Annotated in this window: 52 protein-coding genes and 2 riboswitches (2 of these 54 only partly in view); of the genes, 6 read left to right on the top strand and 46 right to left on the bottom strand. The window is 60.6% G+C overall.

What is annotated here, in order from left to right; translation table 11 throughout:
- The 24 genes from rlmN to rpsJ all read right to left on the bottom strand — a co-directional run.
- A protein-coding gene (gene rlmN / locus L7A20_RS04915) for a 23S rRNA (adenine(2503)-C(2))-methyltransferase RlmN (RefSeq protein WP_237185997.1) crosses the window boundary here: on the bottom strand, window positions 1-875 show its 5' portion. 307 nt of this gene lie to the left of the window's left edge; 875 of the gene's 1182 nt are visible here — the first part of the coding sequence; the start codon lies at window positions 873-875; the stop codon falls past the left edge of the window.
- Between the two features lie 54 nt (window positions 876-929).
- Window positions 930-1763: a type I methionyl aminopeptidase gene (gene map / locus L7A20_RS04910; protein WP_237222590.1), complete on the bottom strand. Its 834-nt coding sequence runs from the start codon at window positions 1761-1763 to the stop codon at window positions 930-932.
- Between the two features lie 112 nt (window positions 1764-1875).
- A complete protein-coding gene (locus tag L7A20_RS04905; RefSeq protein WP_237185995.1) occupies window positions 1876-2439 on the bottom strand; it encodes an adenylate kinase in 564 nt (187 codons plus the stop codon).
- The gene (gene secY / locus L7A20_RS04900) at window positions 2436-3746 is read right to left on the bottom strand and encodes a preprotein translocase subunit SecY (RefSeq protein ID WP_185174286.1); all 1311 of its coding nucleotides are present in this window, start codon (window positions 3744-3746) and stop codon (window positions 2436-2438) included. The genes L7A20_RS04905 and secY overlap by 4 nt, the downstream gene beginning before the upstream one ends.
- Before the next feature lie 212 nt (window positions 3747-3958).
- A complete protein-coding gene (gene rplO, locus L7A20_RS04895; protein ID WP_135013750.1) occupies window positions 3959-4411 on the bottom strand; it encodes a 50S ribosomal protein L15 in 453 nt (150 codons plus the stop codon).
- Window positions 4412-4413: 2 nt separating this feature from the next.
- The gene (gene rpmD, locus L7A20_RS04890; protein WP_135013749.1) at window positions 4414-4623 is read right to left on the bottom strand and encodes a 50S ribosomal protein L30; all 210 of its coding nucleotides are present in this window, start codon (window positions 4621-4623) and stop codon (window positions 4414-4416) included.
- The gene (gene rpsE / locus L7A20_RS04885; protein WP_135013748.1) at window positions 4623-5306 is read right to left on the bottom strand and encodes a 30S ribosomal protein S5; all 684 of its coding nucleotides are present in this window, start codon (window positions 5304-5306) and stop codon (window positions 4623-4625) included. The genes rpmD and rpsE overlap by 1 nt, the downstream gene beginning before the upstream one ends.
- Window positions 5306-5665 carry a 50S ribosomal protein L18 gene (gene rplR, locus L7A20_RS04880; protein WP_135013747.1) on the bottom strand — a complete coding sequence of 120 codons (360 nt, stop codon included), beginning with the start codon at window positions 5663-5665 and terminating at the stop codon, window positions 5306-5308. The genes rpsE and rplR overlap by 1 nt, the downstream gene beginning before the upstream one ends.
- Before the next feature lie 2 nt (window positions 5666-5667).
- The gene (gene rplF / locus L7A20_RS04875; RefSeq protein WP_237222589.1) at window positions 5668-6204 is read right to left on the bottom strand and encodes a 50S ribosomal protein L6; all 537 of its coding nucleotides are present in this window, start codon (window positions 6202-6204) and stop codon (window positions 5668-5670) included.
- Window positions 6205-6228: 24 nt separating this feature from the next.
- Complete coding sequence (gene rpsH, locus L7A20_RS04870) at window positions 6229-6627, bottom strand: 30S ribosomal protein S8 (protein ID WP_135013745.1); 399 nt, start codon at window positions 6625-6627, stop codon at window positions 6229-6231.
- 69 nt (window positions 6628-6696) lie between these two features.
- Window positions 6697-7257, bottom strand: a complete 561-nt coding sequence (rplE, locus tag L7A20_RS04865) for a 50S ribosomal protein L5 (protein WP_135013744.1) — start codon at window positions 7255-7257, stop codon at window positions 6697-6699.
- On the bottom strand, window positions 7257-7592 hold the full coding sequence (gene rplX, locus L7A20_RS04860; RefSeq protein WP_185174282.1) for a 50S ribosomal protein L24: 336 nt from the start codon (window positions 7590-7592) through the stop codon (window positions 7257-7259). Before rplX ends, rplE begins: the two co-directional genes overlap by 1 nt.
- A gap of 3 nt (window positions 7593-7595) precedes the next feature.
- On the bottom strand, window positions 7596-7967 hold the full coding sequence (rplN, locus tag L7A20_RS04855; protein ID WP_135013742.1) for a 50S ribosomal protein L14: 372 nt from the start codon (window positions 7965-7967) through the stop codon (window positions 7596-7598).
- A 408-nt stretch (window positions 7968-8375) separates the two neighbouring features.
- The gene (gene rpsQ / locus L7A20_RS04850) at window positions 8376-8648 is read right to left on the bottom strand and encodes a 30S ribosomal protein S17 (protein WP_083090724.1); all 273 of its coding nucleotides are present in this window, start codon (window positions 8646-8648) and stop codon (window positions 8376-8378) included.
- A gap of 5 nt (window positions 8649-8653) precedes the next feature.
- Window positions 8654-8887 carry a 50S ribosomal protein L29 gene (rpmC, locus tag L7A20_RS04845; protein WP_083090723.1) on the bottom strand — a complete coding sequence of 78 codons (234 nt, stop codon included), beginning with the start codon at window positions 8885-8887 and terminating at the stop codon, window positions 8654-8656.
- 2 nt (window positions 8888-8889) lie between these two features.
- Complete coding sequence (rplP, locus tag L7A20_RS04840) at window positions 8890-9306, bottom strand: 50S ribosomal protein L16 (protein WP_135012890.1); 417 nt, start codon at window positions 9304-9306, stop codon at window positions 8890-8892.
- Window positions 9307-10104, bottom strand: a complete 798-nt coding sequence (gene rpsC / locus L7A20_RS04835) for a 30S ribosomal protein S3 (RefSeq protein ID WP_185174281.1) — start codon at window positions 10102-10104, stop codon at window positions 9307-9309. It lies immediately after the preceding gene.
- The gene (gene rplV, locus L7A20_RS04830; protein WP_083090720.1) at window positions 10105-10470 is read right to left on the bottom strand and encodes a 50S ribosomal protein L22; all 366 of its coding nucleotides are present in this window, start codon (window positions 10468-10470) and stop codon (window positions 10105-10107) included.
- A 65-nt stretch (window positions 10471-10535) separates the two neighbouring features.
- Window positions 10536-10817 carry a 30S ribosomal protein S19 gene (rpsS, locus tag L7A20_RS04825; protein WP_083090719.1) on the bottom strand — a complete coding sequence of 94 codons (282 nt, stop codon included), beginning with the start codon at window positions 10815-10817 and terminating at the stop codon, window positions 10536-10538.
- Between the two features lie 12 nt (window positions 10818-10829).
- Entirely contained in the window at window positions 10830-11666 is an 837-nt protein-coding gene (gene rplB, locus L7A20_RS04820; RefSeq protein WP_135012888.1) for a 50S ribosomal protein L2, read from the bottom strand.
- A gap of 39 nt (window positions 11667-11705) precedes the next feature.
- On the bottom strand, window positions 11706-12017 hold the full coding sequence (gene rplW / locus L7A20_RS04815) for a 50S ribosomal protein L23 (RefSeq protein ID WP_135012887.1): 312 nt from the start codon (window positions 12015-12017) through the stop codon (window positions 11706-11708).
- The gene (gene rplD, locus L7A20_RS04810; RefSeq protein WP_135012886.1) at window positions 12017-12640 is read right to left on the bottom strand and encodes a 50S ribosomal protein L4; all 624 of its coding nucleotides are present in this window, start codon (window positions 12638-12640) and stop codon (window positions 12017-12019) included. Before rplD ends, rplW begins: the two co-directional genes overlap by 1 nt.
- Window positions 12641-12646: 6 nt before the next feature.
- On the bottom strand, window positions 12647-13303 hold the full coding sequence (gene rplC / locus L7A20_RS04805) for a 50S ribosomal protein L3 (RefSeq protein WP_135012885.1): 657 nt from the start codon (window positions 13301-13303) through the stop codon (window positions 12647-12649).
- Between the two features lie 14 nt (window positions 13304-13317).
- Window positions 13318-13626 carry a 30S ribosomal protein S10 gene (gene rpsJ, locus L7A20_RS04800; RefSeq protein WP_068169589.1) on the bottom strand — a complete coding sequence of 103 codons (309 nt, stop codon included), beginning with the start codon at window positions 13624-13626 and terminating at the stop codon, window positions 13318-13320.
- Window positions 13627-14117: 491 nt separating this feature from the next.
- Between rpsJ and L7A20_RS04795 the strand changes: the two genes are divergently transcribed.
- A complete protein-coding gene (locus L7A20_RS04795) occupies window positions 14118-17312 on the top strand; it encodes a hypothetical protein (protein WP_237222588.1) in 3195 nt (1064 codons plus the stop codon).
- 131 nt (window positions 17313-17443) lie between these two features.
- On the opposite strand, the gene tuf is transcribed toward L7A20_RS04795, so the two are convergent.
- From tuf to L7A20_RS04770, 5 genes are all read right to left on the bottom strand, one after another.
- The gene (gene tuf / locus L7A20_RS04790; protein ID WP_237204773.1) at window positions 17444-18634 is read right to left on the bottom strand and encodes an elongation factor Tu; all 1191 of its coding nucleotides are present in this window, start codon (window positions 18632-18634) and stop codon (window positions 17444-17446) included.
- 194 nt (window positions 18635-18828) lie between these two features.
- Complete coding sequence (gene fusA, locus L7A20_RS04785; RefSeq protein WP_237194719.1) at window positions 18829-20943, bottom strand: elongation factor G; 2115 nt, start codon at window positions 20941-20943, stop codon at window positions 18829-18831.
- A 74-nt stretch (window positions 20944-21017) separates the two neighbouring features.
- Window positions 21018-21488, bottom strand: a complete 471-nt coding sequence (gene rpsG, locus L7A20_RS04780) for a 30S ribosomal protein S7 (RefSeq protein ID WP_135012878.1) — start codon at window positions 21486-21488, stop codon at window positions 21018-21020.
- Complete coding sequence (gene rpsL / locus L7A20_RS04775) at window positions 21488-21862, bottom strand: 30S ribosomal protein S12 (protein ID WP_083090707.1); 375 nt, start codon at window positions 21860-21862, stop codon at window positions 21488-21490. Before rpsL ends, rpsG begins: the two co-directional genes overlap by 1 nt.
- A 438-nt stretch (window positions 21863-22300) precedes the next feature.
- A complete protein-coding gene (locus L7A20_RS04770) occupies window positions 22301-24391 on the bottom strand; it encodes a neutral/alkaline non-lysosomal ceramidase N-terminal domain-containing protein (protein WP_237222587.1) in 2091 nt (696 codons plus the stop codon).
- Window positions 24392-24546: 155 nt separating this feature from the next.
- Between L7A20_RS04770 and L7A20_RS04765 the strand changes: the two genes are divergently transcribed.
- Window positions 24547-25452, top strand: coding sequence for a shikimate dehydrogenase (locus tag L7A20_RS04765; protein ID WP_237222586.1), 906 nt, complete (start codon window positions 24547-24549; stop codon window positions 25450-25452).
- Window positions 25453-25550: 98 nt separating this feature from the next.
- Here L7A20_RS04765 and L7A20_RS04760 read toward each other — a convergent pair whose 3' ends face one another.
- The 17 genes from L7A20_RS04760 to modA form a co-directional block, all read right to left on the bottom strand.
- Window positions 25551-29441 (bottom strand): DNA-directed RNA polymerase subunit beta', encoded by a 3891-nt coding sequence (locus L7A20_RS04760; protein ID WP_237222585.1) that lies wholly within the window; start codon window positions 29439-29441, stop codon window positions 25551-25553.
- Between the two features lie 56 nt (window positions 29442-29497).
- Window positions 29498-32998, bottom strand: coding sequence for a DNA-directed RNA polymerase subunit beta (locus tag L7A20_RS04755; protein WP_237185973.1), 3501 nt, complete (start codon window positions 32996-32998; stop codon window positions 29498-29500).
- A 282-nt stretch (window positions 32999-33280) separates the two neighbouring features.
- Window positions 33281-34798, bottom strand: a complete 1518-nt coding sequence (locus L7A20_RS04750) for an L-serine ammonia-lyase (protein WP_272879211.1) — start codon at window positions 34796-34798, stop codon at window positions 33281-33283.
- Window positions 34799-34924: 126 nt separating this feature from the next.
- Complete coding sequence (gcvT, locus tag L7A20_RS04745) at window positions 34925-36043, bottom strand: glycine cleavage system aminomethyltransferase GcvT (RefSeq protein ID WP_237222584.1); 1119 nt, start codon at window positions 36041-36043, stop codon at window positions 34925-34927.
- Window positions 36044-36063: 20 nt separating this feature from the next.
- Window positions 36064-38907, bottom strand: a complete 2844-nt coding sequence (gcvP, locus tag L7A20_RS04740; protein WP_237222583.1) for an aminomethyl-transferring glycine dehydrogenase — start codon at window positions 38905-38907, stop codon at window positions 36064-36066.
- Window positions 38908-38963: 56 nt separating this feature from the next.
- Window positions 38964-39076: riboswitch (glycine riboswitch) on the bottom strand.
- Window positions 39077-39190, bottom strand: a riboswitch (glycine riboswitch).
- A 202-nt stretch (window positions 39191-39392) separates the two neighbouring features.
- Window positions 39393-40613 carry an MFS transporter gene (locus L7A20_RS04735; protein WP_237222582.1) on the bottom strand — a complete coding sequence of 407 codons (1221 nt, stop codon included), beginning with the start codon at window positions 40611-40613 and terminating at the stop codon, window positions 39393-39395.
- Between the two features lie 156 nt (window positions 40614-40769).
- Window positions 40770-41558 (bottom strand): respiratory nitrate reductase subunit gamma, encoded by a 789-nt coding sequence (gene narI / locus L7A20_RS04730; RefSeq protein ID WP_237185969.1) that lies wholly within the window; start codon window positions 41556-41558, stop codon window positions 40770-40772.
- Window positions 41555-42343, bottom strand: coding sequence for a nitrate reductase molybdenum cofactor assembly chaperone (gene narJ, locus L7A20_RS04725; RefSeq protein WP_237194734.1), 789 nt, complete (start codon window positions 42341-42343; stop codon window positions 41555-41557). Before narJ ends, narI begins: the two co-directional genes overlap by 4 nt.
- 2 nt (window positions 42344-42345) lie before the next feature.
- Window positions 42346-43980, bottom strand: a complete 1635-nt coding sequence (gene narH / locus L7A20_RS04720; RefSeq protein ID WP_237194736.1) for a nitrate reductase subunit beta — start codon at window positions 43978-43980, stop codon at window positions 42346-42348.
- Window positions 43980-47702 carry a nitrate reductase subunit alpha gene (locus tag L7A20_RS04715; protein ID WP_237222581.1) on the bottom strand — a complete coding sequence of 1241 codons (3723 nt, stop codon included), beginning with the start codon at window positions 47700-47702 and terminating at the stop codon, window positions 43980-43982. The genes narH and L7A20_RS04715 overlap by 1 nt, the downstream gene beginning before the upstream one ends.
- Window positions 47703-47821: 119 nt before the next feature.
- Entirely contained in the window at window positions 47822-49042 is a 1221-nt protein-coding gene (locus L7A20_RS04710) for a ThiF family adenylyltransferase (RefSeq protein WP_237222580.1), read from the bottom strand.
- Window positions 49043-49107: 65 nt separating this feature from the next.
- The gene (locus tag L7A20_RS04705; protein WP_237194739.1) at window positions 49108-49614 is read right to left on the bottom strand and encodes a molybdenum cofactor biosynthesis protein MoaE; all 507 of its coding nucleotides are present in this window, start codon (window positions 49612-49614) and stop codon (window positions 49108-49110) included.
- Window positions 49604-50107, bottom strand: coding sequence for a MogA/MoaB family molybdenum cofactor biosynthesis protein (locus L7A20_RS04700; protein WP_237222579.1), 504 nt, complete (start codon window positions 50105-50107; stop codon window positions 49604-49606). The genes L7A20_RS04705 and L7A20_RS04700 overlap by 11 nt, the downstream gene beginning before the upstream one ends.
- Entirely contained in the window at window positions 50104-50595 is a 492-nt protein-coding gene (gene moaC, locus L7A20_RS04695) for a cyclic pyranopterin monophosphate synthase MoaC (RefSeq protein ID WP_237222578.1), read from the bottom strand. The genes L7A20_RS04700 and moaC overlap by 4 nt, the downstream gene beginning before the upstream one ends.
- An 81-nt stretch (window positions 50596-50676) precedes the next feature.
- Window positions 50677-52038 (bottom strand): molybdopterin molybdotransferase MoeA, encoded by a 1362-nt coding sequence (locus tag L7A20_RS04690; protein ID WP_237222577.1) that lies wholly within the window; start codon window positions 52036-52038, stop codon window positions 50677-50679.
- Window positions 52035-52904 (bottom strand): ABC transporter permease, encoded by an 870-nt coding sequence (locus L7A20_RS04685; protein WP_237222576.1) that lies wholly within the window; start codon window positions 52902-52904, stop codon window positions 52035-52037. The genes L7A20_RS04690 and L7A20_RS04685 overlap by 4 nt, the downstream gene beginning before the upstream one ends.
- 9 nt (window positions 52905-52913) lie before the next feature.
- On the bottom strand, window positions 52914-53681 hold the full coding sequence (gene modA, locus L7A20_RS04680) for a molybdate ABC transporter substrate-binding protein (protein WP_237222575.1): 768 nt from the start codon (window positions 53679-53681) through the stop codon (window positions 52914-52916).
- Window positions 53682-53825: 144 nt separating this feature from the next.
- Between modA and moaA the strand changes: the two genes are divergently transcribed.
- The 4 genes in view from moaA to L7A20_RS04660 are tightly spaced (at most 17 nt apart) and all read left to right on the top strand, a layout consistent with a single transcriptional unit that may run on beyond the window.
- Window positions 53826-54959, top strand: coding sequence for a GTP 3',8-cyclase MoaA (gene moaA / locus L7A20_RS04675; protein ID WP_237222574.1), 1134 nt, complete (start codon window positions 53826-53828; stop codon window positions 54957-54959).
- Window positions 54960-54976: 17 nt separating this feature from the next.
- Window positions 54977-55258: a MoaD/ThiS family protein gene (locus L7A20_RS04670; RefSeq protein WP_237222573.1), complete on the top strand. Its 282-nt coding sequence runs from the start codon at window positions 54977-54979 to the stop codon at window positions 55256-55258.
- A gap of 9 nt (window positions 55259-55267) precedes the next feature.
- Window positions 55268-55882 carry a molybdenum cofactor guanylyltransferase gene (mobA, locus tag L7A20_RS04665; RefSeq protein WP_237222572.1) on the top strand — a complete coding sequence of 205 codons (615 nt, stop codon included), beginning with the start codon at window positions 55268-55270 and terminating at the stop codon, window positions 55880-55882.
- Between the two features lie 10 nt (window positions 55883-55892).
- Window positions 55893-56757, top strand: partial view of a molybdopterin molybdotransferase MoeA gene (locus L7A20_RS04660; protein WP_237222571.1) — the 5' portion only. The gene runs 365 nt beyond the window's last position; the window shows 865 of its 1230 coding nt (coding positions 1-865); it begins with the start codon at window positions 55893-55895; its stop codon lies off the right edge, out of view.

The following is a 56757-nucleotide window of genomic DNA, read 5'->3' as shown; positions in this document are numbered from 1 at the left end:
TAGGCGGCGTCGAGGGTTTCGTCGACTTTCCAGCGCTGGTTGATGGGGATGAGTTCGTCGCGGAGTTCATCGTCGGGGGCGTGCAGGGATAGCGCTAGGGTGATGGGGAGTTTTTCTAGTTCGAATTTGCGGATGCCGGGAACGAGGCCGACGGTGGACATGGTGATGCCGCGGGCTGAGATGCCGAGTCCTTCGGGGGCAGGGTCGATGAGGCGGTGTACGGCGCCCATGGTGGCTTTGTAGTTGGCGAGGGCTTCACCCATGCCCATGAATACGATGTTGGAGACGCGCAGGGGGCGGGTGTCTTCGGAGCCGCCTTCGGCCTGTTCGAGGCCTTTCATGTCTTTGAGGTAGCGGGCGCCTGCGATGACCTGTTCGACGATTTCGGCGGTGGAGAGGTTGCGGGTGAGGCCCTGCTGGCCGGTGGCGCAGAAGGGGCAGTTCATGCCGCAGCCTGCCTGGGAAGAGATGCACATGGTGACGCGGTTATCGTAGCGCATGATGACGGATTCGACGAGGGCTCCGTCGAAGAGGCGGTGGACGACTTTGAGGGTGTCGCCGCCGTCGGCTTCGAGGGTGCGGACGGTGGTGAGCAGCTGGGGCATGGCGTCGGCGACCATTTTTTCGCGTTCTGCTGCGGGCAGGTCGGTCATCTGGGCCGGGTCGTTGACGAGGCGTTCGAAGTAGTGCTTGGAGAGCTGGGCGGCTCGGAAGGGCTTGTAGCCGAGTTCTTCGAGGAAAGCGCGACGGCCGGCCATGTCGAAGTCTGCGATGTGGCGCGGGGGTTTGCCGCGACGGGGGGCTTTGAGGATGATTTGGCCAGGTTCGGGGCGGGCGCTGGAGATTTCCAGGGGGACGCTGGTGGTTTCGGTCATGGCTGCTGCTTTCGGTGCGATGCGGGGCGGACGCTGGAGGTTGGGTTGTGCGGTTTAGGCGGGGATGGGTTTGACGGTGACGCCGAGTTTGGAGAGTTCGGAGGCGCCGCCGTCCTCTGCGGTGAGAACCCAGATACCTTCGGAGTGCACGCAGACGGAGTGTTCCCACTGGCAGGCGTCTCCCCCATCGACGGTTTTTATGGTCCAGTCGTCGTCGAGGGTGACGGTTTCGATTCCACCGGTCACGAGCATGGGTTCGATGGCGAAGGCCATGCCCTTTTTGACACGGGGGCCGAGGTCGCGGGCGGCGTAGTTGAGGACGTCGGGGGCCATATGCATGGAGGTACCGATGCCGTGGCCTACGAAGTCTTCGATGATCCCGTATTTGTCGCCGGTTTCTTCCCTAACGAAGTTTTCGATGGCGAAGCCGACTTCACCAATTTTTTTGGCGGTGGCGAGGGCTGCGATACCGTGCCAGAGGGCTGCGCGGGTGATTTCTGAGAGCTCACGGCGGGCCTCTGAGACCTCGCCGATGAGGGCGGTACGGGCTGAGTCGCCGTGCCAGGTGGTGCCGCGGGCGTCCTGGACGGTAGCACCGCCGTCAATGGAGATTATGTCTCCGTCGTGCAGGACGCGGGGTCCGGGGATTCCGTGAACGACCTCGTCGTTGACTGAGGTGCAGATGGTTGCTGGGTAGTCGTAGTAGCCCAGGAAGTTGGAGCCTGCGCCGTGTTCAGCGAGGACGCCGCGGAAGACCGTATCGAGTTCGGCGGTGGTGACGCCGGGGGCGGCAGCTGCTACCGCTGCGTCCAGGGCGCGGGAGGTGATCACACCTGCTCTGGCCATTTCAGCAAGCTGGCGGTCTGTCTTGTATTCGATACGGCGCATAGTGCTCTTTCCTGGCTAGGTTTGTGTGCTGGGCTTTTGAGCCAAACTACACCAGTGTGCGTTAAAGACCTGTGCCCCCGCAATGACCGGGGACACAGGTAGGGTTGCTGCCTTACTTGAGGGCGTCCATGATACGGGCGGTGACTTCGTCGATCTCGCCAAGACCGTCGATCTCGGTCACGAGGCCGCGCTCGGTGTAGATAGCTACGAGGGGTGCGGTTTCTTCTTCGTAGACCTTGAGGCGGTGGCGGATGACCTCTTCGTTGTCGTCTGAGCGGCCTTCCTTAGCGGCACGGCCCAGCAGGCGTTCGACCAGTTCGTCGTTGTCGGCGACGAGCAGCAGAACCTGGCCAATTTCCTGACCCATATCTGCGAGGATGGTGTCGAGTTCACCGACCTGGGCGGTGTTGCGGGGGTAGCCATCGAGCAGGAAGCCGTTGGCGGTGTCGTCTTCAGCCAGGCGGGCGCGGACCATACGGTTGGTCACAGAGTCGGGAACCAGGTTGCCCGAGTCGATGTAGCTCTTGGCTTCCTTGCCCAGCTCGGTTTCTTCCTTGATGTTCTTGCGGAAGATGTCGCCGGTGGAAATAGCGGGGATGTTCAGCTTTTCAGCGATTTTGACGGCCTGGGTGCCTTTGCCGGCGCCGGGAGGGCCAATGATGAGCAAACGGTTCATCGTAGTAGTCCTTCGTAGTTGCGTTGTTGGAGCTGGGCGTCGATTTGCTTGACGGTATCAAGACCGACACCGATAACGATCAGCAGTGAGGCACCGCCGAGCGGGAAATTCTGGTTGGCGCCGAAGAGGACGAAGGCTACCAGCGGCAGGAGCGCTAGTACTGCTACGTAGATGGCGCCAGGCAGGGTAATACGGTTGAGCACGTAGCTCAGGTACTCCTGGGTGGGGCGTCCTGCGCGGATACCGGGGATGAAACCGCCGTACTTCTTCATGTTGCCCGCAACTTCTTCGGTATTGAAGGTGATGGAAACGTAGAAGTAGGCGAAGCCCAGAATGAGCAGGAAGTAGAGGGTCATGTAGAGCGGGTGATCGCCCATGACCAGGTAGGTGTTGATCCAGTTGACCCATTCAGGCGGGGCTGAGCCGTCTGAGGGGGTGTTGAACTGGGCAATCAGGCCGGGCACCATGAGCATGGATGAGGCGAAGATAATGGGGATAACGCCAGCCATGTTGACCTTGAGCGGAATGTAGGTGGTGGTACCGCCGATGGTACGGCGCCCAATCATCCGCTTGGCGTACTGGACTGGGATGCGACGCTGAGACTGCTCAACGAAGACAACGGCCACGATAACCAGCAGCCCGACCGCGACAACTGCGGAGAAGATGCCCCAGCCCTGGGTCTGCAGAATGGAACCAAAAGCGGAGGGAAAGGACGCTGCGATCGAGGTGAAAATCAGCAGGGACATACCGTTGCCGACGCCCTTTTCGGTGATTTGCTCGCCCAACCACATAACCACGCCGGTGCCGGCGGTGAGGGCAGTGATAATCAGCAGAATGTTCCAGATGCCATCGTCAGGAATAATCGGCAGGGTGCACCCTTGAAGGAGCATACCGGAGCGGGCCAGCGACACAATGGTGGTCGCGTTCAATAGCGCCAGCAGAATGGTGAGGTAACGGGTGTACTGGGTCAGTTTGGTCTGCCCCTGGGCACCTTCCTCGTGAAGCTGCTGGAAGCGGGGAATGACAACGCGAAGCAGCTGAACAATAATGCTCGCGGTAATGTAAGGCATAACGCCCAGGGCAAAAATCGACAGCTGGAGCAGGGCACCACCGCTAAAGAGGTTAATCATGTCGTAGACGCCACCGGTTGCGGTGACGGTCGACAGGCACTGCTGCACGTTTCCGTAAGAGACACCGGGAGCGGGGATAAACACGCCCACACGGTAAATCACGATAATACCCAGGGTGAACAGCAGCTTGTTACGCAGGTCGGGCGTCTTGAAAGCCCGTCCAAAAGCGGTCAGCACATGTCCTCCTGTGAGACAAAATCTTAGATGCCCCTCTCCCCTGAACGGTGCAGGAGGTGGGGGGCGAGTACACAATCTGTTCCAGTCTATCGCTTAAAACTCAATCGTGTGTAGCTCAAACCTCTGAGCGTAAAGAAAGGTGCCCCGCTCACCGAAGTGAGCGGGGCACCCGCAAGAAGATGCCGCAACCGGTTGCCCGGTGCGTCATGGGACTACTTGACGGTTACAGAACCGCCGGCAGCCTCAATCTTGGCCTTAGCTGACTCAGAAACCTTGTCAACGGTTACGTTGTAGGCTGCTGAGATTTCGCCGGTACCCAGAACCTTGACCAGTTCGTTCTTGCGAACTGCGCCAGCTGCTACCAGAGCGTCAACGGTGATGTCGCCGCCCTCGGGGAACAGTTCCGCGATGCGGTCCAGGTTAACAACCTGGTACTCGGTGCGGAAGGGGTTCTTGAAGCCGCGCAGCTTGGGAAGGCGCATGTGCAGCGGAAGCTGACCACCTTCGAAGCCGGCGCGAACCTGGTAACGTGCCTTGGTACCCTTGGTACCGCGACCTGCGGTCTTACCCTTTGAGCCTTCACCGCGGCCTACGCGGGTCTTAGCCTTGTGGGCACCCGGAGCCGGGCGCAGATCGTGAATCTTGATAGCGTCGTTGTTTGCCATCTTTACTTGACCTCCTCAACCTGAACCAGGTGAGCTACGGTGTTGATCATGCCGCAGGTGACGGGGTCAGCAGTGCGAACAACCTTGTTGCCGGGGCGCTTGAGGCCCAGGGAACGGAGGGTGTCGCGCATGTTCTGCTTCTCCCCGACGTAGGACTTGATCTGGGTGATTTCCAGCTTTGCGTCGCTGGGCTGAATACGCTTACCGGTCATTACGCACCTGCCTTTTCAGACTGAGCGACACGCAGGAAGCCGGGGATAACCTCGTCCTGGGGAAGACCACGGCGTGCAGCAACTGCTACGGGCTCTTCGAGCTGACGCAGTGCTTCAATGGTCGCGTGGACAATGTTGATCTGGTTCGATGAACCGAGTGACTTGGACAGAACATCGTGGATGCCTGCTGCCTCAAGTACGGCACGAACGGGACCACCAGCGATAACACCGGTACCAGCGGTAGCGGGGCGGAGCATAACTACGCCTGCTGCTGCTTCACCCTGAACGCGGTGAGGAATGGTGCGGCCTTCAACGCGGGGTACGCGGAAGAAGTTCTTCTTTGCTTCTTCTACACCCTTTGAGATAGCTGCAGGAACTTCCTTCGCCTTGCCGTAGCCAACGCCAACCATACCGTTACCGTCACCAACAACGACGAGTGCGGTGAAGCTGAAGCGACGACCACCCTTGACGACCTTGGAGACGCGGTTGATGGTGACAACGCGCTCGATGAACTTGTCCTTCTCTTCTTCGCGGCCGCGGTTGTTGCGGCGCTCACCGCGGTTGCCGCGGCGTTCGCCGCGCTCGTTACGGCGGGCTTCGCGCTTCTCGGAGGTTTCAGCGGTAGCTTCTGCGGTTGCTTCAGTCACCTGAGTTTCCTTTTCGTTTACAGTCTGCTCGCTCATTAGAGTGCCAGACCTCCTTCGCGTGCGCCTTCTGCAACTGCTGCGACACGGCCGTGGTACTTGTTACCACCGCGGTCGAAGACAACTGCTTCGATGCCTGCTGCCTTGGCACGCTCGGCGACGAGTTCGCCGACGCGCTTTGCCTTAGCGGTCTTGTCCAGCTCTGCTGCGCGCAGGTCTGCTTCCATGGTGGAAGCTGATGCCAGGGTCAGACCCTTGGTGTCATCGATGACCTGAACGAACATGTGACGAGCTGAGCGGGTGACGGACAGGCGGGGGCGTGCTGCGGTGCCTGAAACGTACTTGCGGACGCGTGCGTGACGGCGTGCGCGCTGTGCTGACTTAGTCTTTACAGCCATTGTTACTTACCAGCCTTTCCGACCTTGCGACGGATCTGCTCGCCTTCGTAGCGAACACCCTTACCCTTGTAGGGATCGGGCTTGCGCAGACCGCGGATGTTAGCGGCTACCTGGCCTACCTGCTGCTTGCTGATACCGGAAACGGTCAGCTTGTTAGCGCCCTCAACAGCGAAGCTGATACCCTCGGGTGCTTCAATGGTGATGGGGTGTGAGTAGCCAAGTGCGAACTCGAGGTCGGAACCCTTAGCGGTTACACGGTAACCGGTACCAACGATTTCGAGCTTCTTGGAGTAGCCCTCGGTAACACCGATGATCATGTTCTGAATCAGGGTGCGGGTCAGGCCGTGCAGTGAACGTGATGCACGCTCATCGTTCGGGCGGGAAACGGTGACAACACCGTCTTCGAGTGCAACAGTGATGGGAGCAGCAACCTCGTGGGTCAGCTCGCCCTTTGCACCCTTAACAGCAACTACGTTGCCGTCGATCTTTACCTCAACGCCGGCAGGAACCGAGATGGGGAGACGTCCAATACGTGACATTCTTCTTCCTTTCTCTTCTACCGACTACCAGATGTAAGCGACGACTTCGCCGCCAACACCCTTCTTCGCAGCCTGCTTGTCAGTGAGCAGACCTGAAGAGGTTGACAGGATTGCGATGCCGAGGCCACCGTGTACCTGGGGCAGGTTGGTGGACTTTGCGTATACACGCAGACCCGGCTTGGAAATGCGGCGAACGCCTACAATGGAGCGCTCACGTGAGGGGCCGAACTTCAGTTCGAGGGTGAGGGTCTTACCGACCTTTGCTTCCTCTTCCTTGAAGTCAGCGATGTAGCCTTCAGCCTTGAGGATCTCGGCGATGCGAGCCTTGAGCTTGGAGTAAGGCATTGACACGGTGTCGTGATGTGCTGAGTTTGCGTTGCGCAAACGGGTCAGCATATCTGCGACAGGATCTGTCATAGTCATGGTGGGCTGAGCCCTTCCTCGTTATGGTTTCCTCACCGTAGATTTCGGTGCGGACCTATAACGTAGTCGTTACTGGGTCTTGAACGGGAAGCCGAGTGCCTTCAGAAGCGCACGGCCTTCATCGTCGGTCTTTGCGGTGGTTACTACGGTGATGTCCATACCACGTACACGATCGATGGAGTCCTGATCGATTTCGTGGAACATTGACTGTTCGGTCAGACCGAAGGTGTAGTTACCGTTACCGTCGAACTGGCGGTCCGAGAGGCCGCGGAAGTCGCGGATACGGGGAAGTGCCAGGGTGACGAGGCGGTCGAGGAATTCCCACATGCGATCGCCACGGAGGGTGACGTGTGCGCCGATGGGCTGACCTTCACGCAGCTTGAACTGTGCGATGGACTTCTTCGCGCGGGTAACGAGCGGCTTCTGACCGGTGATAGCGGTAAGGTCGCGGATAGCACCGTCCATGAGCTTCGCGTCCTTAGCAGCTTCACCAACACCCATGTTAACGACGACCTTGACGATCTTCGGTGCCTGCATGACGTTCTCGTACTTGAACTCTTCCTGCAGGGCGGGGGTGACTACTTCGTTGAACTTAGTCTTGAAACGAGGGGTAATCTTTGCTTCGGTCATTAGATGTCCTTACCCGAGCTCTTGGCAACGCGAACGCGAACAGTGCGTTCCTTGCCATTGCGCTCTACGGTCTCGAGGCGGTAACCAACGCGGGTCGGCTTCTTGGTCTCGGGATCAACGATTGCAACGTTTGAAACGTGAATCGGTGCCTCAACCTTTTCGATGCCGCCGGCTTCGCCGGTCATGGGGTTAGCCTTGTTGTGCTTGGTGACGATCTTGACGCCTTCTACCAGCACGCGCTCGGTCTTGGGGAATACCTTCAGAACCTTGCCCTGCTTACCCTTATCTGCACCTGAAATAACCTGTACCAGGTCGCCAGACTTGATCTTAGCCATGAGTTAGAGCACCTCCGGAGCAAGTGAAATGATCTTCATGAACTTCTTGTCGCGCAGTTCGCGGCCAACAGGTCCGAAGATACGGGTGCCACGGGGGTCACCATCGGTGTTCTTGAGAATTACTGCTGAGTTCTCGTCGAACTTGATGTAGGAGCCGTCGGGACGACGAACTTCCTTCTTGGTGCGGACGACTACTGCCTTAACAACGTCGCCCTTCTTTACGGTACCGCCGGGGATTGCGTCCTTGACGGTTGCGACGATGATGTCGCCAATGCCTGCGTAACGACGCTTTGAGCCACCGAGAACACGGATGGTCAGGATTTCCTTCGCACCGGTGTTGTCAGCAACCTTGAGTCGTGACTCCTGCTGAATCATATTTCTCCTGTCGTCTCGCCGGTTCCGACACACGGTATCTTGTGAGCCAGCCTTGCGGAACATTTCTACGGGATGTTGACGCGCCGGTCTCTTACAGCCCATGAGTGAGTTGAAGAGTTGGCGGACACGCCTGGGCTCCTATCATGCCGACGAACATCTAGACCCGCGTTAGCGGGCGAACCCCGCGTTTTGAGCGGCATTATGCTGTGGCACGAAAAGAACCGTGGTTGTGTGGGCATAGAGAACCACACAGAATGAAAACTTTACCACAGCAGGGGCTGCCAGCCTAGAGAGATGCACCACTCTTAGGCAGTGAGCTAGCACCCTTAAAAATAGAGAGCTCCCCTCCCCCTCGGTATGAGGGGAAGGGGAGCTCTAGCTAGCTCGTAGCTTTAGTAAACGGAGTGTTTACTTAGCCTTTTCGAGGATCTCGACGATGCGCCAGCGCTTGGAAGCGGAGAGCGGACGAGTCTCGGCCAGGAGAACGAGGTCACCGATACCAGCAGTGTTCTGCTCGTCGTGTGCCTTGATCTTGGAGCTACGGCGCATAACCTTGCCGTACAGGGCGTGCTTTACGCGGTCCTCGACCTCGACGACTACGGTCTTGTCCATCTTGTCGGACACTACGTAGCCGCGGCGAGTCTTGCGGTAGCCGCGCTCTTCAGTCTTTACTTCACTCATGTGATTTAACCTTCGGTTGCGGGACGAATACCGAGCTCGCGTTCACGCAGCACGGTGTAAATACGTGCAATGTCGCGCTTGACCGAGCGGATACGACCGGGATTTTCAAGCTGACCGGTGGCTGCCTGGAAACGGAGGTTGAACAGCTCCTCCTTCGACTCACGCAGCTTCTCTACCAGATTCTCATTGGAGAGCTCTGCCAGCTTGTCGATGCTCAGATCCTTTGATCCAACTGCCATTTCTACTCACCACCTTCGCGACGCACAACGCGTGCCTTCATCGGGAGCTTGTGGATTGCGAGGCGCATAGCTTCACGAGCCACTTCTTCGGATACGCCGGAGAGTTCAAACATGACTCGACCGGGCTTGACGTTTGCGACCCACCATTCGGGTGAACCCTTACCGGAACCCATACGGGTTTCAGCAGGCTTCTTGGTCAGCGGACGGTCGGGATAAATGTTGATCCAAACCTTACCGCCACGCTTGATGTGACGGGTCATTGCAATACGTGCAGCTTCAATCTGGCGGTTGGTGACGTATGCGGGAGTCAGGGCCTGGATGCCCCACTCGCCGAACGCTACCTCGGTGCCACCCTTAGCCATACCTGAACGCTTGGGGTGATGCTGCTTGCGGTACTTTACTCGACGGGGAATTAGCATTTATGCCTCACCGTTTTCTGCAGTCTTAGCCTCAGCGGGTGCTGAAGCGTTGTCGGAACGACGTTCACGGCGGGGACCACGGCCACCTGCGCGACGACGGTCGCCACCGCGGCCGTTGCCACGACGGTTACCAGCGGCCTGCTGTGCAGCAAGCTCGTTGTCGGTGAGGTCACCCTTGTAGATCCAAACCTTGACGCCGATGCGGCCGAAGGTGGTCTTTGCTTCGAAGAAGCCGTAGTCGATGTTCGCACGCAGGGTGTGCAGGGGCACACGGCCTTCGCGGTAGAACTCGGAACGTGACATTTCAGCGCCACCCAGACGGCCGGAGCACTGGATACGGATACCCTTGGCGCCTGCACGCTGTGCGGACTGGATTGCCTTCTTCATGGCGCGGCGGAAAGCAACGCGTGAAGCGAGCTGTTCTGCGATGCCCTGGGCAACCAGCTGAGCTGACAGATCGGGGTTTGCAACCTCGAGGATGTTCAGCTGAATCTGCTTGCCGGTCAGCTTCTCGAGCTCACCGCGGATGCGGTCAGCTTCGGTGCCGCGGCGGCCGATAACGATACCGGGACGTGCGGTGTGGATGTCCACACGGACGCGGTCACGGGTACGCTCGATTTCGACCTTGGCGATGCCTGCGCGCTCCATGCCCTTGGACAGGAGTTCGCGGATCTTTACATCTTCACGAACGAAGTCTGCGTAGCGTTCGCCTTCCTTGTTGGAGTCAGCGAACCACTTTGAGACGTGGTTGGTGGTGATGCCAAGTCGGAAACCGTTGGGGTTAATTTTCTGACCCATTTAGCGGCCCTCCTCCTTCTCCGGGGTAGCGACTACCACGGTGATGTGGCTGGTGCGCTTGTTGATGCGGAACGCACGGCCCTGGGCACGAGGCTGGAATCGCTTCATGGTGGGACCTTCGTTCGCGTATGCTTCGCTGATGAACAGCTCTTCTTCCTTGAAGGGGACGCCCTGCTGGGCGGCCTTCTGGCGAGCGTTTGCAACAGCTGATGCAACGATCTTGTATACCGGTTCTGATGCGCCCTGAGGAGCGAACTTCAGAATCGCCAGAGCCTCTTCCGCCTGCTTACCACGGATAAGGTTGATGACGCGGCGTGCCTTCATAGGCGTAACGCGTACGTAAGACGCAGTTGCCTTGGCTTCCATTGCCTATCTCTCTTTCGTCTATTGCCGAAAGGAAAACGTTTCTAAGGTACGGGGTGAACCGTAGCTTAGCGACGCTTACCCTTGCGGTCGTCCTTAACGTGGCCACGGAAAGTACGGGTGGGCGCAAACTCGCCGAGCTTGTGACCAACCATGGACTCAGTGATGAACACGGGTACGTGCTTGCGTCCGTCGTGCACTGCGATGGTGTGACCGAGCATGTCGGGGATAATCATCGAGCGGCGGGACCAAGTCTTGATAACGTTCTTGGTGCCCTTCTCGTTCTGAGCTGCAACCTTTACAAAAAGGTGCTGATCAACGAAAGGGCCCTTCTTCAAACTACGAGGCATGTTTCAGGCTCCTTAGCGCTTCTTGCCAGTACGACGGCGACGAACAATGAGCTTGTCGCTTTCCTTGTTGGGGCGACGGGTGCGACCCTCGGGCTTACCGTTGGGGTTAACCGGGTGACGGCCACCTGAGGTCTTACCTTCACCACCACCGTGGGGGTGGTCAACGGGGTTCATGACGACACCGCGGACGGTCGGGCGGATGCCCTTCCAGCGGTTACGGCCGGCCTTACCCCAGTTGATGTTGGACTGCTCAGCGTTACCGACGGAACCGACGGTTGCGCGGCAGCGGACGTCCACGTTGCGGATTTCACCGGAGGGCAGACGCAGCTGGGCGTACTTGCCTTCCTTAGCGACCAGCTGGATGGATGCGCCAGCTGAGCGGCCCATCTTGGCGCCGCCACCGGGGCGGAGCTCAACAGCGTGAATCACGGTACCAACGGGGATGTTGCGCAGGGGCAGGTTGTTGCCGGGCTTGATGTCGGCAGAGGGACCTGACTCTACGATGTCGCCCTGAGCGAGCTTGTTGGGGGCGATGATGTAACGCTTGGTGCCATCAACGTAGTGGAGCAGAGCGATGCGGGCGGTACGGTTGGGATCGTACTCGATGTGTGCAACGCGTGCGTCGACGCCGTCCTTGTCGTGACGACGGAAGTCGATCAGACGGTACTGGCGCTTGTGGCCACCACCCTTGTGACGGGTAGTGATGCGACCGGTGTTGTTACGGCCGCCCTTCTTGGGGAGCGGACGAACCAGGGACTTTTCCGGGGTTGAGCGAGTGATTTCTGCGAAATCTGAGACGCTCGAGCCGCGGCGACCCGGGGTCGTCGGCTTGTGCTTACGAATACCCATTTAGATATTTCTTTCCTTCGCTAAAGTGGTCTCCGGTGCTTATGCAGCCGGACCGCCGAAGAGGTCGATTGAACCTTCCTTGAGGGTTACAATCGCACGCTTGGTGTTCTTACGAGCACCCCAACCGAAGCGGGTGCGCTTGCGCTTGCCCTGACGGTTAGCGGTGTTGATGGAAGCAACCTTGACATCGAAGATGGTCTCGATGGCCTGCTTGATTTCCAGCTTGTTGGAGCGGGGGTCTACGAGGAAGGTGTACTTACCTTCGTCGAGCTGACCGTAGCTCTTTTCCGACACGACGGGAGCGATGATCACGTCGCGGGGATCCTTGAAAGTTGAGGTGGTAACAGACATTACTTAGCAGCCTCTTTCTTAGCCTTGGAAGCAACTGCGACGAATACGTCGTAGGCATCCTTGGTGAAGATGACGTCGTCTGAGATCAGAACATCGTAGGTGTTCAGCTGATCTGCGTAGATGACGTGAACGTTCTCAAGGTTGCGTGCTGACAGTGCTACCAGGTCGTCCTTGCGGTCGATGACAACCAGTGCGTTCTTGCGGCTGGTGATCTCTGCGATTGCTGCCTTTGCTGCCTTGGTGGAGGGCTTGGTGCCTTCTACCAGAGCTTCAACAACGTGAACGCGGTCGTGACGAGCGCGATCTGAGAGAGCGCCGCGCAGTGCAGCTGCAATCATCTTCTTGGGGGTACGCTGTGCGTAGCTACGCGGGGTCGGGCCGTGTACGATGCCACCACCGGTCATGTGGGGTGCACGGATTGAGCCCTGACGTGCGCGGCCGGTGCCCTTCTGCTTGAAAGGCTTACGACCTGCGCCGGAAACTTCGCCGCGGTTCTTGGTCTTGTGGGTACCCTGGCGTGCTGCTGCGAGCTGGGCTACTACTACCTGGTGAAGCAGGGGAATAGAGGCCTGAGCGTCGAAGATGTCAGCGGGCAGGTCTACCTTTACGGTCTTGACAGCCATGGTTTATTAGGCTCCCTTCACAGCGGTGCGAACCAGAACAACGCCGCCCTTAGGACCGGGGATAGCACCCTTGATCAGAAGAACGTTGTTTTCGGCGTCTACACCCTGAATAGTGAGGTTCATGGTGGTGTGGCGTGCAGCGCCCATACGGCCTGCCATGCGCATACCCTTGAAAACGCGTGCGGGGTATGATGCGCCACCGATTGAGCCGGGCTTACGGTGGTTCTTGTGGGCACCGTGTGATGCACCTACACCTGCGAAGCCGTGACGCTTCATAACACCGGCGAAGCCCTTACCCTTGGTCTTGCCAACTACGTCGACCTTCTGGCCAGCTTCGAAGAGCTCAACGGTCAGTTCCTGACCGAGTGAGTATTCAGCGGCGTCTGAGGTACGCAGTTCAACGAGGTGACGGCGAGGAGTTACGCCTGCCTTCTCGAAGTGACCGGCGAGGGGCTTGGTTACCTTGCGAGCTTCGATTGCACCGAAACCGATCTGGATAGCTTCGTAGCCATCGGTCTCAGCGTTGCGCAGCTGGGTAATAACGTTGGAATCGGCCTTGACGACAGTAACGGGCACGAACTTGCCGTTTTCGTCCCAGACCTGGGTCATGCCAAGCTTGGTGCCCAGCAGGCCCTTAACCTGGCGCTCGAACTTGTTAGTCATTTAGATGCGATCCTCTACAGCTTGATTTCGATGTTTACGTCTGCCGGAAGGTCAAGACGCATGAGGGCATCAACAGCCTTGGGGGTCGGATCAACGACGTCGATCAGACGCTTGTGCGTGCGCATTTCGAAGTGCTCGCGGCTGTCCTTGTACTTGTGAGGCGAACGGATAACACAGTAAACGTTCTTTTCGGTGGGCAGCGGCACGGGGCCTACTACCGTCGCGCCTGCACGCGTAACTGTCTCAACGATTTTCCGAGCTGAAGAATCAATGACCTCGTGGTCGTATGACTTCAGACGGATGCGGATTTTCTGTCCCGCCATCTGTCGGACTCTCTTTCTTGTCTACTTCCCTGTAACGGAGCGGTTGCTCCTTTATCTGGCGCTTGAGGTAAAGAGATGATTCTTCGTCTCTTTCGCGCCACCTCTGCGTAGGCTGAATCCGACATTTGCCGGGTTCCTCACCCTACCGAGGCACCGACCCCCGAACTCGGGCGTGTCGCTTTTTTGCCAGGGCAAAAAGGAGCGCACTTCTCCCTCGAACTGATCGATTGGGTCATATTTGGGCTTACCTTCACCCGATTCGAGAAGGAATCAGGGCTACTTTCACGGGGTAAGCGCTTGAACAACGTTATCCATCTTGCCAGAGTCCAGGCTTCCCCGCAAGGTTTTTCTGTGTGAAGTGCCCAGCCCCACATTCAGCCCGCTTTTCCTTTCATCTTCTACTCAACCACGGGCGTCCGCGCACTGCATAGAAGAGAGAAGAAGCCTGTCATATACCGAGCAATAGTGCGCGCCCTCACTAGGATAAAACTATGAGCACACACCCAGATTTCCGGCCCCAATCTCACCGACGTTCTACTGAGAATATCCTGCTCAATATCGGTCTATACCTGGGCAGTCTTCTGATTATCAGCGCCGCCGGGCTGCTGGCCACCTCTCTAGCCACAGCGCCGCAACAGGCCTTTTTGCTGTCTGCTCTTGCAGCCCTCTTCTATACAGCGGGGCTGGGCACCTTTCGTTGGGTTCCCAAGCTGCGGCTGGCGTCCTACGCTTTTACTGGTACGGCCCTAGCTCTTATCCCCCTGTGCGGGTTCGCTTTCTACACCCTCATCTGGCCAGAGTCAGGGCCCCTACTCTGGTTACTAGTTTCCTGCATCGGCACCCTTGCTGCCTGCGGCGCTCTAGCCCTAATGCAGGCCCGGGTGATGAGCTACCTGGCCCTAGCCTTTTTGGTCTCTGACATCCTGGCCATGTCAAAGAACCTGCAAGTCGCGCTGATCTGGTATTTCGTTGCTCTCCTCGTCCTTGCAACCGCCCTTACTCTCTGGCTGCGGGCTTTCCAGGACCGCATGCCTACTCAACTTGCCGCGGGTTTTCTCGATGCTTCTCGTGTTTTCGTTCCGGCAACTGTAGGCGCTGCCCTTTTCTACACCAGCCTGGCGCCCTGGGAAATCAGCATCATTGCAGCATTGGCGGCCCTTTATGCGGGAGCCCAGCTCAGGCAGCCACCCACCTGGCTCTACTACCTCCAGGCCCGCATCTATTCCTTGCTAGCGGTAGCTGCCCTAGCCCTGTGGCTTCACGAGCGCAGCGTCATCTCGTTCCCTTTCTCTATCCCTGTTGCCCTTTTCCTGGTGGCAAGTGCGCTCGTACTAGCTTGGGCCCGTCCTCCCCTACCCTGGCGGACGGACGTCGATGCTTGGGTCACCTGGGCACTAGCCCAGCCCTTCCTTGCTTCTGCTCTCGCATGGCTCATAGACCAGATGCAGGCAATTCCCACCTTTATTGATACCGCTCCCGCAACACCGCTGACTTCTTTCACGCGGGAGAATCTTTCAAGCACGGTGCTCCTGGGCCTCATCAGCCTCGCTAACTGCGCTTCTCTCGGCATTTTGGCCTACCGCACCCAGCTCAGTCAGCATCTTCCCCTAGGTGTCTTAGCTCTGGCGTGGGTAGGATTTTTCGTTCTACCGCCGGCTCCCCTAGCGGTTATCCTGATCCTGCTTGGGGCTTTCTGCCTGCCAGCAGCGAGCAGCATCGCTCAAGAAATCGACGGCAGCAAAGCTACCCGCTTGCGCCCCGTCCGCTGGGCTCAGTTCGCCACGCACACGCTCACTGCTGTCGCGGTTCTTTCTCTAGGGTTCGTAGCGGGCAGTCCCCGTTACCTTGGGCTAGTCCTTCTGGCGGCAGGAACATCCGCCAGCTATCTCTTGGCCGAGCTGCTCCTGCGTTCCCGAAAAACAGCACCTCCTGCATCCCGCGGGTCCTTTCCTGCCTCTCATGCCATCTTCTTTTTCGCTCTCCTCGCGGGCCTCCTCGGAACGACGGCAGCTATTACGACCCGCCCCTCAGTCTCGTGGACTTTCATGGCTCATACCGAACCGATGGGGTATTGGATTCATAGTCTTGGACTCGGTATTTATACCGGGCTGGCCCTCTGCGCTGCCCTTCTCACCCTGAGCAGGGCTCTGGGTACCCGCACAATGCAGGGCAGGACTGCTACTCCCCTCACTTCTCCCTACAGTAAGGACGCCCCAGCCCAGCTACGCTCCCCTAGCGGCCTTGAACCGGTAGGGCTTTTGACCACGTTCTATGTGGTTGTGCCCCTTGCGCTCATCATGCTGTGCACAGGTCCGCTACCGGCTGAGTACAATCTTCTCACCCTGGCAATTGCAGCGGCAGGCATCCTTGCTGCCCTCCCCCTGCTTAATCATTCAGCACGTTCTCATGCTCTGGTTACCTTGAGGATCTACTTGGTGGGCGCAGCTGTCGTGCTGATGAGTTTTTCTTCCTTCACCGGTCGTAGCCTGTTGTTGCTCCTCCTTAGCTTTACCGCAGCCCTTGCCCTGAGCTCCATACTCTTGCTCTTTCAGAGAACTCCTGCTCAGAGCCCGGTGGAGTATATCCTGGGTCTTTGTTTGAGCTGGGGTTCTGCCGCAGTGGCCCTATTCCTTATTGATACCGCTTGGAACCCCAGCACGGCTCTTGGCTCCCTCATACTCTTGGCGCTTGCTCTCACCTGGCTACGAGCACCACGCACCCAGGGCGTCCTTGCTGCCCAGTCAGCCCTTATCTCGGTTGCTCTCACCACGGGCTTAGCTACCCTGCTATGGGGGCTCACCAGCCTCAGCAACGTCGCTGTTTTGACGTGGATTACGGCAAGTATTCTAGTAATTACTACCCTGGGGGCGGCTCTGCTGCCAGCAGCACAAGCTGCCCGTCCTCCTGTTCCGGGTCGTGTGCCTCTGCGCGTACGTCCTGCTGACCCGCTAGGACGGTGGGGCTACCAGCACAACCGGGCCATGTCACTCACCGGTCTGATTATCGCTCACTTCACCGGGGTCTACCCCTACTTCTCCGATGAAAGCTTCCCGCTCTCGCTGGTTCTTATTCTGCTTTTCACCCTAGCCTGGTTCCTGCTGGTCTCCCCTGCCGCCCGGCCCGCAATCCTGCTTCTAGGGCTCAATAGCCTGCTCCTGAAGACCCTGCTCTATCACGATATGGATAACGGGGTGTTCTACTTCTTCCAGGCCCTCACCCTCAGCTGTGCGATTTTGACCCTGGTAAGCCGCCCTGAAGTGCTGCCGATATGGATGCGTGCCCAGCCTGCTGGCGTCCCGCGTCAGAGCAATCGCCCTACCCGTCTTTTCTGGTTAGCCTTTAGCGCCCAGGTCTTCTATAGCCTGTTCATTCTCCCTTTCAACTATCCCTCTCTAGCCCCCTACGATACGATTTTGCTGCTTGCTGCCACCGGCACGCTTCTCGGGGCCTCCGCCATGGTAGGGAAAAAGTTGGCTCCTCCCCTCACGGCTCTACTGCTGACCTACCAGGTGCTCTACGTCTTAGACGGTTTAAATGCCTGGTCACTCCTCTTCCTGGGCTTTGTTCTCATGGGGCTCGTTATCTGGCGGCTCCTTGCCCGGGCAGACGAACCGGCAATGCAGCCTCAAGCCCAGAAGCAGGGCAATCGTGAGACCCCGGTTATCCCCTGGGCTAAGAATCAATAGACACACTGCTCATCAGAGCCTCATCAAGTAACACAAAAGAGGCTGGCCCCGCAGATTGCTCTGCGGGGCCAGCCTCTATCGCCCTCCGCTAGCTAGTAGCTAGCAGGAGTTCAGATCGGGAAGTAAGAAACTTACTTGATGATCTTGGTAACGCGACCTGAACCAACGGTGCGGCCACCTTCGCGGATTGCGAAGCCGAGGCCCTCTTCCATTGCGATTTCCTGGATGAGCTCAACGGTCATCTCAGTGTTGTCGCCGGGCATAACCATTTCGGTGCCCTCGGGAAGGGTGATAACACCGGTAACGTCGGTGGTGCGGAAGTAGAACTGGGGGCGGTAGTTCGAGTAGAAGGGGTTGTGGCGGCCGCCTTCATCCTTGGAGAGGATGTAGACGTTAGCCTCGAACTGGGTGTGGGGGGTGATTGAGCCGGGCTCAACAACAACCTGGCCACGCTCTACGTCGTCGCGCTTCAGACCGCGAAGCAGCAGACCACAGTTCTCGCCTGCCCATGCTTCGTCGAGCTGCTTGTGGAACATCTCGATACCGGTAACGGTGGTCTTCTGGATGGGGCGGATACCAACGATCTCAACTTCGGAGTTGATCTTCAGGGTACCGCGCTCGGCGCGACCGGTAACAACGGTACCGCGACCGGTGATGGTGAAGACGTCTTCGATGGGCATGAGGAAGGGCTTGTCCTTCTCACGAACGGGGTCGGGAATGAAGTTGTCAACCTCGTCCATGAGCTCTTCAACCTTAGCAACCCACTCGGGGTCACCTTCGAGAGCCTTCAGAGCGGAAACGCGAACAACGGGAGCGTTGTCACCGTCGAACTCCTGTGAGGAGAGCAGTTCGCGAACTTCCATTTCAACGAGGTCGAGCAGTTCCTCGTCCTCAACCATGTCTGACTTGTTCAGAGCAACGAGCAGGGTGGGAACGCCAACCTGGCGAGCCAGCAGAACGTGCTCGCGGGTCTGAGCCATGGGGCCGTCGGTAGCAGCAACAACGAGGATTGCGCCGTCCATCTGAGCAGCACCGGTGATCATGTTCTTGACGTAGTCAGCGTGACCGGGGGCGTCAACGTGTGCGTAGTGACGCTTCTCGGTCTGGTACTCGATGTGAGCAATGTTGATGGTAATACCGCGCTGGCGCTCTTCAGGAGCGGAGTCGATCATACCGAAGTCGCGCTGCTCGTTCAGGTCAGGGTACTTGTCAGCCAGAACCTTGGAGATTGCAGCGGTCAGGGTGGTCTTACCGTGGTCAACGTGACCGATGGTACCGACGTTTACGTGAGGCTTGGAGCGCTCGAACTTAGCCTTAGCCAAGAGTATTCCTCCTATAGAGAAGATTTGAGAACCTGCACTCGGGTTTCACACCGGCGCACTCCGCCGTAAAAGGCGGTCTAGCTACCACAATAGCGGATAAGGCCGGTGGGGCGAAACCCGAAGACGGGTTCAATTACAAGGTTTTTTTGAAAAGCGGTGCGGCTCACACGGGGTGAGCCGCACCCGGGTGAGAATTACTCGCCGCGGCTCTTCTGGATGATTTCATCAGCGACGTTCTTGGGAACCTCAGCGTAGCTGTCGAACTCCATGGAGAAGACTGCACGACCCTGGGTCTTTGAACGGAGGTCACCGATGTAACCGAACATTTCTGACAGCGGTACAAGAGCGTGAACGATCTTGACGCCTGCTGCATCTTCCATGGACTGGATCTGACCACGACGTGAGTTCAGGTCACCGATAACGTCGCCCATGTAGTCCTCGGGGGTACGTACTTCAACAGCCATCAGGGGCTCCAGCAGGACGGGAGCAGCGCGACGTGCGCCTTCCTTGAAGACCATTGAACCAGCGATCTTGAAGGCCATTTCAGACGAGTCAACATCGTGGTAAGCACCGTCGATCAGGGTTGCCTTGACACCAACAACGGGGTAGCCAGCGAGGATACCGAGCTGCATTGCGTCCTGGATACCGGCGTCAACGGAGGGGATGTATTCACGGGGAACACGACCACCGGTGACGACGTTGTCGAACTCGTAGAGCTCTTCAGCATCGAGGGCGATGGGTTCGAAGGAAACCTGAACCTTCGCGAACTGACCGGAACCACCGGTCTGCTTCTTGTGGGTGTAGTCGACCTTCTCGACCTTCTTGGTGATGGTTTCGCGGTAAGCAACCTGGGGCTTACCAACGTTAGCCTCAACCTTGAATTCGCGCTTCATACGGTCAACGATGATGTCGAGGTGGAGCTCGCCCATGCCGCCGATTTCGGTCTGGCCGGTTTCTTCGTTGAGTGAAACGGTGAAGGTGGGGTCTTCAGCAGACAGCTTCTGGATAGCGGTTGACATCTTCTCCTGGTCACCCTTGGTCTTGGGCTCGATAGCCACGAAGATCACGGGGGCGGGGAAGGTCATGGATTCCAGAACTACGGGGTTAGCAATGTCGCAGAGGGTGTCACCGGTGGTGGTGTCCTTCAGACCGATTGCTGCGTAGATGTGACCTGCCTGGATCTCTTCAACAGGGTTCTCCTTGTTGGAGTGCATCTGGAAGAGCTTACCGATACGTTCCTTCTTACTCTTGGTGGCGTTGAGGACCTGCTGGCCCTGTTCAGCCTTACCGGAGTAAACGCGGATGTAGGTCAGCTGACCGTAGAAGGGGTGTGCTGCAACCTTGAAGGCCAGAGCTGCGAAGGGCTCGTCAGCTGAGGGCTTACGGGTTACCTCAACCTCTTCATCAGAGGGCAGGTGGCCGATCATCGCGGGGACGTCCAGCGGTGAGGGCAGGTAGTCGAGAACTGCGTCGAGCATGGGCTGAACGCCGCGGTTCTTGAATGCTGAGCCACAGAAGACGGGGTAGGCTTCGTTGGCAACGGTCAGGGCGCGGACGCCTGCCTTGATTTCCTCAATGGTCAGTTCGCCCTCTTCGAGGTACTTTTCCATGAGGTCTTCAGAGGCTTCTGCTACGTTTTCAACGAGCTCTGCGCGGTACTGCTCTGCCTTTTCCTGCAGGTCAGCGGGGATTTCCTGGATTTCGTAGGAGGCACCCATGGTAACGTCACCCTTGACATCGCCGGGCCAGACGTAGGCCTGCATGGTGAGCAGGTCAACGACGCCGATGAAGTCGTTTTCAGCGCCGATGGGCAGCTGCATAACGAGGGGCTTAGCGCCGAGGCGCTTGACGATGGTGTCTACGGTGAAGTAGAAGTCTGCACCCAGCTTGTCCATCTTGTTGACGAAGCAGATGCGGGGAACTTCGTACTTGTCAGCCTGGCGCCAAACGGTTTCAGACTGGGGCTCAACGCCTTCCTTGCCGTCGAACACTGCAACAGCGCCGTCGAGGACGCGCAGTGAACGCTCAACTTCAACGGTGAAGTCAACGTGGCCGGGGGTGTCGATGATGTTGATCTGGTTGTTCTTCCAGAAGCAGGTGGTTGCCGCGGAGGTAATGGTAATACCGCGTTCCTGTTCCTGAGCCATCCAGTCCATGGTGGACGCACCGTCGTGGGTTTCACCGAGCTTGTGGTTGATACCGGTGTAGAAGAGGATGCGTTCGGTGGTGGTGGTCTTACCGGCGTCAATGTGCGCCATAATACCGATGTTGCGGACCTTATTCAGGTCGGTAAGCACGTCTAGTGCCACTTTGTTCTCCCTTGTGAGAAACTCCGAAAGCCTGCCGCTATGTACGTATGTAATAACGGCAGGCTACGAAGAAATTACCAGCGGTAGTGTGCGAAGGCCTTGTTGGACTCGGCCATCTTGTGAGTGTCTTCGCGACGCTTCACAGCGGCACCGAGACCGTTGGACGCATCCAGGATCTCGTTCATGAGACGCTCGGTCATGGTCTTCTCGCGGCGAAGCTTTGAGAAGCCAACGAGCCAGCGCAGGGCCAGAGCGGTTGCACGGCCTGCACGAACTTCGACGGGGACCTGGTAGGTCGCGCCGCCAACGCGGCGTGAGCGGACCTCGAGTGAAGGCTTGACGTTGTCCATTGCCTTCTTGAGGGTTACTACGGGGTCTGCGCCGGTCTTCTGGGCAACGCCTTCGAGAGCACCGTAAACGATGCGCTCAGCGGTTGACTTCTTGCCATCCAGCAGAACCTTGTTGATGAGCTGGGTAACCAGCGGTGAGCCGTAAACGGGGTCGTTTACGAGGGGACGCTTAGGAGCGGGACCCTTACGAGGCATTACTTCTTCTCCTTCTTTGCGCCGTAGCGTGAACGAGCCTGACCGCGGCCCTTAACGCCCTGGGTATCCAGTGCGCCACGTACAATCTTGTAACGAACACCGGGGAGGTCCTTCACACGACCACCGCGAACGAGCACGATGGAGTGTTCCTGAAGGTTGTGGCCCTCACCGGGGATGTATGCGGTAACCTCGACGCCGCCGTTGAGCTTAACACGTGCGACCTTACGCAGTGCTGAGTTCGGCTTCTTCGGGGTGGTGGTGTATACACGGGTGCATACGCCACGCTTCATGGGGTTGCCCTTAAGTGCGGGCGCCTTGGTCTTAACGACCTTGGGTGCACGGCCCTTACGGACCAACTGCTGAATTGTAGGCACTTGTTCTCCGTTTGGTATCGGTGGCCCCGTTAGGGGCTACCGGTTTACTTGCCTTCTGTCACTTGGGATAAGCGCAAAAGAAAATCTCTTTGACTTAGCAGGAGCCCAGACACAACAAAAAATGGCATTTAGGCCTCAAGATCGCTAATCGGGCTGAGTGCCCGGGCGAACAAGGCCAAAGGACGGTGTCCATTCTGCCATTGGTTCTTATGTACTGCTCAGAACGTGTCTGTGCGGGCAGTAGATACTACTGCTAAGTACTCCAGGTACTACTCTAGCTGGTTAGAAAGGCTTAATCTACCCCCCTGCCCAGCTCTGAGGCAGCTTTAAGCCTTTAAAGCTGGTGATGTCGGGCACTTAAGGCTTAAATATCAAGGACGCCGGTGCCCCCTCCCCTGCTTCGGGAAGGGGGCGCCGGCGTCCGCACCTTGCATGAAACTAGCTGACGGTGAAGTTTCGGGTGGCCCCGGTGAAGGGGGTGATAGTACCGACCCCGTTCTTGGAATCCCCGTGGTAGAGAATCCGGTAGGTGCCGGGAACCGCATCGGCAGGGATCTTCCATTCGATGGTTACGCGGGACTGGGCCGCCAGGTGCCGCTTCCAGCGGAAGCGGGTGGCCGGGTCGTTATCGCCGGCGACGGTCACCCACTGGTTACCCTCTAGACGCTGAACTTCAAGGTAGCTGGAATTGAGCTGCTGGTCATTGTTGGGGTGGGCTCCCACAAAGAGGGCGCTGACGGTTGCCCCCCGGGCCGTGTTGGCGGGCTGGGTGAGCACCTTACCGTAGTAGTGGCCAGCGCCGGGCAGGTCGTACCAGACCTTGCCCACAGCGCTCTTCATGGGGGTGCGTACAGTCGGCTTATCGCCCAGGGGCAGCTCGGTGCCATCGCGCAGGGAGGTCGCAACGGTATTGAGGGTCTGGCGGAAGGCCCCCATGGTGTTAATACCGAAGACGGTGGCCCCGCCCTCGTACTGCTGCGAAACGTATTCCTGCGGGGTCGTCACATAGTGGCTGTAGGCGTTGGTGTAGCCCTGCACGATAATCTGCGACTCGTCAACGCCCAGCAGGGCAGCCATATCCTGGCGGTACTGCACGCCGACCGCGCCGTTGTGCTCACCGGGCATACCCAGCAGGTAGTAGTTGCCGAAGCGCATGACCTGCACCGGCAGCTTCTGCTGCACCTTCTCGTGGACGGCCAGCAGGTTAGCCTTGGGGTACTGGCAGGCACTCAGGCTGGCAGATGAGCTGTAGGCCAGCCAGTTGAAGTCGCTCCAGACCTTATTGGCGTTAGCCCCCTCATTGAAGCCGGCTGCGCCGGGGCCATCCTCCACGCTACCGGCGGCAAAGGGGGCACCCAGCGAGGCGTTACAGGTAGAGCCCGCGTAGCCGGTGCCCGTCCACCGGGCGTCCACCTGCACCTTGGAGAAGTCCACGTAGGTGATGCGGGAGTCCAGGCCCTGCCCCACTGGAGTACCCGCGCTTGCTAGCTGGGTGCGGACGGCGTCCGCCTGCTTGGTTCCCTGAATCTCAAGGTTGGTGAACATGTCGTTGGTGGGGCCCATACCCGGCTGCAGCATGGTGTTGGGCGAGACGTCACCGGTGTTGCTGTTGGCAAAGGCCGCGATGAAGGCATCATCTTCAGCCCCCGCGTTCAGGTTGACCCCGTGGTCTACGGTTTCGAGCAGGTACTGGGCATAGCCCTTGTTGTCGGAGGAGACCAGTGTGTTTTTGTTGGTGAGGGAGGTGGGGTGGATAGCAAACCAGTTGAGGACGGCCCGGGTCACCCCGTCGTGCTCAAATCGGAAGGTGGTGCTGGTAGGGTCTACCCCGTCGATCAGCGCATCGGTGAGGTTGGCGGGATCCTGCTCCAGGGCTACCGCCGAGCGGTTGACGCCCACGCCGGTGAGCTGGCTGCTGGAGACCGTCACGTTACCGGGGGCAAGGTCAGCCAGTGCCTCGCGGATAGCCTGCATAGACCCGTTGACCTGGTTATTGAAGGTGGGTTCGTTGAAGCCCAGGGTTGCCAGGTTGTAGAGCACGTCCTTGCTCACGCCGCCGGGGGTGGCGTGGCTGTGGGAGGCCGTAATCATGATGTTCGCTTCGGTGAACTCGGGGCCGAGCTCAGCCTGAATACGGTTCACCAGTTCAGCACGAATGCTATTCCAGGCGCTTAGAGCATCAAGCACCACAATCAGGTTGCGGGAGCCGCTAGCAGGGTCAATGACCACGAAGGCGCGGGCGTACTGGCGGGTATGAATACCCGAGCCCTTCTGGGTATCGGTACCGTAGCCCACGAAGGCCACCTCGGCGACCTCACCGGTGATATCTGCAACGCCCGCCCCGACCAGGTAGGGGTTCGTGGCGGTTGGCTGGGTGGAGTTCACCAGCTGGGCCAGGCTCTGGGCATTGACGCCCGCCGGTGTCAGTTCAACATCGGCCTGGGACGGGATTAGATAGGCCCCGGCAGCTAGCGATAGGGCAGCACCAAAGACGCCGAGCTTGACCCCTACATGTCGTGATAGTTTCATTCAACCCTCAAGATGTGCGAAAAGATAGGCGGGTGGAGCCCGCCCGTGTGTGCTCCCCTAAGCCTACCGACCGGGGCCTCTTCCAGCTAGCTGGGCTTGCCCCGCGATTCGTGGTAGAACGGAAGAACTTTAACCCCACGCAAAGGACAGCACGAGTGAGCACCCCCAACGAGTCTTACCTGGTCGGCCTGCTAGGTAGCGGCATCACGGCCTCTCTTACTCCGCCCCTGCACGAGTTCGCAGCAGACCGGGCAGGTGTGCGCTATCTCTACCGCCCTATCGACCTTGATGCTCTGGGCCCCGGGGCGCGAGCAGCGGGTGTACTGCCCGTGGGAGATCTGCTGCACTGGGGGTTTGACTTTGGCTTTAACGCTTTCAATATCACCTTCCCCTACAAGCAGGCTGTTCTGGAGCACCTCGATGAGGTGTCGGACGCCGCAGCCCGGCTGGGGGCTGTCAATACGGTGGTAGCGCGGGAGGGAAGGCTCATCGGGTACAACACCGATGTGAGTGGTTTTGCTTCTGCCCTAACCCAGGGGCTGGCCCCAGCCCCCGAGGATCTGGCAACCGTCACCCAGCTGGGTGTCGGCGGGGCGGGCTCCGCCACCGCAGATGCCCTGCTGAGTTTAGGAACTAGAACGCTCAATCTATTTGATGTCGATATTGAGAGATCCTCCGCCAAAGCCCAGCAATTGGCAGCACTCTACCCGGGCGCAACCGTCCGCACCGTCACCGAAGCCGAGCTTGCTGAAGCCCTTGCCGCCTCAACCGGCCTAGTCAACGCCACCCCCATCGGTATGCACCACCACCCCGGCGCTCCCCTACCCCTGGACTATCTACACCCGTCTCTCTGGGTCTTCGACGTCATCTACCTACCGCAAAACACACCGCTGATACAGAAAGCCCGTTCTATAGGCTGCCGGGTACTACCCGGCGGGCTCATGGCAGTGGGACAGGCAGCCTATGCCTTTGAACTCATCACCGGTCTCAGCCCCAATCGGGCAGAACTCCTGACCCACTTCGACCAGCTTCTCGAAGCCCAGGGCAACCAGCTCACCTAAGCAACCCGGCACAGGCCCGGTGCCCACATACGAGGAAGGCCCTCCCCCGCAGATACGCGGGGAAGGGCCTTACCTATGCCAGGAAAGTGGCAGCCGGTTTACTTACCGAACTCGTAGTCATCCAGCGGAATTGCCTGGAACTCGGGGCTGATAGCACCCTCGTTGGTCTCGGCGTAGCTGAAATCGTTGTAGGGAGTTGCGGTCTGAGCAAACAGGGCCTCACGAGCCTCGTCGGTGGGCTCAACCTCGATGTCGTTGTACATGGCAAGACCAGTACCAGCGGGGATGAGCTTACCGATGATGACGTTCTCCTTGAGACCGACCAGCGGATCTTCCTTGCCTTCCATCGCAGCCTGAGTCAGGACGCGAGTGGTTTCCTGGAAGGACGCGGCAGACAGCCAGGACTCGGTAGCCAGTGACGCCTTGGTGATACCCATCATCTCGGGGCGGCCTGATGCAGGACGCTTACCCTCAGCCAGAGCCGCACGGTTAGCGTTCTGGAAGGCGATGTTCTCAACCAGCTCACCGGGGAGCAGGTTGGTCTCACCGGAGTCGATGACGGTGATACGGCGCAGCATCTGGCGGACAATAACCTCAACGTGCTTATCGTGGATGCCTACACCCTGGGAGCGGTAGACGCCCTGGACCTCGTCCACCAGGTGCTTCTGAGCCTCACGGGGACCGCGAATACGCAGGATCTCCTTGGGGTCAACAGCACCGGCGACCAACTGGGTACCAACGGTGATGTGGTCACCTTCGGCAACTTCCAGGCGGGCACGACGCAGGACGGGGTAAGCAACCGGGTCATCACCATTATCGGGGGTGACAACAACCTTCAGGGACTTGTCGGTGTCCTCGATGGTGACGCGACCGGTGACCTCAGAAATCGGGGCAACACCCTTGGGGGTGCGGGCCTCGAAGAGTTCCTGAATACGGGGCAGACCCTGGGTAATATCGTCAGCCGATGCGACACCACCGGTGTGGAAGGTACGCATGGTCAGCTGGGTACCGGGCTCACCAATGGACTGAGCCGCGATAATACCGACGGCCTCACCAATGTCGACCAGGTTACCTGAAGCCATGGAACGGCCGTAGCAGAGGGCACAAACACCAACTGCTGACTCACAGGTCAGGACGGAGCGGACGCGAACCTCTTCGATACCGGCCTTGAACAGGTCGTCAATGACGATATCTGAGACGTCAGCGCCAGCAGCAGCCAGTACGGTGCCGTCTTCAGCCACAACGTCAACAGCCAGAGCGCGGCCGTGGATTGATGACTCGACGTTCTCGTGCAGGGAGACGTTGCCAGCGGCGTCCTTTTCGATCAGGGGCAGGGTCAGGCCGCGGCGGGTGCCACAGTCGTGCTCGCGCACGATGACATCCTGAGAAACGTCGACCAGACGACGGGTCAGGTAACCGGAGTTTGCGGTACGCAGCGCGGTATCTGCCAGACCCTTACGAGCACCGTGGGTTGCGATGAAGTACTCCAGAACCGACAGGCCTTCACGGTAGGAAGACTTAATCGGGCGGGGCATAATCTCACCCTTGGTGTTGGACACCAGACCACGGATACCTGCAATCTGACGAACCTGCATCCAGTTACCACGTGCACCCGAGGTGACCATGCGGTTAATGGTGGTGTTCTTCTCGGCCAGGTTTTCCTTCATGGCCTCGGCGACCTCGTCGGTTGCCTTGGTCCAAATGTCGATCAGTTCGGTACGGCGTTCGGCGTCGTCGATCAGACCCATGGCGAACTGGGATTCGATGTTGGCTGCCTGCTCCTCGTAGCCTTCCATAATGGCGGGCTTGGTGGGGGGCGCTGCGATATCGGAAACCGCAACGGTCACACCTGAGCGTGAAGCGTAGTAGAAGCCGGTGTTCTTGAGCGCGTCAAGGGTCTTGGCTACCACGTGCATGGGGTACTTCTCAGCAAGGTCATTGATGAGGGCACCCAGGGACTTCTTGTCGGCAACGCCGGTGTACCAGGGGTAGTCGGCGGGCAGGGTCTCGTTGAAGATAACCTGACCGACGGTGGTTTCTACCAGGACGGGCTGACCGGGCTCGTAGCCTTCGGGGGCTTCCCAGCCCTCGTAGGGTACGAAGTCGTCCAGCACGATCTTGACCTTGGTGTAGAGCTCAATCTCGTGGCGGTCCATAGCCATAATGGCTTCTGCGTAGGACGAGAATAGGCGGCCTTCGTTCTTCTCACCGTCACGGGCGGTGGTCAGGTGGAAGAGACCGATGATCATGTCCTGGTCAGGGACCGCAACGGGGCGGCCGTCTGAGGGCTTCAGGATGTTATTGGAGGACAGCATGAGGATGCGGGCCTCGGCCTGAGCCTCGGGTGACAGGGGCAGGTGGACTGCCATCTGGTCGCCGTCGAAGTCAGCGTTGAATGCTGAACAGACCAGGGGGTGCAGCTGGATAGCCTTACCTTCGACCAGCTGGGGTTCGAAGGCCTGAATACCCAGGCGGTGCAGGGTGGGTGCGCGGTTCAGCAGCACGGGGTGCTCGGTGATGATCTCTTCGAGAACGTCCCACACCTGGGGGCGGAAACGCTCGACCATGCGCTTTGCAGACTTGATGTTCTGGGCGTGGTTGAGGTCAACCAGTCGCTTCATGACGAAGGGCTTGAAGAGCTCCAGAGCCATCTGCTTGGGCAGGCCACACTGGTGCATCTGCAGGGTGGGGCCACCGACGATAACGGAACGACCCGAGTAGTCAACGCGCTTACCGAGCAGGTTCTGGCGGAAGCGGCCCTGCTTACCCTTGAGCATGTCAGAGAGTGACTTCAGGGGGCGGTTACCCGGACCTGTGACGGGGCGACCGCGACGGCCGTTGTCGAACAGGGAGTCAACAGCTTCCTGCAGCATGCGCTTTTCGTTGTTCACGATGATCTCGGGGGCACCGAGTTCCAGCAGACGCTTGAGGCGGTTGTTGCGGTTGATGACGCGACGGTAGAGGTCGTTCAGGTCGGAGGTCGCGAAGCGGCCACCGTCGAGCTGCACCATGGGGCGCAGTTCCGGCGGGATGACGGGAACGTAGTCCAGTACCATACCGAGCGGTGAGTTGTCGGTGGTCAGGAAGGCATTGACAACCTTCAGACGCTTGAGGGCGCGGGTCTTCTTCTGGCCCTTGCCGGTCTGGATGATGTCCTTGAGAGCCTCTGCTTCAGCTTCCATGTCGAAGTTCTCAAGACGCTTCTTGATAGCTTCTGCACCCATGGAGCCTTCGAAGTACATGCCGTACTTGTCGACCATGCCGCGGTAGAGGGCTTCGTCGCCTTCAAGGTCAGCGACCTTGAGGTTCTTGAAGCGGTCCCAGATGCGGTCGAGCTGCTCGATTTCGCGTTCTGCGTTCTTGCGGACGGACGCCATCTGGCGCTCGGCTGCGTCACGCAGCTTGCGCTTTTCGGCAGCCTTGCCACCGTCAGCCTCAATCTTGGCGAGTTCCTCTTCGGTTTCGCGGGCGATCAGGTTGATGTCGGCTGCGAGCTGGTCCTGCAGGACCTTCTTGTCGCGATCGTGGGCGGCCTGCAGGTTGGGCAGGTCCTCGTGGCGGGCTTCTTCGTCCACATGGGTAATCATGTAGGCGGCGAAGTAGATAATCTTTTCCAGGTCCTTGGGAGCCAGGTCAAGCAGGTAGCCCAGGCGTGAGGGCACGCCCTTGAAGTACCAGATGTGGGTCACGGGAGCTGCCAGCTCGATGTGGCCCATGCGCTCGCGGCGCACCTTGGCACGGGTTACCTCTACGCCACAGCGCTCACAGATGATGCCCTTGAAGCGTACGCGCTTGTACTTACCGCAGTAGCATTCCCAGTCGCGGGTAGGGCCGAAGATGCGCTCGTCGAAGAGGCCTTCCTTCTCGGGCTTCAGGGTTCGGTAGTTGATGGTTTCGGGCTTCTTAACCTCGCCGTACGACCAGTCCAGGATGTTCTGGGAGGTCGCCAGGCCAATACGCATCAAACCAAGTGAAGATTCGTTGGACATTTGGTCCTTATCTCTTTCCTAGTGTTTTGAAGTCTTGTTCGAACAGATGGGAGGGTTTAGACCTCTTCGACAGAGCTGGGCTCTGCGTGGGACAGGTCAATGCCCAGGTCATCTGCTGCTCGGAAGCCTTCGTCTTCTACATCGCGCATTTCGATGGTCTTACCGTCGGTTGAGAGAACCTCAACGTTCAGGCAGAGGGACTGCATTTCCTTGATCAGGACCTTGAAGGACTCGGGCACACCGGGTTCGGGGATGTTCTCGCCCTTGACGATGGCTTCGTAGACCTTCACGCGGCCGTGAACGTCGTCAGACTTGACGGTCAGGATTTCCTGCAGGGTGTAGGCGGCACCGTATGCTTCCAGTGCCCACACTTCCATTTCACCGAAGCGCTGGCCACCGAACTGGGCCTTACCGCCCAGGGGCTGCTGGGTGATCATGGAGTAGGGGCCGGTGGAGCGTGCGTGGATCTTGTCGTCGACCAGGTGGTGCAGCTTCAGGATGTACTGGTAGCCAACGGATACCGGCTCGGGGAAGGGCTCACCGGAGCGGCCATCGAGCAGGCGGGCCTTACCTGAGCGGTTGATCAGGCGGTCGCCGTCGCGGTTGGGGTTAGCGTGGTCCAGTAGCTCGAAGAGTTCCTCTTCGCCGGCACCGTCGAACACGGGGGTTGCGACGTTGGTGGGGCCGGTTTCCTTGGGGAAGTTGTGGAGCTTGTCCAGCCAGGCGGGGTTGCCTTCGATCTTCCAGCCCTGCTTGGCCAGCCAGCCGGTGTGAACTTCGAGTACCTGACCGATGTTCATACGGCCGGGGACGCCCAGCGGGTTGAGGATGATGTCAACGGGGGTGCCATCTTCCATGAAGGGCATGTCCTCGATGGGGAGGATCTTGGTAATAACACCCTTGTTACCGTGGCGGCCTGCCAGCTTATCGCCGACGGTGATCTTACGCTTCTGGGCAACGTAGACGCGCACCAGCTGGTTAACGCCGCTGGGCAGGTCTTCGTCATCAGTTTCGCGGTCAAAGATACGGACGCCGATAACGGTACCGGACTCACCGTGGGGAACCTTGAGGGAGGTGTCGCGAACTTCGCGGGACTTCTCACCGAAGATGGCGCGCAGCAGGCGCTCTTCGGGGGTCAGTTCGGTTTCGCCCTTGGGGGTGACCTTACCGACCAGGATGTCGCCGGCCTCAACCTCGGCACCGATGTGGATGATGCCGCGCTCGTCGAGGGCTGAGAGCACCTCTTCGGAGACGTTGGGGATGTCGCGGGTAATCTCTTCAGCACCCAGCTTGGTGTCGCGGGCGTCGATTTCGTGCTCTTCAATGTGGATTGAGGTGAGCACGTCGTCGGAGATCATGCGCTGGGACAGGATGATGCCGTCCTCGAAGTTGAAGCCTTCCCATGACATGTAAGCCACGAGCAGGTTCTTACCGAGTGCCAGCTCGCCCTTATCGGTGGAGGGACCATCGGCAATCAGGCTACGCTCTTCAACGCGGTCGCCCACCTTGACCACAACGCGGTGGTTGTAGCAGTTACCGGGGTTGGAGCGCTGGAACTTGAGGATGGGGTAGGAGGTGGTGGTGCCATCGTCGTTACGAACGACTACCAGGTCAGCGGAGACCTCAGAGACCACACCGGCCTTCTTAGCAACGACGGAGTCACCGGAGTCAAGAGCTGCGTAGCGCTCCATACCGGTACCAACGACGGGTGCTTCTGATTCGAGCAGGGGAACGGCCTGACGCTGCATGTTAGCACCCATCAGTGCTCGGTTAGCGTCGTCGTGTTCCAGGTAGGGAATCAGGGCGGTTGCCACAGACACCATCTGGCGGGGGGAGACGTCCATGAACTCAATCTCAGAGGCGTCTACCAGCACAGCTTCGCCAGAACCGTCGCCCGCACGGCAGAGGACCTGCTCTTCGGCGAAGGTCATGTCTGCGTTCAGGGGCGCGTTAGCCTGAGCGATGGTGTTGCCCTTTTCGTCATCGGCGGTGAGGTACTTGACCTCGTCGGTGACCTGACCGTTCTTGACGATACGGTAGGGGGTCTCGATGAAACCGAAGGGGTTGATGCGGGCGTAGGTTGCCAGCGAGCCAATCAGACCGATGTTGGGGCCTTCAGGGGTTTCGATGGGGCACATACGGCCGTAGTGGGAGGGGTGCACGTCTCGCACTTCCATGCCTGCGCGGTCACGGGAGAGACCACCGGGGCCCAGAGCTGAGAGACGACGCTTGTGGGTCAGACCTGCCAGCGGGTTGTTCTGGTCCATGAACTGGGAGAGCTGGGAGGTGCCGAAGAATTCCTTGATGGAGGCAACCACGGGGCGGATGTTGATCAGGGTCTGAGGAGTGATGGCCTCGACGTCCTGGGTGGTCATACGCTCGCGAACGACGCGCTCCATGCGGGACAGACCGGTGCGGATCTGGTTCTCGATCAGTTCGCCCACGGCGCGGATGCGGCGGTTACCGAAGTGGTCGATGTCGTCAACGTCAACGCGGATGTCGACTTCCTGGCCGTCGCGGATGCCCTTGATGCTGGTGCCACCTGCGTGCAGGGTGACCAGGTAACGAATCATGGCTGCGATGTCGTCCTGGGACAGCACTGATGCTGAGGGGTCGTTGACGGGGGTGTCGATACCGAGCTTGCGGTTGACCTTGTAACGGCCGACCTTTGCCAGGTCGTAGCGACGGGGGGTGAAGTACATGTTGTCCAGCAGGTTCTGGGCAGCGTCAACCGTCGGGGGTTCGCCCGGGCGCAGCTTGCGGTAGATGTCAAGCAGGGCCTCTTCGCGGGTCTGGACGGTGTCCTTCTCAAGGGTGGCGCGAATGGAGTCAAATTCACCGAATTCAGCCAGAATCTTGGCTTCGCTCCAGCCCAGGGCCTTGAGCAGGGTGGTGACGGACTGCTTACGGCGGCGGTCCAGACGGACGCCTACCTGGTCACGCTTATCGATTTCGAGTTCGAACCAGGCACCGCGGGAGGGGATAATCTTCGCGGTGTAGATGTCCTTATCGGAGGTGCGGTCGGCGGTCTTTTCGAAGTAGGCACCGGGTGAGCGAACCAGCTGGGAAACAACGACACGCTCGGAGCCGTTGATTACGAAGGTGCCGGATTCGGTCATCAGGGGGAAGTCACCCATGAACACGGTCTGCTGCTTGATTTCGCCCGTGTTGTTGTTCATGAATTCGGCCTTGACGTACAGGGGAGCTGCGTAGGTCGCATCGCGATCCTTGCACTCTTCCATGGTGTACTTGGGGTCGGCGAATTCGGGATCGGAGAAGGACAGGGACATGGTGCCCTGGAAGTCTTCGATCGGGGAGATTTCTTCGAAGATGTCGGCAAGACCTGAGGTCTGGCTGACGGAGGTATCGCCGGTTTCTGCTGCTACAGCGGCTTTGGCTGCCCAGCGTTCGTTACCGACGAGCTGATCAAAGCTGTCGAGCTGGAGCGCGAGCAGGTTAGGTACCTGCAGGGGCTCAGCAATTTTTGCGAATGAGATTCGGCGCTGCGAACCTACGCCGTTAGCGGCTTCAGTGTTAGAGGTGCTCGAGGCGACCAAGATTGGATCCTTCCACAGACATGTCTGTTCGTACCCGCTCCCCCACCAGGGGCGGTACGCTCAAGGACCCGTTGAAGAGGCAAACTAGCCTGTCATAGCACCTGTGCCGTGCTGGGTAGTGGCTAGATTGATGTTCGAGGGTACTGGGGCGTACTTAAAACCTGTTACAACCTGCCCACCGCTATATGAAGGCACAGAAGATTAGGGAAGCGCAAATATTCATGCTACAGCAAAATATTTGCGCTGTCTATACCCAATCTCCGCTCTTTTTGCAAACTCCGGTTAGCACTCCACCACGTTGACGGCCAGGCCACCCATGGAGGTTTCCTTGTAGCGGTGAGACATATCTTCACCGGTCTGGCGCATGGTTTCGATGACCTGGTCCAGAGAGACTCGGTGCTGACCGTCCCCTCGCAGGGCCATCTTGGCCGCGGTCACCGCATTGGAGGCCGCCATGGCGTTACGCTCGATGCAGGGTATCTGCACCAGACCCCCCACGGGGTCGCAGGTCAGCCCCAGATTGTGCTCCATAGCGATTTCGGCGGCATTTTCTACCTGCTCGTTGGTGCCGCCCATGACCTGGGCCAGGCCCGCAGCCGCCATAGAGGAGGCAGTGCCGACCTCACCCTGACAGCCCACTTCAGCGCCAGAGATTGAGGCCCGCTTCTTGTAGAGGGCACCGATGGAGGCAGCCGCTAAGAAGAAGTCGACGACAGCATCATCAATGACCTTTTGACCGCGGTGACGCACCGAGGGCACATAGTTAAGGGCGTAGTGCAGCACGGCGGGGATAATGCCTGAGGCCCCGTTGGTGGGGGCGGTGACGATACGGCCGCCAAAGGCGTTTTCCTCGTTGACGGCCAGGGCGATGAGGTTAACCCAGTCAATGGCGAACTCGGGTGACTTCTTAGGGTCTTCTGCCAGCAGGTCTCGGTGCCACTGGCCAGCACGGCAACGCACTTTAAGCGGGCCGGGCAGGTAACCCATTCGTTCCAGGGATGAGCCAATGCATTCCTTCATGACCTGCCGAATATGCAAAATTCCGGCGCGTACTTCGCTCTCGCTGCGCTCGGTCTTCTCGTTTTCCATCTTGAGCTGGGCGATGGACAGGCCCGCGCTATTGGCCATATCAAGGAGCTCTTCGCCCGACCCGAAGGGGTAGGGAGCCTTAGATAGCCCGGTGGAACCCGATGATTCTTCGTTTTCTTCAACGATGAAGCCGCCACCGATGGAGAAGTAGGTGCGCTCTAACAGCAGGCTCTCCCCCGCGTAGGCGGTGACCTTGATGCCGTTGGTGTGGCGGGGAAGTACGGTGAGCGGACGCAGGGTGATATCGGCTTCCCTGTAGGCCAGGACGGGCCCGCTCACCTTGGTTGCCTCTGGGCCGGGGGCACCGGACTCGAAGGCTGCCGAGGGGTAGCCTGCCAGGGGCAGGGTACCCTCCACCTGGTTGCGGTCCATGAGGGCCTCGGCAGCAGCAATATCGATGGTTTCGGGCACGAAACCAGCCAGCCCCTTAATGGCTGCGCTCATGGTGCCGTGCCCGGCGCCGGTAGCAGCCAGGGAGCCGTAGAGGTCGATGTGAACCCGGGTGACGTCCTTGAGCGTGCCAGCATCAATCAGTTCAGCGATGAACCGGTTGGTGGCTCGCATGGGACCCACGGTGTGGGAGCTAGAAGGGCCAATACCGATGGAGAACATCTCGAAGACGGAAATGTCGTAGTCCAGGGCTTCGGCTTTGGTTTGTGCTTCTGAGTGGGGTGGTTCAGAAAGGTAATCGGGGGTGGCTGTTAGCTCCATAGGTGATGCTCCTTTGGGGTGTCAAGGGTTCCTAGGTCAGAAAGAACCCTGTGCTACCAACCGGCTTCCGACCGATTGTGGCGGGGTAACGGTAGCACAGGGTTCTGATCGAGATGCGCTCGTGGCCTACTTCTCGCGCTTGTAGAAAGGCAGCTCTACGATATCGAAGGGGGCAACCTTACCACGGATATCAACATTGACAGTCTCACCTACGGTGGCGTGCTCGGTTGCCAGTAGGGCCATAGCCACAGGGTAGCCCAGAGTGGGTGAGGGAATACCCGAGGTAATCTCGCCAATCTCGGTGCCGCTCTCATCGACCAGCTTGGAGCCCGCGCGGCCGGGGCGCTTGCCCTGGGCCTTGAGGCCCACCAGAGAACGAGCCGGGGTCTGCTCGGAGAGCTGAACCAGGGCGTCCTTACCCACAAAGTCAGCGGTCTTCTTCGTCAGGGCAATCTCAACGAGCTTGCCCATGCCGGACTCGAAGGGGGTGATGTCGCGGCCCAGTTCGTGGCCGTAGAGGGGCATACCGGCTTCAAGGCGAAGGGAGTCGCGGGCGGCCAGCCCGGCAGGGATCGCCCCGTGCTTCTCACCGCGTTCAGAGGCCAGGGCCCAGAGCTGGGCAGCGTCCTCATTCGCGACGTAGATTTCAAAGCCGTCCTCACCTGTGTAGCCGGTGCGGGCCAGCAGGGCCTCGATGTTGCCGAAGCGAATCGGGGCAGCTGCGTAGTAGCCCATGGAGGTGATGGTCTCGGCGTCGGAGGGGTCCATCTCTAGCAGGATGGCTTCTGAGGCCGGGCCCTGAACAGCGACCAGGGAGGTTGATTCAGTCTCATTGACCAGCTGCACATCGAAGCCCTCGGTACGGGCGCTCATGGCCTCGTAGTCGGCTGCCACGTTAGCGGCGTTGGGAATGACCAGGAACTCTTCTTCGCCCAGGCGGTAGGTAATCAGGTCGTCGATAACGCCGCCGTCCTCGGCCAACAGCAGGGAGTACTTGGCCTTGCCCACCTTGAGAATGGACATGTTAGAGAGCAGGGCGTAGTCCAGGAAGGCACCGGCGTCGGGGCCGGTGACCCGGAATTCACCCATGTGGGAGAGGTCGAAAAGGCCAGCTGCTGATCGAACAGCCTTATGCTCTTCAACATCGTTGGTGTACTTGAGGGGCATGTCCCAGCCGCCAAAGTCGGTGAAGGCGGCACCCAGGTCAGCGTGGACCTGGTAGAGGGCAGTTTTCTGGGGTGACATAGGGGTAAACCTTTCTAGCCTTAAGCGCTGTGGACTTCGATGTCGAAGGCTTCCATGGGCGGGCATTCGCAGACAAAGTTACGGTCGCCGCCGGCACCGTCGATGCGGCCAACGGGGGTGAAGTACTTGTTCAGGCGCAGCTCGTGCACGGGGTAGGCGGCCTGCGAACGGGGGTAGGGGCGGGTCCATTCGTCGGCGGTGACGACCTCGGCGGTGTGCGGGGCGTTGCGCAGCACAGACTCCTCGGCGCTGACCTTACCGTCGATGACTTCTTGAATCTCAGCGTGGATCTGGGTCATGGCCTCAATGAAGCGATCCAGCTCAGCTAAGGACTCTGATTCGGTGGGCTCGACCATGAGGGTGCCGGGCACGGGGAAGGCCAGGGTGGGGGCGTGGAAGCCGTAGTCCATGAGGCGCTTGCAGACGTCCTCGGCAGTGATGCCGGACGCGGCGGTCAGCTCGCGCAGATCCAGGATGCACTCGTGGGCGACCAGGCCGGTCTCACCCGCGTAGAGCACGGGGTACAGGGAGCCCAGCTTCTTGGCGATGTAGTTGGCCGAGAGGATGGCGGTTTCGGAAGAAGCTCGCAGGCCCTCAGCACCGGTCATAGCGATGTACATCCAGGAGATGGGGAGCACACCGGCAGAACCAAACATAGCCTGGGAGATGGGCAGGGGGGCATCTGCCAGCTTGCCTTCGGCGTCCGCCTCGAAGCCGTTACCGGGCAGGTACTTCTCAAGGTGGGCGCCGACAGCAACGGGGCCGACGCCGGGGCCACCACCGCCGTGGGGGATGGCGAAGGTCTTGTGCAGGTTCAGGTGGGAGACGTCGCCACCAAACTTGCCAGGCTGGGCCAGACCCATCTGGGCGTTGAGGTTGGCGCCGTCTACGTAAACCTGGCCACCGGCGTCATGCACCAGCTGGCAGACCTCAACAACCTGCTCCTCAAAGACACCGTGGGTAGAGGGGTAGGTAATCATGATGCCGGCGATGGTGTCACCGTATTTTTCGATCTTGGCCTTGAGGTCTTCAACATCGATGGAGCCGTCGGGGGCGGTTGCCACACCGGCGACGGACAAACCTGCCAGGGCAGCGGAGGCGGCGTTGGTGCCGTGGGCACTCATGGGAATCAGGACGACGGTGCGCTGGGTATCGCCGTTAGCCTCGTGGTAGGCACGGATAGCACGCAGGCCAGCGTACTCGCCGGACGCACCGGAGTTGGGCTGCAGGGAGATAGCGTCGTAGCCGGTAATTTCAACCAGCCAGGCTGAGAGCTCATCAATCAGGGCCTTCCAGCCGGCAGCCTGGTCAGCAGGCACATTGGGGTGGATGGAGGCGAACTCGGGCCAGGAGATGGGTTCCATCTCGGCTGCTGCGTTCAGCTTCATGGTGCAAGAGCCCAGGGGAATCATGGTGCGGTCCAGGGCCAGGTCCTTGTCTGAGAGGGAGCGCAGGTAGCGCATCATGGAGGTCTCAGAGCGGTAGAGGTGAAAGACCGGGTGGGTCATGTAGTCGTCGGTGCGCAGCAGAGCCTCGGGCAGCTCGTAGGCATCGGTCTCCCCCAGTTCACCGCCCAGGGCAGCTGCCAGGGCTTCCAGGACCTCATCGGTGTGGGACTCGCCCACGGAGATGGAGATACGATCTGCTGAGATTTTACGGACGTTGATACCGGCTTCCAGGGCCTTGGCGACCAGCTCGTCGGCGCGTCCTTCGGCCTCAAAGGCAACGGTGTCGAAGAAGGTCTCGTGGACCAGCTTCAGGCCGGCTGCGGTACCAGCGGCGGCGATACGGGCGGCATTATCGTGCAGGCGGTTAGCGATAGCCCGCAGGCCCTCAGGGCCGTGGTAGACGGCGTAGGCACCGGCGGCGATAGCCAGCAGGGCCTGGGCGGTACAAATGTTTGAGGTGGCCTTTTCGCGGCGGATGTGCTGCTCGCGGGTCTGCAGGGCCAGGCGGTAGGCGGGCTTGCCGAAGGCGTCCTGGGAAACACCCACCAGACGGCCGGGCAGGTTACGTTCCATGCCCTTAGAGACAGCCATGAAAGCTGCATGCGGGCCGCCGTACCAGAAGGGCAGGCCAAAGCGCTGGGAGGAGCCAACAGCGATGTCAGCGCCCTGGTGGCCGGGGGCAGTCAGCAGGGTCTGGGCCAGCAGGTCGGCGATGACGGTGACCAGGGCGCCACGCTCCTTGGCGGCCTTGATGACCGGCTCAATGTCGCGTACTTCGCCGTCGTGGCCGGGATTGGAGATAATGACGCCGTAAAGGTCGCCCTCGGGCAGGCCATCGGCAAAATCGGTGACCACGAAGGAAATGCCCAGTGCTTCGGCGCGGCCTCGGACAACCGACAGGGTCTGGGGCAGGGCGCGGGAGTCAATAGCGAAGAAGCCGTTCTTGATCTTGCGGTTGGCCCGGTGCATCATGACGGCGGCCTCAGCAACGGCGGTTGCCTCATCGAGCAGGGAGGCGTTAGCGATGGGCAGGCCGGTCAGTTCCATCACGGTGTTCTGGAAGTTCAGCAGCGCTTCGAGGCGGCCCTGGGAGATTTCGGGCTGATAGGGGGTGTAGGAGGTGTACCAGCCCGGGTTTTCAAGAATATTGCGGCGGATAACAGCCGGGGTGATGGCGTCATAGTAGCCGGCACCAATCATCTGGTGCTTGACCTGGTTGAGGGCGGCGTAGGAGGCAATCTTGTTCTGGGCCTCAAGCTCGGTTAGGGGGGCGGGCAGGTTGAGGTCGCCCTCTAGACGAATATTGGAAGGAATGACCTCGTTGATGAGGGCGCCAAGGCTGTCATAGCCCAGCACCGAGAGCATGGTTTCTTGGTCGTTTGAGCGGGGGCCAAGGTGGCGGTCGATGAATGACATGGTGACTCTCCAGGGTAGAGGGTAAACCTGCCCACAGGGGTGCCCTGTGGTGGTGCCCTCCCCGCTCTGTTAAAACCTGAGAGTTTTGGTTCGCAGCTACCCATCACGCTTGGTAGCGGGCGCGAATTTTGCCCCTTCGGTGGGGGTTTGACGCCCCTCTCCAGAGTTGCCTAACTGAGCGGTACATGTGCCTGAGAGTTTCCCGGGGAGGGTTTGCTCCTTCGGCGCCGGTGCCCGTGGTCCCTCAACCTCGAGCGTGTACGGTCTCTCCCGCACCAGTCGTAACGGCGTTCTAGTGTTATCAACCCTTATTGTGCCACACCTTACACCTAGAGCACCAGATGAGCGGCTTTCGCGCCTCAAGGCAGGCGGCATCAGAAGGCGGACGCAACCGCGCCCCGCTTCCCTGCCCGAAGGCAGGAAAACGGGGCGCGGGCGTCCACAGAGTACGTTCCCCCCCCCTCATAGCTGAGGGGGGTATGAGATTAGGCGGGACGGGCGGCCTTCTTATCTGAGGCCATCCAGAGAGAGACCACAATGGAGATAACGCAGGTGGCACCCAGGGCTAGAACGCCCCAGAAGTAGTTGCCGAAGGCGGTGTAGGCAGCGCCCATAATCAGGGGCGGGAAGTAGCCGCCCAGGCCACCGGCTGCTGAGACCAGGCCCGATACGGTGCCGGTGTCCTGCGGGCGAACGACCTTGCCCAGCCAGCCGTAGATGGTGCCGGTACCGAAGCCCACAAAGAGGGCCATGACCACGTGAAGCAGGGTGTTCACAGCGGTGCTCTCGGGCTCGAAGGCGATGCAGACAGCCAGCACGGTCATAGCAACAAAAACGATGAGGGTGGTGAGCTTGCCACCGAACTTATCGGCTGCGACCCCGCCGAAGGGGCGGGCCAGCACTGCGCAGGCCGCGAACATGGCAGCAAAAGTACCGCCGGCAACAGCCTCGTAGCCGTAGATGTTCTGCATGTAGGTAGAGAGGAAGTTCGAGAAAGCTACGAAGGCACCGAAGACCACAGCGTAGATGAAGCAGAGCTGCCAGGTGACCAGCTTCTTAGACACAGCCAGAATCTTGGGTAGAACCGGCTCGGGGGTGCGGGCCTTCATAACGGGTGAGTCACGGATAAAGAGCCAGACGATGACGGCGTAGGTCAGGGCTACGCAGCTCATAATGACGTGGGTGGGAAAGTAGCCGAAGGTAGCCAGCATACGGGGGTTAAAGAAGGCAGCGCAGGCGGTACCGACCATACCCATGCCGAAAATACCGGTAGCTAGGCCCTTGCGGTGGGGTTCAAACCAGGCCGCGGCGAAGGGAATGCCCACCGCGAAGATAGAACCGCCAATACCCAGGAAGAAGGCTGCCACCAGCAGCAGGGAGAAGTTACCCATCTGCCCCACCAGGCCGGTAACGAGCACCATGGATCCGGTGAGGGTCAGCATGATGGTGAACATGATGCGGCCACCGAAGCGGTCGGTCAGCGCACCCACCGGAATACGGGCCAGGGATCCAACAATCACCGGGGTAGCGATCAGCAGGGAGCGCTGCCCCTCGGTCAGGCCGTAGGTTTCGGTGTAGTACTTGGCCAGGGGGCCAATCATGGTCCAGCCCCAGAAGCCAATCATGGAGGCCAGGGCCGCCATAATGACGTACTTGAACTGGCCAGCAAGCTGCGGATCTTTCGCAGCAACAGCCGTAGTAGACATGGTGTTTTCCTTAGTATCAGTCTTTGAGGCAGGTAGCCTGTCTCGATGGGGCGGGGATACCCCTGCAGCCGACTGGCTGGGGCTGGCATGAATTGCGACGAGCCCCCAGGCGAGGAGCAAGAAGGTTAGTCGGCTAAGGGGTATCCCCGCGCCTCTTTAGTGGTGGTGGTGCTGGCGCTCGACCGTGCGGGCGTCCTTATTCACGGAGTCTGCGGTACCGACCGGTGACCAGCCGCGGGCGTGGTTGCGCTTGCCACGGGAGCGGTAGACGATGTAGGGCCGGAAGATGTAGTGCAGGGGTGCGGTGAAGGCGTGCACCAGGCGGGTGAAGGGCCAGAGGCAGAAGAGAATCATGGCCACAATGACGTGGATGTGGAAGGAAGTAGTAGCGCTGGCCATGGCCTCGACGTTGGGCTGGAAGTAGAAGAGGGAGCGGAACCAGACCGAGACGGTTTCACGGTAGTTGTGGTGTCCCTCGATTTCCATGGCGTTGAAGAGGGTGGCAACTGAGCCAAGGACGATGGCGCTGGTCAGGGCTACATACATCATCTTGTCGTTCCAGGTGGTGGCGCGGAAGACGGTGGCCGAGGTGCGGCGGCGGTAAATCATGGCGAAGAGGCCGATTAGGGTAGCAACCGCTGCAATGGAGCCCAGCACCAGAGCGTTGATGTGGTAGAAGTGCTCGGAGATGCCAACCGCGTCAGTCCAGGACTTGGGGATCACCAGACCCACGATGTGGCCCACGAGCACGACCAGGATGCCGTAGTGGAACATGGGGGAGGCAATTCGCAGCAGCTTGGACTCGTACATCTGGGAGGAGCGGGTGGTCCAGCCGAACTGGTCGGTCTTGTAGCGCCAGAGAGTACCGCCGATGACGATGGCGAGGGTGATGTAGGGGAAGATGCCCCAGAGGAAGAAGTCGAGGGCGTTAACTGTGCCGGTCACAGGGTGGCTCCGTTCTTATGGTCGGCACCGATGGTGGCGCCGGGTGTCTGTTCGTGGGGCAGCAAAAGGGGTAGCAGGCGGGGGTCGCCGGGGGCCAGGGCCAGGCCGACGGCTTCTGCGGGCGGGCCTGCGGTGACCAGTTTTTGCACGTCCGCCTGAGTTTCTGGGGAAACTCCGGGCAGGGTCTGGCAGACCGCCTCAATCAGCTCATAGTAGGGCAGGTTGTCATCGCGCAGGGCCAGGCGAAGAAGTTCCAGGGAGGGCCGGTAGGCCTGAAGCGCTGCCCGCCCGGCCCGGGCGTCCACCAGGGCGGTGAACTCGAGAACCATGGGCAGGTAGTCCGGTAGTTCCCCGTGCAGGGTAGTGACCATGCCGGAGTCGCGGTACATCTGCTTGAAACGGGCCAGGGCCTCGCCGCGGCGGCGGGTGTCCCCCTCGGTCCAGTAGGACAGGTGGAAAGCGTGGCGACGCGACAGGTCGTATTCCTGCACATATTCAGCCTGCATGGCGTCAAGCTCGGTTGCCTCGTACCAGTTCTTTATACGAGCTACGCCGCGCATTAGGTAGTCGTTACCGGTTTCTTCGGCGAGCGCGGTGAGCTCGGGCAGCAGGGCGCGGGTTTCTTCGCTGGGGTAGCGCATGAGGACGCTGGTGAGCTGGTAGACCACGGCGTCGGTGGGGTGCCCGCTCCCCCAGTCCATGTCGAAGGGGTCGCCCGAGGGCGGGGTGGGTGGTTCCACCTCCGCCGCGTTGCGTTTGAGGAGTTTGGAGAAGAATCCTGCCACGGCTAGACCTTCTTGCTTCCGGAAGTATCGGGGAAGAGGGAGTCGGGGCGGGTTTTGCCATCCCACATGAAGATGTCGACCTTGCCGTCGGCGCGGGCGGCGTTGGCGTAGGAGCCTGCGGAGACAGGCACGGGGCGGTCGCCGGGGTCGGTGAAGGCTCCGTCGTAGAGCATACCGGGGCCGCCGTCGGTGTCGAGGGAGCAGCCGATTTCTTCGAGGTTGTGGGCGTCCTCCAGGTGGGCCGGAGGAATGACGTAGCGTTCTTCGTACTTGGAGATAGCCATGAGGCGGTACATCTCGTACATTTCTGCTCCGGTCATGCCGACTTCGTGGGCGATCTCTTCGTTGCCGACGCCGCCGAGGGTGATGTCTCGCATGTAGGCGCGCATGGCGGCTAGCTTTTTGAGCACGTTGACCACGATGGTGGTGTCGCCTGCGGTGAAGAGCTCGGCAAGGTATTCGACGGGGATGCGCAGGGAGTCGATGGCTCCGAAGAGGTTGGCCTGGGACTCTGCGTCGTGGCCCTGTTCCTTGAGCAGGTCGATGATGGGTGAGAGCGGCGGTACGTACCAGACCATGGGCATGGTGCGGTATTCGGGGTGTAGGGGAAGGGCGATCTTCCATTCCTTGGCCAGCTTGTAGACCGGGGACTTCTGGGCTGCGGTGATCCAGGAGTCGGGGATACCCTGCTTGGTTGCCTCACGAATGACCTCGGGGTCAAAGGGGTCAAGCATGATGTCGAGCTGGGCCTGGTAGAGCTGCTTTTCATCGGGTACCGAGGCGGCTTCGGTGACGCGGTCGGCGTCGTAGAGGAAGATACCGATGTAGCGCATACGACCCACGCAGGTTTCGGCGCAGACGGTGGGAATACCGTGCTCGATGCGGGGGTAGCAGAAGGTACATTTTTCGGCCTTGCCGCTCTTGTGGTTGAAGTAGATCTTCTTGTAGGGGCAGCCGGTGATGCACTGGCGCCAGCCGCGGCACTGGTTCTGGTCGACCAGCACGATGCCGTCCTCTTCGCGCTTGTAGATAGCGCCGGAGGGGCAGGACGCCATGCAGGAGGGGTTGAGGCAGTGCTCGCAGATGCGGGGCAGGTAGAACATGAAGGTGCGTTCGAACTCGAACTTGATCTTCTCTTCTGACTGCTGGCGTACCTTTTCAACCAGAGGGTCCAGGTGGCCGGACTCGTGGGCGCCGCCCAGGTTGTCGTCCCAGTTGGGGCCCCATTCGATGGAGGTGTCCTCACCGGTAATCAGAGATTTAGGACGCGCGGTGGGAAAGTCATCGCCTAGGGGCGCGTTGGTGAGGTTCTCGTAGTCGTAGGTCCAGGGTTCGTAGTAGTCCGAGAGTTCGGGCTGAACCGGGGAGGCGAAGAGGGTAAAGAGTTTCTTGAAGCGGTTACCGCTCTTGAGCTCCAGGCGTCCGCGCTTGTTCAGTACCCAGCCGCCCTTCCACTTTTCCTGGTCTTCGTAGCGGCGGGGGTAGCCCTGGCCGGGGCGGGTCTCGACGTTGTTGAACCAGACATATTCGGTACCGGCTCGGTTGGTCCAGGCCTGCTTACAGGTGACGGAGCAGGTGTGGCAGCCCAGGCACTTGTCGAGGGCCATGATCATTGAAACTTGTGCCATGACGCGCATTAGTAGGTTACCTCCTGCTTGCGGCGGCGAATTCTTGAAACGATATCTCGCTGGTTACCGGTGGGTCCCAGGTAGTTGAAGGCATAGGCCTGGTGGGCGTAGCCACCGATCAGGTGGGTGGGTTTGACCATGATGCGGGTGACGGAGTTGTGAATGCCGCCTCGCTTGCCCGAGACCTCTGATTTAGGGATGTTGACCAGGCGTTCCTGGGCGTGATGCACGTAGACCACACCTTCGGGCATACGGTGGGAGACCACCGCGCGACCCACGAAGACGCCGTTGGCGTTCTCACACTCAATCCAGTCGTGGTCCTTGACCCCGATTTTGGCAGCGTCCTGAGGGCTCATCCAGGCGTGGGTGCCACCGCGGGAGAGGGTCTGCATGTAGAGGTTGTCGTGGTAGGAGGAGTGGATAGCCCACTTGTTGTGCACCGTCACGTAGCGCACAGCTACCGACAGGTCGCCGGTCTCACCGATTTCGGGTTCACCGAAGAGGTTGTGCATATCCAGCGGCGGGCGGTAGACCGGCAGCTGCTCGCCCATCTCACTCATCCAGTCGTGGTCGAGGAAGAAGTGCATACGACCGGTGAGGGTGTGGAAGGGCTTGAGCTGCTCGATGTTGAGGGTGAAGGGGGCGTAGCGGCGTCCGCCGGTCTCTGAACCTGACCATTCCGGTGAGGTGAAGACGGGGCAGGGCCGGTCCTGGGTATCGCGGAAGGTAATACGCTTTTCTTCGTTACCCTCAGCCAGGTGATGCATCTTTTTGCCCACCCGCTTTTCCAAGGCCTTGAAGCCCTTGAGGGCTACCGGACCGTTGGAGGTACCCGAAAGAGCCAGGATGGTGTCGGCCAGTTTGATATCGGTGTCGAGAGCCGGCAGGCCAGCGCCCTTACCGCTACCCATGACGCCGTGTTCCTCAGCTAGCTGGGCCAGCTGCTCGTTGACGTCCACGGTCACGAACTTGGTGGTGGTGCCCAGTTTGGAGAGCAGGGGGCCGACCGAGGTGTACATGTCGTAGATAGCCGGGTAGTCACGCTCCACCACGGTAAAGATGGGCATATTCTTGCCCGGGATACCGGCGATTCCCTGGTTCTTCCAGTCAGGTGCATGGCCGCCGGGCTGGGCCAGCTGACCGGGGGTATCGTGCTGCAGGGGCACGGATACCAGGTCGCTGCGCTTGCCCAGGTGCTTGGCTGCCCACTTGGAGAACAGGTAGGCCAGTTCCTTGAAGACCTGGTGGTCGGTCTTGGTCTCCCAGGGCGGGTTAATGGCCGGGGAGAAGGCATGGATGTAGGGGTGCATATCGGTGGAAGAGATATCGTGCTTCTCGTACCAGGTAGCGGCAGGGAAGACGATGTCCGACAGCAGGGTGGATGAGGTCATGCGGTAGTCGGTAGTCACCAGCAGGTCCAGCTTGCCCTCGGGCGCGCTCTGGGCCCACTTGACCTCGGCGGGCTTGAAATCCTCGGCGTCCTTACCCATGACCGAGTTGTGGGTGCCCAGCAGGTGCTTGAGGAAGTATTCCTCGCCCTTGGCGGACGAGCCCAGCAGGTTGTTGCGCCACAGCACCAGGGTGCGGGGCCAGTTGACCGGGTTATCGACGTCCTCCACCGAGAAGTCCAGGTCGCCCGAGTTCAGGCGCTGGGCAACGTAGTCTGCCGGGGACTCTGCGGTGCCTGCGGCAACCGCTGCGGCACCGGCGTCCGCCAAATCCAGGGAGTTTTCGGGGAACTGGGGGTAGAAGGGCATCCAGCCCATGCGCACGGAGCGGGCTAGGACGTCCGCAGTGTGAACCCCGCGCAAATCCCCCTTGGCTAGGGGCGATTGCAGGGAGTCGGTGGTACGACCGTCGGAGCGGAACTGGTCGGTATGCATGTACCAGAAGGCGGTGCCTGCCTGGGTACGCGGTGGGCGAATCCAGTCCAGGGCGTTGGCCATGTGGGACCAGCCGGTGATGGGGCGGGCCTTTTCCTGGCCGACGTAGTGGGCCCAGCCGCCGCCGTTGCGGCCTTCAGCGCCGCACATCATGAGCAGGGCTAGAATCGCGCGGTAGGTGGTGTCGCCGTGGTACCACTGGCAGATACCGGCACCCATGATAATCATGGTGCGGCCACCCGAATCGATGGAGTTCTGGGCGAACTCGCGGGCGGTGCGAATCACAGCATCGGCGGGTACGGAGGTAATGGCCTCCTGCCAAGCCGGGGTGTACTGGGTTTCGGCATCCTCAAAACCGGCAGCCCAGGTACCGGGCAGGCCGGGGCGGCCGATACCGTACTGGGCCAGCATGAGGTCAAAGACGGTGGTGACGGTCTTGCCCTCGACGGTGATGGTGGGTACGCCACGGGTAATAATCTTGCCGCGGCCCGAGGGCTCGTCGAAGGCGGGCATCTGGATCTCGACGGCGCGCTCGGCGCCGGTCGGCAGATCAAGGATAGACAGGGCGGGCTTAACCCCCTGTAAGTCCAGGTTCCACTTGCCTTCGTCCTCTGCGTTGTAGCGGTAACCCAGTGAACCGTTGGGTACCACAACCTCACCGGTTTCGCGGTTGAGCAGGGCGGTCTTGAAGGACGCATCGGGCACCTGGGCGTGCTCGGCAAGGTTGGCGGCGGTGAGGAACTTAGCCGGAACCGTCACCCCGTCCTCGCGGGTCTCTAGGGTGACCAGGAAGGGGAAGTCGGTGTAGGTGCTCACGTAGTTCTCGAAGAACTCGACGCGGCGGTCGACAAAGTTCTCCTTGAGGATCACGTGCCCCATAGCCATAGCAAGGGCGGCGTCGGTGCCGGCCTGGGCGGGTAGCCACTCGTCGGCGAACTTGGTGTTATCGGCGTAGTCGGGCGAGACGGAGACAACCTTGGTGCCGCGGTAGCGTACCTCGGCCATCCAGTGGGCGTCGGGGGTGCGGGTGACCGGGATGTTGGAGCCCCACATCATCAGGTAGGTGGCGTCCCACCAGTCACCAGATTCGCGCACGTCGGTCTGGTCGCCGAAGACCTGGGGCGAGGCTACCGGCAGGTCGGCGTACCAGTCGTAGAAGGAGGTCATCACGCCGCCGATGAGCTCGATGTAGCGAGCACCCGAAGCGTGGGAGACCATGGACTTGGCAGGAATGGGTGAGAAACCGATGTTGCGGTCGGGCCCGTAGGTCTTGATGGTGTGAATCTGGGCTGCGACCACCATTTCCAGGGCTTCTGCCCAGGAGCCGCGTACCAGGCCGCCCTTACCGCGGGCGCTCAGGTAGCGGGAACGCTTTTCGGGGTCAGAGACAATCGAGGCCCAAGCTTCGACGGGGTCGCCCAGGCGGGCGCGGGCTTCGCGGTACATCTCCAGCAACACACCACGAATGTAGGGGTACTTCACGCGGGTGGGTGAGTAGGTGTACCAGGAGAAGGCGGCGCCGCGGGGGCAGCCGCGGGGTTCGTATTCGGGGCGGTCGGGGCCAACGGTGGGATAGTCGGTGGCCTGAGCCTCCCAGGTAATCACACCGTCTTTGACGAAGACCTGCCAGGAGCAGGAGCCGGTGCAGTTAACGCCGTGGGTGGAGCGGACGACCTTGTCATGGCTCCAGCGATTGCGGTAGAAAACATCGCCTGCGCGACCGCCCTTGAGGAAGGCTGCGCGGCCGTCGTCGGTTTCGTCCCACTTGGTGAAGAATTTGCCGAATTTGATGAGCTTGTCAGTGAGCGGCCCGTCGGGCCCAGGTGTGTGTGATGCCTGCTGTGTCATGGGCACCAGTCTACCCAATAATTCGCACAATAAATACCGAATAAAAATCTTCGCTAATTAAGCATCAGGCATACACATATTCAGCGGCGGCAGGGCTTTAAACCACCCGCTCAGAAGCCCTACCCCTGGCTTGTCAGCCAGGAGTCAATGCCACCTTCCACGCTGTAGAGATCGCTGAAACCAGCATCGGTGAGCAGCTTCAGCGCCTTGAGCGAGCGCACCCCCGCCGCACAATAGAGGGCGTAGCGCCCCTGGTGGCTGGGCAGAATCGTGTCAATGGCCGACCCTAGAGCCGGATCGGCAGAAGCGGCTTCAATCAGCGACAGGGGTAGGTTGAAGCTACCCGGAACAGCCAGCGCTGCGTGCTCGTGAGGCTCTCGCACATCAATGAGGGGAACCCCCTCGAAGTAGGGTGAGCCGGCAATATCAGCCCAGGTAACTTCCATACCGTACTGGTCAGGTTCGGCAGTAGCGGGTTCCCAGTCGGCAGCAGGCGGACGCAGGGGCGCAGGAGCCTGCCCCTCCCCCACTACCCGCCCACCGGCGTCCGTACCAGAAACCGCCGTGCGGGCACTCGGGTCGGTACCCGAACCAGAAGCAGCGCGGGGGGTAGAGGCAAGCAGGGGGATGTATTCCCAGCGGCCGGTCAGACCGGTGTAGTAGCCCACCTCGCCCATCAGCGGCTGCCCAATACCGGCCAGCAGCTTAATAACTTCCAGGGCCATTGCGGTTCCAACGACCCCAGCCAGGGCACCGATCACCCCTGCGGTAGCGCAGTTAGGTACCGAGCCGGGGGCTGGTTCGAGCGGGTAAAGGTCCTCGTAGACCGGCCCATGACCCGCCCAGAAGACGCTCATCTGGGCGTCAAACCCGAGAATGGCACCCCACACATGGGGAATACCCAGGGCGGCAGCAGCGCGGGAGGCGGTGTAGCGGGTGGGGAAATTATCGGAACCATCAACCAGCACGTCCACCCCGGCTAGTAGCTCTGCCGCATTAGCGTCGGTCAGACGCTCCTTGACAGCTTCAACCCTAATCAGGGGGTTGAGTTCGCGCAGGGTTTGGGCGGCTGAGTCGGCCTTGGAGGCCCCTACCCGGGCATAGGAGTGGATGACCTGACGGTGCAGGTTAGAGGTTTCTACCGCATCATCGTCGATGATGAGAATACGGCCGACACCCGCCCCGGCCAGGTAGAGCAGAGCCGGGGAGCCCAGGCCGCCTGCCCCGATCACCGCAACCGTTGCCGCGTTCAGCTTTTCCTGACCAGCCTGCCCCATCTCCGGCAGAATCATCTGCCGCCCGTAGAGCTGGTAGGCCAGCGACGTTAGTTCAGAGGTCATGGTAGGTCTTTCTCTAGGGTGAAGCGGGCTCTTCCCGCTGGGCAGGTCTCGCATCTTCTATGCTTCTAGCCGGTGGGCGTATCGATTCCCACCCACTGCACGCTGCCGTCGGTGAGTTCTTGTTCTTTCCAGATGGGCACTTCTGCTTTGATGCGGTCAGCTGCCAGGGAGCAGGCGGTGAAGGCTGTGCCGCGGTGGGCTGCTGCCGCAAGGACAGTGAGGGCGGATTCGCTGATGGGGATGGGGCCAACGCGGTGGGCTGCCCACAGGCGCACGCCGGGGATTTCGCCCGCAACAGTGTGCAGGACGCGCTCCAGGTAGTCGGTTGCCTGCGGGTGGGCGGTATAGGCCAGGGCCGCTACAGGCTCCCCGTGGTCGTGGTCGCGCACGATGCCGTCGAAGACGACCAGGGCGCCCATGGCGCGGGTCATGGTCGCTTCTTTAGCTCCTGCCAGGAGCGGTTCGAGGGGGTCTTCGGTAATGGAGGCGTGAACGACTGTGGAGTCCACCGGTTCGAGCGGACGCCCCGCATAGGGGTTGGCTCCTGTGGAGCCTGGGTGGTTAGTGGTCATGGTAGTCCTCTAGCTGGCGGCAGATGTGGGTAACGAGGGGTTCGAGCACGGCACAACCGTCTTTGACTCCCCCGGTGGAGCCGGGCAGGGTCATGATGAAGCTGGTGCCGATGACGCCTGCGATTCCGCGGGAGAGCACAGCGGCGGGGGTGTTTTTGAGACCCTGATTCCAGAAGGCGTGCATGATACCGGGAACTTCTTTGGTCAGGTGGGGGCGCACAGCTTCGACGGTTGTATCGTCTGAGTTGAGGCCGGTTCCGCCGCTGGTCAGGATGAAGGTGGGTAGCTGCCCTGAGGCCACCAGCCGGTCGAAGTAGGCGGGCATGTCGGCGTCCGCCACTACGACAGCGTCGGGGGTTTCAAAGCCCTGGTCGCGCAGCCAGGCGACCGCTAGGGGGCCGGATTTATCTTCGTAGATGCCGCGGGCGGCCCGGGTGGAGGCCACGATCACTAGGCCGGTACGGTTCTCGGGCAGGGTGTAGCTGCTGCTCACTGCTCTACCTTCCAATCACCGGATTTACCGCCGGTTTTTTCCAGTACCCTGATATCGGTCAGTACGGCCTGCTTATCAACGGCCTTGATCATGTCGTAGACCGTCAGCGCCGCCCCGGAGACAGCGGTGAGGGCTTCCATTTCCACCCCGGTGACGCCGCGGGTTTTAACCAGAGCCTCGATGCGGATACGGTCGGGGTGCCGCTCAAAGTCGATGGTGATTTTGCCCAGGGGCAAGGGGTGGCAGAGTGGGATGATCTCGGGGGTTTTCTTGGCTGCCATAATACCGGCGACGCGGGCCACGGGCAGGGCGTCCCCCTTGGGCAGGTCGGCGTCGAAGATTTTATCGATGACGTCCGCCCGGGTGATGACGTAGCCTTCGGCTATAGCGGTGCGGGTGGTTTCCTTCTTTTCGGTGACGTCAACCATGTGGGCACTGCCGTCGGCACGCACGTGGGTGAGGTTTCCGTTGGGGGTGGGGGCGGTCATTGTCCTTGGCTTAGCCTCTCAACACAAAATTAATCAGTATTTACTATACGTGATTTGCTGGCAGGGGTGTCTATCTGCACCTCACAGGGCAATATACCGCACCAGCTCGCCGCCGCGATAGGTACGCCCGGGTTCCAGCTCCACCAGGGCATCGGCGCGGGCTGCCTGTAGTAGCAGGTGGGAGCCCGTAGCCGCGCTCGGGGCCAGCAGGGTCAGGACGCTCCCGTCCGGCTGGACCTGCCGGGTCAGCTGAGCCCGCCGGTACTGGGTTTTACCTTCCGGGGCAGCAAGGGGGGCTTCGAGCACCAGCCTGCCACGGGCGTCCTCCCGCTCTTCGCCCATCAGATGAGCCAGGGCTGGCCGCAGCAGCAAGTGGTAGCTGATGAGGGTACTGACCGGATTACCCGGCAGGCAGACCACCGGCAGCACCCTGCCAGCAGGAAGACCCAGCAGGGCCAGGCCCTGGGGGCCGCCGGGCTGCTGGGTGGCGTGACCGAACCAGTGCGCAAGCGCCCGAATCGTGCCGCCAGCAGCAGCGCCCCGAGCGGCAGGGTTAGCAGCCAGGGCCGCCAGGCCCAGACGAACCACCTCGTACTTACCATGGCTGATACCACCGCTGGTGACGATCGCATCGGGCACCCGCTCTGCGAGCGCCCTGCCTAGGGCCGCAGTAAATTTTTCAACAGAATCACCGATGGGTAGGTGGTCGGTGGTGCAACCGTCCTGCTCGGCAAGGGCAGTGAGTACCGGCCCGTTGGCATCAAATATCTGCCCCGGGGCCGGGGCAGCACTGGCGGGAGCGACCTCGTCGCCCCCGGTAATGATGAGCAGGTGCAGGGGGCGGTAGACCTCCACTTCCCCGATCCCCTGGGCAGCCAGGGCACCAAGCAGGGCCGGAGTCAGACGGCTACCAGTGTCAGCCAGGAGCTGACCGGCGGCAACGTCCTCCCCCACGCTGCGCACAAAGGTACCGGGAGAAGCCTGCGGTAGCTCAACCTGCCCACCCTCGCCCACAAACCCGGCGGCGTCCGGCTGCCCTCCCAGCGGGCGGCTGCGCTCAACCGGCACCACGGTGGTGTACCCAGCAGGCACAGGCGCACCGGTCATAACGGGGTAGACCACATCATCAGCCACCGGCAGCCCGGTCGCAGGCGACCCGGCTGGAATATCGGGCCCTACCCGAAAGACACGGCAGTCACCCTGCGCCGCTGCATCGGTCAGCGCATAGCCGTCCATCTGGGAGTTGGCGAAGGAGGGCTGTGGAATCAAGGCGTAGAGGGATTCGGCGAGTTGGCGCCCGGCGGCCTGCTGGAGGGGTAACCGCTGACTGGTGGGGGTGACGGTAGCAGCGACCAGTTCACGAACACAGGCAGCATAGGCGCCCGGCACGATACTCTCCCCCGCGGGGAGCAGCCGGTCAAGGGTCTCTTGGGCTTGTGTCATGCTCGGCGGTTTCCTTTCAGTCGGCCCAGCCAGAGGGCAAAGGCCCCGGCGGCCAGCAGGCCCAGGTAGAGAGCGATCAGCATGAGCGCCGCCCCCAGGGCAGCATCCATGCGGTTAGAGCTTAAAGCCAGGTCAATAGCCAGCGGAAGAGTGCGGGTCACACCCTCAACATTCCCAGCGAAGGTGACGGTGGCACCGTACTCCCCCAGAGCGCGAGCAAAGGTCAGGACGGCTGCCGTCAGCAGCCCGGGGGCAGCCAGGGGCAAGAGCACACGGGCAGTAACCTCGGTGGGGCTCGCTCCCTCAAGCCGGGCAATCTCGGCGTATTCAGGAGGCAGCGCTCGCAGTGTGGTGACTAGGGTGGCCACAAAGAAGGGCAGGGCTACAAAGGTTTGGGCCAGGACCACAGCCAGCGGGGTGTAGGCCACCGAGAGGCCTGCCGTTTCAAGCCAGGAGCCGAGCAGCCCTCGCCTGCCCCAGAAGAAAAGCAGAGCCAGACCAGAGACTACCGGGGAGAAAATGATGGGGGTGTAGATCAACCCGTAGAGTGCCCAGCTCAGGCGGCGAGCGCGAGACTGCTCGAGTACCGTGGCCAGCACCAGGGCTGTAGGGGCGCCCAGCAGAGCTGATACAGCGGTGGCAGCTAGAGCGGTGAGCACCGAGAGCCGGACGGCAGCCAGGGCAGCTGGTTCTGCCAGTAGCTGGGGCAGACTCCCCCAGGGTGTACGAACCAGGAGGGACAGTAGGGGACCCGCGATGAGTGCCAGGGTGAGCAGGGTGGGAAGCACGGCGTGCACGGGGACGGATGTAAAGGAGCTGGCCCGCCCTCGTGGCGGCTGGGTGGGTGCGGGGCCGGGTGTGCTCATGGTTCTAGTTTAGGCAGGTTCGAAGCCGTAGTCGGCCAGAATCTGGGCGGCAGCCTCAGAGGTGGCCAGCCAGTTCGCAAAGTTTTGGGCGCTTTCCTTACCTTGACCGCTGCTGGTGAGGGCTAGGGGGTAGGCGTTGCGTTCGACCTGGGGCAGGGTGATGACGGTGATATCGTCGGTGGCTGATATAGCGGTGGCGTCGGTGGAGTAGATGAAGCCGGCATCCACCTGGCCGGTGGATACCTTGGTGGAAACTGCCGAGACGTTAGCTTCTTCGGTGGAGGTGGCTAGCTCTACACCCTGGCGGGTAAGTTCCTGGTGGGCCAGGCGTCCGCAGGGCACCTGCTCGGCGCAGATAGCGGTCAGGACGCCGGGTGCAGCCAGGTCATCAAGGCTATCAATGGCGGCAGGGTTACCTGGAGCAGTTGCCAGCACCAGGGCGTTGGTGGCAATAGTCTCAGGGGTCGAATCGGCGAGCTCTTCAACCTTTTCAAGAGCCTGGTTCATGGTGGTGCTATCGGCTGTAATCAGCAGGTCGGGAGTAGCGCCTTCGACCATCTGCGTAACCAGCTGGGATGACCCTGCGTAGGTGGCAGTGACAGAGACCTGCGGGTTTTCTTGACGATAGGCCGCTATGAGCTCATCGCCCACACCTCCTAAGGAGGCCGCCGCAAAGAGCTGTACCTCAGCGTCCTGCCCCTGTGGGGAGGTTACTGCTCCCCCGCAGGCGGTAAGGCCCAGCAGAAGGGGGACGAGAAGGGTGCTCAGGCGGCGCATGGGGTCTCCAATGACGGGGTAACAGTGGCTAGCAGAGGGTCTTTGTCTATAGATTAGTGTAGAGCCAGGTGGTGTTCTTCACCCGGTTTAGCTAGGCTAAATATTACATCTGAAATACCGATTAAGATTTGTGAAAGTGCGGGTATGCCCCAGTCTTCAGCCCTCAACCCCCCGGTGCCCCTGGGCTCTTCTATCCCGGTTGTGACCGGCGGTGCCAGTGCAGCTGCACACCCGGGCGTGCCCTCATCAGGCCCCCTTGCCGACCGCTGGGGTCGAACCGCTACCGATCTGCGCATCTCTCTGATGGACAAGTGCAACCTGCGCTGTGTCTATTGCATGCCCGCTGAAGGCCTCAACTGGCTGCCCGGCACACAGCTTCTGACCCTCGATGAGATCACCCGGCTGGTGCGGGTGGGCGTACGAGAACTAGGTATAGAAGAGGTACGCTTTACCGGTGGCGAGCCCCTAGTACGAGCTGACCTCAGCGACATTATTGCTGCCGTCCGCGCCGAACACCCCCACCTGCCCATCGCCCTGACGACCAACGGCATCGGACTCGATAAAAAGGTAGATGCCCTAGTTCAGGCCGGGCTCAACCGGGTCAATGTCTCCCTAGACACCATCTGCCCCGAAACGTTCGCTCAGCTCACCCGCAGGGATAAGCTAGCCTCGGTACTCACAGGTATTGAAGCCGCAGCTGCCGCCGGGCTCACCCCCCTCAAAATCAACGCGGTCCTCATGGCCGGCGTCAACGATGAGCAGGGCCATGAACTCCTCACCTGGGCTTTAGAGGGCGGCTACCAGCTCCGCTTCATCGAACAAATGCCCCTGGACGCCGACCACAATTGGACCCGCGAAGGCACCATCACCGCCGAGCAAATCCGCCAGCGCCTGGCCGACCACTACGACCTGCTGCCCCACGGGCGTCCGCGCGGGGCCTCCCCCGCAGCCCTCTGGGACGTCTACCCGCTCGGTCACGCAGCTACAGCAGAGCCCCTGGGGCAGGTGGGTATCATCGCTTCGGTGACCGAGCCCTTCTGTTCAGCCTGCACCCGAACCCGCATTACCGCCGACGGCAAGGTGCGGTCCTGCCTCTTCTCCCTGACCGAGACCGACCTTATGGGTGCCCTGCGCGGCGGGGCCAGCGATGCTGAACTGGCCCAGATTTGGCGCGGAGCCATGTGGGCCAAGCCCAAGGCCCACGGCAAAGATACGGTCGGCTTCGATGCCCCCGATTTCACCCAACCTACTCGATCCATGAGCGCCATCGGCGGCTAAGATTCAAGGACTACCCCATGCAGATTAACTTCTTCGCTGCGGCCCGGGCAGCAGCGGGCATATCCAGCCTGACAGTGGAACTCGGCCAACTCCCCACCCCCACTCTTGCAGGTCTCCAGACCTACCTGGCACGCGAATTCACCGGGGCCACCCCCTCGGGTCAGACCCTGGCCGATATCCTGCCCCGCTGCACCTTCCTGGTAGACGGGGTTGCAGCAAGCCCAGAAGCCCAGAATGATTCTGCCCTTCTGCAAGAGGCCCAGCGCTTGGACGTCCTGCCGCCCTTTGCTGGTGGATAGGCAGCGCTTATGACCGATGTGAAGTTTTCAGCCTTGATTTTGGCAGGCGGACGTTCCTCCCGTCTGGGCGGGGTGCCCAAGGCCCTCCTGTCGAATGGCTCGTCCACCCTGCTTGAACAGGCCCTGGCAGCCTGCACCGGGGCCGCTGCCCGGGTTGTAGTGGGCCCAGCAGAACTGGCCCTACCCGCAGGCGTCCTACAGACCCGGGAAGAACCGGTCTTTAGCGGGCCAGCAGCCGGTATTTCTGCCGGGCTTACGGCCCTGGCAGCAACCCAGCATGACGTTTCGGTACTCTCCCACCACTGGGTGCTGATACTTTCCTGCGACCTACCCCGCGCCCGGGCCGCTGTGCCCCTACTTTTGCAGGCAGCGGCGTCCGCACCGGAGCAAGTGACCGGCTACTGGGCTGTGGCGGAGGGTATCACGCAACCCCTGCTGGGTATCTACCGGGCTACTTCCCTAGCCCCGGCCTTTGGGGGAGAAACCGCCAACGCCTCCGTCCGCCGCTTTCTCAGCCCCCTTGAACCCGCCGAGCTAGAACTGCCCGCCGAACTCACCGCCGACGTCGACACCTGGGAAGCCGCCCGCGCTGCTGGCTACACCCAGGTTCCCCCTACCCCCTAAGGACAGCACCGTGCACCACACCAGCTGGCAGCAGGCCAGGCAGCTCCTGCACCAGGCAGGGGCGACCCTTGCTCGAACCGATGAAAAGGTACCCCTCGCCCAGGAGGCTATCGGCAGAACCCTGAGCCAGGACGCCCGCGCCCTGCTGCCGGTACCCCACTATGATTCCTCAGCTATGGACGGCTACGCCACCGCCGGTGCCCCACCCTGGCAGTTGCTCACCCACCCGCCAGCAGCAGAGGGCGAGAATATCCACCAGCGAGTTCTGCCCCTAACCCCCGGCCAGGCTACCCCCGTTCTGACCGGCGGGCTCATCCCCCCGGGCACCGACGCCGTACTCCGCCAGGAACACGCCCTAGTAGACGGCAACACGCTCAGACCCGACCCCAAAGTTTTTGGTCAAGGCTATCCGGCACTCGGTGCCGACATACGACGGGCAGGTGAAGAACTTTCAGCCAACAGCACGGTACTTCCCACGGGAACACCCATTACCGCCCGTCATCTCGGAGCCCTCGCCACCCTCGGCCTTGACACCCTCACCGTCACCGCCCGCCCCACCGTCGCTATTGCCTACACCGGCAACGAAATAATTACCTCCGGCCTCCCCGGCCCCGGCCAGGTGCGCGACGCCTACTCCATGGCCTTCCCCCACATCATCGAAAACCTGGGAGCCAGCGTTAGCAGCGTCCGCCGTCTGCCCGACAGCAAAACCCAGCTCACCAACTGGCTCACCGCCACCGGCTCCGACCTGCTACTTATCACAGGCGGCTCCTCTACTTCCACCGCAGACTGGGTACGCCGCGCCCTGGCTGACCTAGACGCCAGCTACCTCTTCGAATCCGTCGCTATCCGCCCCGGCCATCCGGCCCTGGCCG

This window comes from Rothia nasimurium, assembly GCF_928381415.1.
Lineage (GTDB): Bacteria > Actinomycetota > Actinomycetes > Actinomycetales > Micrococcaceae > Rothia > Rothia nasimurium_H.
This window is presented reverse-complemented; position numbering and strand designations above follow the sequence as displayed.

What these genes read in the sequence shown, in the direction of transcription:
- map (WP_237222590.1), bottom strand. Translation starts at nt 1,763, where the DNA reads ATGCGCCGTATCGAATACAAGACAGACCGCCAGCTTGCTGAAATGGCC.
- L7A20_RS04905 (WP_237185995.1), bottom strand. Translation starts at nt 2,439, where the DNA reads ATGAACCGTTTGCTCATCATTGGCCCTCCCGGCGCCGGCAAAGGCACC.
- rplO (WP_135013750.1), bottom strand. Translation starts at nt 4,411, where the DNA reads ATGGCAAACAACGACGCTATCAAGATTCACGATCTGCGCCCGGCTCCG.
- rpmD (WP_135013749.1), bottom strand. Translation starts at nt 4,623, where the DNA reads ATGACCGGTAAGCGTATTCAGCCCAGCGACGCAAAGCTGGAAATCACC.
- rpsE (WP_135013748.1), bottom strand. Translation starts at nt 5,306, where the DNA reads ATGAGCGAGCAGACTGTAAACGAAAAGGAAACTCAGGTGACTGAAGCA.
- rplR (WP_135013747.1), bottom strand. Translation starts at nt 5,665, where the DNA reads ATGGCTGTAAAGACTAAGTCAGCACAGCGCGCACGCCGTCACGCACGC.
- rplF (WP_237222589.1), bottom strand. Translation starts at nt 6,204, where the DNA reads ATGTCACGTATTGGACGTCTCCCCATCTCGGTTCCTGCCGGCGTTGAG.
- rpsH (WP_135013745.1), bottom strand. Translation starts at nt 6,627, where the DNA reads ATGACTATGACAGATCCTGTCGCAGATATGCTGACCCGTTTGCGCAAC.
- rplE (WP_135013744.1), bottom strand. Translation starts at nt 7,257, where the DNA reads ATGACCGAAGCAAAGATTACCCCTCGTTTCAAGACTAAGTTCAACGAA.
- rplX (WP_185174282.1), bottom strand. Translation starts at nt 7,592, where the DNA reads ATGGCTAAGATCAAGTCTGGCGACCTGGTACAGGTTATTTCAGGTGCA.
- rplN (WP_135013742.1), bottom strand. Translation starts at nt 7,967, where the DNA reads ATGATTCAGCAGGAGTCACGACTCAAGGTTGCTGACAACACCGGTGCG.
- rpsQ (WP_083090724.1), bottom strand. Translation starts at nt 8,648, where the DNA reads ATGAGTGAAGTAAAGACTGAAGAGCGCGGCTACCGCAAGACTCGCCGC.
- rpmC (WP_083090723.1), bottom strand. Translation starts at nt 8,887, where the DNA reads ATGGCAGTTGGATCAAAGGATCTGAGCATCGACAAGCTGGCAGAGCTC.
- rplP (WP_135012890.1), bottom strand. Translation starts at nt 9,306, where the DNA reads ATGCTAATTCCCCGTCGAGTAAAGTACCGCAAGCAGCATCACCCCAAG.
- rpsC (WP_185174281.1), bottom strand. Translation starts at nt 10,104, where the DNA reads ATGGGTCAGAAAATTAACCCCAACGGTTTCCGACTTGGCATCACCACC.
- rplV (WP_083090720.1), bottom strand. Translation starts at nt 10,470, where the DNA reads ATGGAAGCCAAGGCAACTGCGTCTTACGTACGCGTTACGCCTATGAAG.
- rpsS (WP_083090719.1), bottom strand. Translation starts at nt 10,817, where the DNA reads ATGCCTCGTAGTTTGAAGAAGGGCCCTTTCGTTGATCAGCACCTTTTT.
- rplB (WP_135012888.1), bottom strand. Translation starts at nt 11,666, where the DNA reads ATGGGTATTCGTAAGCACAAGCCGACGACCCCGGGTCGCCGCGGCTCG.
- rplW (WP_135012887.1), bottom strand. Translation starts at nt 12,017, where the DNA reads ATGTCTGTTACCACCTCAACTTTCAAGGATCCCCGCGACGTGATCATC.
- rplD (WP_135012886.1), bottom strand. Translation starts at nt 12,640, where the DNA reads ATGGCTGTCAAGACCGTAAAGGTAGACCTGCCCGCTGACATCTTCGAC.
- rplC (WP_135012885.1), bottom strand. Translation starts at nt 13,303, where the DNA reads ATGACTAACAAGTTCGAGCGCCAGGTTAAGGGCCTGCTGGGCACCAAG.
- rpsJ (WP_068169589.1), bottom strand. Translation starts at nt 13,626, where the DNA reads ATGGCGGGACAGAAAATCCGCATCCGTCTGAAGTCATACGACCACGAG.
- L7A20_RS04795 (WP_237222588.1), top strand. Translation starts at nt 14,118, where the DNA reads ATGAGCACACACCCAGATTTCCGGCCCCAATCTCACCGACGTTCTACT.
- rpsG (WP_135012878.1), bottom strand. Translation starts at nt 21,488, where the DNA reads ATGCCTCGTAAGGGTCCCGCTCCTAAGCGTCCCCTCGTAAACGACCCC.
- L7A20_RS04770 (WP_237222587.1), bottom strand. Translation starts at nt 24,391, where the DNA reads ATGAAACTATCACGACATGTAGGGGTCAAGCTCGGCGTCTTTGGTGCT.
- L7A20_RS04760 (WP_237222585.1), bottom strand. Translation starts at nt 29,441, where the DNA reads ATGTCCAACGAATCTTCACTTGGTTTGATGCGTATTGGCCTGGCGACC.
- L7A20_RS04750 (WP_272879211.1), bottom strand. Translation starts at nt 34,798, where the DNA reads ATGGAGCTAACAGCCACCCCCGATTACCTTTCTGAACCACCCCACTCA.
- gcvT (WP_237222584.1), bottom strand. Translation starts at nt 36,043, where the DNA reads ATGTCACCCCAGAAAACTGCCCTCTACCAGGTCCACGCTGACCTGGGT.
- gcvP (WP_237222583.1), bottom strand. Translation starts at nt 38,907, where the DNA reads ATGTCATTCATCGACCGCCACCTTGGCCCCCGCTCAAACGACCAAGAA.
- L7A20_RS04735 (WP_237222582.1), bottom strand. Translation starts at nt 40,613, where the DNA reads ATGTCTACTACGGCTGTTGCTGCGAAAGATCCGCAGCTTGCTGGCCAG.
- narH (WP_237194736.1), bottom strand. Translation starts at nt 43,980, where the DNA reads ATGCGCGTCATGGCACAAGTTTCAATGATCATGGCCCTCGACAAGTGC.
- L7A20_RS04715 (WP_237222581.1), bottom strand. Translation starts at nt 47,702, where the DNA reads ATGACACAGCAGGCATCACACACACCTGGGCCCGACGGGCCGCTCACT.
- L7A20_RS04710 (WP_237222580.1), bottom strand. Translation starts at nt 49,042, where the DNA reads ATGACCTCTGAACTAACGTCGCTGGCCTACCAGCTCTACGGGCGGCAG.
- L7A20_RS04705 (WP_237194739.1), bottom strand. Translation starts at nt 49,614, where the DNA reads ATGACCACTAACCACCCAGGCTCCACAGGAGCCAACCCCTATGCGGGG.
- moaC (WP_237222578.1), bottom strand. Translation starts at nt 50,595, where the DNA reads ATGACCGCCCCCACCCCCAACGGAAACCTCACCCACGTGCGTGCCGAC.
- L7A20_RS04690 (WP_237222577.1), bottom strand. Translation starts at nt 52,038, where the DNA reads ATGACACAAGCCCAAGAGACCCTTGACCGGCTGCTCCCCGCGGGGGAG.
- L7A20_RS04685 (WP_237222576.1), bottom strand. Translation starts at nt 52,904, where the DNA reads ATGAGCACACCCGGCCCCGCACCCACCCAGCCGCCACGAGGGCGGGCC.
- modA (WP_237222575.1), bottom strand. Translation starts at nt 53,681, where the DNA reads ATGCGCCGCCTGAGCACCCTTCTCGTCCCCCTTCTGCTGGGCCTTACC.
- moaA (WP_237222574.1), top strand. Translation starts at nt 53,826, where the DNA reads ATGCCCCAGTCTTCAGCCCTCAACCCCCCGGTGCCCCTGGGCTCTTCT.
- L7A20_RS04670 (WP_237222573.1), top strand. Translation starts at nt 54,977, where the DNA reads ATGCAGATTAACTTCTTCGCTGCGGCCCGGGCAGCAGCGGGCATATCC.
- mobA (WP_237222572.1), top strand. Translation starts at nt 55,268, where the DNA reads ATGACCGATGTGAAGTTTTCAGCCTTGATTTTGGCAGGCGGACGTTCC.